Below are 57,671 nucleotides of genomic sequence, written 5' to 3' on the forward strand. Positions count from 1 at the left end.
CCCGTCGACCTGAAGATAGTGGAGGGCATCGTCTCGCTCGCCCACAGCCTGGGCCGGGGCGCGGGCTCCCCGGCACCCCCGCCGCCGTTTCCCCGGGCAGGCGCGGCCCGGGCTGCCCCGGCCGGTGTGTGCGGGCGGCGCGAACGGGGGTACCGATGGGTAACACGGTCGCTCCCGGGCGGCGACCCGCGGGGGCAGCGCGCGCGGGCGACCGCCGTCCGGCATGATCGGACAACGGGAACATCCGACACACGGGCCCCCCGGGGCCCGCGGCAGGGGCCCGGAAGCGGGCGCGGGCCGCACGCCCGGGTTCCCGGCGCCCGCCGGAGCAGAAGAACGACACCAGAGAACGGTTACGGCCGAGGAGAGGGAGTCACCGATGAGCGACCCCGAGAAGCAGGTTGCCGATGCGGTAAAGACGGGCACCGTCGTCGAGACCATCCCCGCCGACCGCAGTCTCGGCCAGCTGGTCGCCGCCGCCACCGCCGAGATGTCGGAGCTGGTGCACGACGAGATCGCGCTCGCCAAGGCGGAGCTGCGCCAGGACGTCAAGCGGGGCGTGACGGGCGGCGCAGCGGGCGGCACCGCGGGAATCTTCCTGCTGTTCTCGCTGCCCATGTTCAGCTTCGCGGCCGCGTACGGCATCCACAACCTCGGGCTCGGCCTCGCCTGGTCGTTCCTGATCGTCGCCGGCGCCTTCGTCGTGCTCGCCGGCATCCTCGGCGGCTTCGCCGCGCTGAAGTTCAAGAAGGTGAAGCCGCCCCAGAAGACGATCGCGGCCGCGAAGGAGACCGCGTCCGTGCTCCAGAAGGCCAAGCCGCACGAGCGGGAGCTCGCGACCGCCGCCCCCTCGGACTCCGCGACTGTGGCACGCTCGTCTGCATGACGGCCTCTGACTCGGGCGTGCGCATCGACGGACCCTGGACCCATCGCGACGTGGCGGCCAACGGTGCGCGCTTCCACATCGCCGAGCTGGGTGAGGGGCCGCTCGTGCTGCTCCTGCACGGCTTCCCGCAGTTCTGGTGGACCTGGCGCCACCAGCTGGAGGCCCTCGCCGAGGCCGGGTACCGGGCCGTGGCGATGGACCTGCGGGGCGTCGGGGGCAGCGACCGCACACCCCGGGGCTACGACCCGGCGAACCTGGCGCTCGACATCACCGGCGTGGTGCGCTCGCTCGGCGAGCCCGACGCCGCGCTCGTCGGCCACGACCTGGGCGGCTACCTGGCCTGGACGGCGGCCGTGATGCGGCCGAAGCTCGTGCGGCGGCTGGTCGTCAGTTCCATGCCGCACCCCCGCCGTTGGCGCGCGGCGATGCTCTCCGACCTCGCGCAGACCCGCGCGGGGGCGTACGTGTGGGGGTTCCAGCGGCCCTGGGTGCCGGAGCGGCGCCTGGTCGCGGACGACGCGGCGCTGGTCGGCGAGCTGATCACCGAGTGGTCGGGGCCCGCCAAGCCCGACGACAAGGCCCTCGCCGCCTACCGGCGGGCGATGCTGATCCCGTCGACCGCGCACTGCTCCGTGGAGCCGTACCGCTGGATGGTCAGGTCGCTTGCCAGGCCCGACGGCGTCCAGTTCTACCGGCGCATGAAGCGGCCCGTGCGCGTCCCCACGCTCCAGTTGCACGGCGCGCTCGACCCGGCGATGCGCACCCGCTCGACGGCGGGCTCCGTCGCGTACGTCGAGTCGGCCTACCGCTGGCGGCTGTTCGAGGACGTCGGGCACTTCCCGCACGAGGAGGACCCGGTCGCCTTCTCCACGGAGCTGCTCGACTGGCTGGCCGACCCCGCGCAGGACCGGCACGACGCCTGAGGCGACCGCGGCTCCCCCGAACGAATGAATCCGCTACGACGATCGCATGAGTTGCCAATTGCCGGAAGCATAGGCCGATTGGGGCGGAGCGACGCGGTTACCGACCATGGGGCAGGGGCACACGTCGAGTATGGGCTGGACGCACGATCACAGTGACGCAGCACGCAGGAACCCGGCATCGGCCGAAGCGCCGATCATGTACCCGAGGGATGGTGTCCCGCAGATAGGGGTCACGGACCAGGAGCAGCGGCTGGGGATCGGCATCCCCCTCATCATCCGCCGCAGGGCGCGCTGGGTCTCGGCGAGGCTGCGCCACCAGCGCGGCGCCTCGACCGCCAGGGCCGGCACGCGCAGCGGCGCCTGAGCGGCCGGGCCGCCTTCCTTCAGCGACACGATCCACCCGACCACCCCGCCCCGGGCCGACCGCCCGGGGCTTCTCCGTGCCCGGCGCGCACCCGGCCGGGCACGGAGGGGCCGCGTCCGGGCGCGGGCCCTGGAAGTCGCGGCCTAGAGCGCGCAGCCCTGCGTGTCGACCTGCTGGTGGGCCGTCCTGCCCGCCGTGATGTCGGGCCTGATCTCGTCGGCGGTCAGGGCGTAGCCGGTGTTGTCGTCGTCGAGCGACCTCGCGAAGATCACCCCGTACACGCGGCCGTCGGGGGTCAGCAGCGGGCCGCCCGAGTTGCCCTGCCGGACCGTCGCGTACAGCGAGTACACGTCGCGCGTGACATTGCCGCGGTGGTAGATGTCGGGGCCGCTCGCGTTGATCCGGCCGCGGACGCGCGCGGAGCGCACGTCGTACGCGCCGTTCTCCGGGAAGCCCGCGACGATGGCACTGTTGCCGCTGCGCGCGTCGGCCGCGCTGAACTTCAGCGGCGCCGCGTCGAGGTCCGGCACGTCGAGGACGGCGATGTCGCGCTGCCAGTCGTAGAGGACGACCTTCGCGTCGTACAGCCTGCCCTCCCCGCCGATCTGCACGGTCGGGTCGCTGACGCCGCCCACGACGTGGGCGTTGGTGATGACCCGGTGGTCGGCGAAGACGAAGCCCGAGCCCTCCAGCACCTTCCCGCAGCCGGAGGCCGTACCGACGACCTTCACCACGGACTTCTGCGCGCGGGCCGCGACGGGGCTGCCCGCGAGGGCCGGGTCGGGCGCCTGGACCTGGGTGATCGGCTCGTTCGCGAAGGGGCTGAAGACCTGCGGGAAGCCGTTCTGCGCGAGGACGGAGGAGAAGTCGGCGAACCAGGTGGTCGCCTGGTCGGGCATCACCTGGGAGACCCCGAGGAGCACCTTGGAGCTGCGCACCTCCTTGCCGATCGTCGGCAGCGACGTGACGGCGAGCGCGGAGCCGAGGAGCCACGCCACCAGCAGCATCGCGACCACGTTGACCAGCGCGCCGCCCGTGGCGTCCAGGGCGCGCGCCGGCGACCAGGTGATGAACCTGCGCAGCTTGTTGCCGAGGTGCGTGGTGAACGCCTGGCCGACCGAGGCGCAGACGATGACGATCACGACGGCGACGACGACCGCGGTCGTGGACACGTCGGCGTTGCTGGTCAGCTGCTTCCAGACCAGCGGCAGCAGGTAGACGGCGACGAGCCCGCCGCCGAGGAAGCCGATCACCGAGAGGATGCCGACGACGAATCCCTGGCGATAGCCGATGACCGCGAACCACACGGCGGCGACCAGCAGCAGGATGTCCAGCACGTTCACCGTCAGTTGCCTCGCATTGTCGTACCGGGCGCCTCGCGTGGTGGTCTTGAGGCCCTGGCGGGGTCGTGGCCGGCCCGGGCCCCTCGGGTCGGGGCCCGGCGTCCGGTCGGGGGTGCGGGGTTCAGCCTGTCATGCCCGCCAGTCGAGGGGGACCCGCCTGTCGCGGTCCCAGGGCAGCTCCCACCCCGCGTAGTGCAGCAGCCGGTCGATCACGCCCGCGGTGAAACCCCAGACCAGCGAGGAGCCGCACTGGAAGGCGGGGCCACGGTGGCCGCTGGGGTGGACGGTCGTGGCGCGGTGCGCGGGGTCGGTGAGATCCGCCACGGGAACCGTGAAGACCCGCGCGGTCTCCGCAGGGTCGACGACGCCGACCGGGCTCGGGGTGTGCCACCAGCCGAGCACCGGCGTCACGACGAACCGGCTGACCGGGATGTACAGCCGCGGCAGCACGCCGAAGACCTGCACGCCCGAGGGGTCGAGGCCGGTCTCCTCGCGGGCCTCGCGCAGCGCGGCGCGCAGCGGCCCGGTCGTCGCCGGGTCGCCGTCCTCCGGGTCGAGCGCGCCGCCGGGGAAGGACGGCTGGCCCGCGTGCGAGCGGAGGCTGCTCGCCCGCTCCGTCAGCAGCAGCTCGGGGCCGCGCTCGCCCTCGCCGAAGAGGACGAGGACCGCCGACTGGCGGCCGCCGCCGTCCTCGGGCGGCAGGAACCTGCTGAGCTGCTCGGGCCGTACGGTCGCGGCGGCGCGCACCACGGGCTGGAGCCACTCGGGCAGGCCCGCCGTGCTGACGGCGGTCTCCCGCGGGGCGCCGCCCGCCTCGGCGTGCGGCACGGCCCGTCCGGTGTCCGCTGCCGGGACGGCGTGCTCCGGGGCCGCCGCGGCCTCTCCGGTCTTCTGTGTCCGCGCGTGCGTCATCTGCACCCCCGAGCGGTAACGCGGCGGGGCGCTGTGATCGTTCCCCGCGGGGCCTGTGCGGGGGCCCGCCGGGCCTGTGCGGGCCCGGGCGGCCCGCCTCGGCTCACGCGCCGCCCTCGGGGGCGCCGCCGAGCGGCGGCGCCGGCCTGCCCGGGTAGTCGGACGGCGGGCTCAGCCGCTGTCCTGGCTTGCCCGCCAGCTCGTACTTGAGGAGCTTCTTCGCCTTCTCCGGGTCCGTCTCGCCCTCCCCGTACGCGGGGCACAGCGGCGCGATCGAGCAGGCGCCGCAGGCGGGCTTGCGGGAGTGGCAGACGCGGCGGCCGTGGAAGATGATCCGGTGCGAGAGCATCGTCCACTCGCTCTTGGGGAAGATCGCGGCGACGTCCGCCTCGACCTTCTCCGGGTCCTGGGCCTCCGTCCACTTCCACCGCCGCACCAGGCGGCCGAAGTGGGTGTCCACGGTCAGCCCCGGCACCCCGAAGGCATTGCCCAGCACGACGTTGGCCGTCTTGCGGCCGACGCCCGGCAGCGTCACCAGGTCCTCGATGGTGGGCGGCACCTCCCCGTCGAACCGGTCGCGCAGCGCGGTGGAGAGGCCGATCAGGGACTTCGCCTTGGCGCGGAAGAAGCCCGTCGGCCTGATGACCTCCTCCAGCTCCTCGGGCACGGCGGCCGCCAGGTCCTCCGGGGTGGGGTACTTCGCGAAGAGTCCCGGCGTCGTCTGATTGACCCGCAGGTCGGTCGTCTGGGCGGACAGCACGGTCGCGACCAGCAGCTCGAACGCGTTCCTGAAGTCGAGCTCCGGGTGGGCGTACGGATAGAGCTCGGCGAGCTCGCGGTTGATCCGCCGGGCGCGCCGGACCATGGCGAGGTGCGACTCGGGTTTTGCGCCTTTCGCGCTTTTCTTCGGTTTTGCCGAGGGCTGTTCGCCCACAGCGGAACTGGACTCCGCGGACACTCTCCAAGCCCCCTTGGCCTGCGCTGTCGCCGGTCGTTCACCGGTCAGTTGGACACCCGGCCAGCCTAAAGCCCGCCACTGACATCGGGGCGGATACGGGCCTGCCGTCACCCGATTCCGCCGGAGCGCGCGGCAGAGCATCCTTGGTAGGTCAAACTTTCCGTACGGAGAGGTTGCTGCGCGTTCGGCATCAGCAGCACCTACGGCATCATGGGGATCGCGGTTTCCCGGCAGGGGCCCGCTTCCCGAGCAGGTCGACAAGGAGAGAACTCGTGGACGACGTTCTACGGCGTGCCCCGCTCTTCGCGGCGCTCGACGACGATCAGGCCACCGAGCTCCGCGCCTCGATGAGCGAGACCACGCTCGCGCGCGGCGACGCGCTGTTCCACGAGGGGGACCCGGGAGACCGCCTCTACGTGGTCACCGAGGGCAAGGTCAAGCTCCACCGCACCTCCCCCGACGGGCGCGAGAACATGCTGGCGGTGCTCGGCCCCGGCGAGCTGATCGGCGAGCTCTCGCTGTTCGACCCCGGCCCGCGCACGGCCACGGCGACGGCGCTCACGGAGGTCAAGCTCCTCGGCCTCGGCCACGGCGACCTGCTGCCCTGGCTCAATGTGCGCCCCGAGGTCGCCTCGGCCCTGCTGCGCGCCATCGCCCGGCGCCTGCGCAAGACCAACGACCAGATGTCCGACCTGGTCTTCTCCGACGTGCCCGGCCGCGTGGCCCGCGCCCTGCTCGACCTGTCGCGCCGCTTCGGCGTCCAGTCGGAAGAGGGCATCCACGTCGTCCACGACCTCACCCAGGAGGAGCTGGCCCAGCTGGTCGGCGCCTCCCGCGAGACGGTCAACAAGGCACTCGCCGACTTCGCCCAGCGCGGCTGGCTGCGCCTGGAGGCCCGCGCGGTGATCCTCCTCGACGTGGAACGCCTGGCCAAGCGCTCCCGCTGACCCCACCCGGCCGCGGCCCGTGGGCCGCGGCCGCCGTCGCGCGTGCCCCGGTCGCGGAGCCCGCGGTGCTCGCCGCGTACGCGGACGACCTGGGGCCCTGGCTCGCGGGCGAGTACGCGCGGGTGCACGGGCGGAAGACGCCCCCCGAAGGGTCGGTCGTGCGGGTGGGCCGTGCGGGTCAGACGAGGCCGTGCTCCGCGAGGTAGTCGAGCTGGGCGCGGACCGAGAGCTCGGCGGCGGGCCACAGGACACGGTCCACGTCCGCGTAGACCTCGGCGACCACCTCGGGGGCGGTGCGCAGACCGTTCTCGACCGCGGTCTCGACCTGGGCGAGGCGGTTCGCGCGGTGGGCGAGGTAGAACTCGACGGCGCCCCTGGCGTCCTCGAGGACCGGGCCGTGCCCCGGCAGCACGGTGTCCACGCCGTCGTCCACCGTCAGCGACCGCAGCCTGCGCAGCGAGTCCAGGTAGTCCCCGAGCCGCCCGTCCGGGTGGGCGACGACGGTGGTGCCGCGGCCGAGGACCGTGTCACCGGTGAGGACCGCGCGGTCGGCAGGCAGGTGGAAGCTGAGCGAGTCGGCGGTGTGGCCGGGCGTCGGCACGACCCGCAGTTCGAGGCCGCCCGTGGTGACGACGTCGCCGGCGCCGAGGCCCTCGTCGCCGAGGCGCAGCGCCGGGTCGAGGGCGCGCACGGCGGTCCCGGTCAGCTCGGCGAAGCGCGCGGCGCCCTCCGCGTGGTCGGCGTGGCCGTGGGTGAGCAGGGTCAGCGCGACCCGCCTGCCCGCCTCCTCTGCGGTGCGGACCACGGCCCGCAGGTGCCCCTCGTCCAGCGGCCCCGGATCGATCACGACGGCGAGGCCGGAGCCGGGTTCCGCGACGATCCACGTGTTGGTGCCGTCGAGGGTCATGGGCGACGGGTTCGGCGCGAGGACGTTGACCGCGCGCGCCGTCGCGGCGCCCGAGGCGACACCCCCGCGCGGCTGTCCCGGCAGCTCGGCCGCGCCCGTCATGCCCGCCCGCCTTCCGGGGCTGCGGCGATGCGCCGGGTGAACTCCTCGTGGCCGGGCCAGGTGAGCACGACCTCGTCGCCCTCCATGCGGGCCCGCGCGAGCACCGGCACCAGGTCGCGCTCGGCGGCCGCGTCGAGCGCGCGGGCCGCGGAGCCGTACGGTGCCATGTCACGCAGCGTCGAGACCGTGGGCGGCATCATCAGCAGGTCCCCGCGCTCGTACGCGGCGACCGCGTCGGCCGGCCTGATCCACACGGCCCGGTCGGCCTCCGTCGAGGCGTTCCTGCTGCGCTGGCCGGCGGGCAGGGCCGCGACGAAGAACCACGTGTCGTAGCGGCGCGCCTCGAACTCCGGCGTGATCCAGCGCGCCCACGCGCCCAGCAGGTCGCTGCGGAGCACCAGGCGCCGCTTCTTCAGGAACTCCGCGAAGGACAGCTCGTGCGCGGCGAGCGCGGCCCTGTCGGCCTCCCAGTCCTCGCCCGTGGTGTCGCCGACGACGCTGTCCGCGCTCTCCCCCGCGAGCAGGACCCCGGCCTCCTCGTAGGTCTCGCGGACGGCGGCGCACACGACGGCCTGCGCCTCGGCGGGGCCCACGCCGAGCCTGCGCGCCCAGGTCTCGCGGCCGGGCCCTGCCCAGCCGACGTGCCGGTCGTCGTCGCGCGGGTCGACGCCGCCGCCCGGATAGACGTACGCACCGGCCGCGAACGCCATCGAGGCCCGCCGCCGCAGCATGTACACGTCGGGCCCGGGCGCACCGTCCCGCAGCAGCACGACGGTGGCGGCGCGGCGCGCCTCCACCACGTCGAGTTCGCCCGCGGCGAGCGCCCTGATCCGCTCGGGCCACTCGGGCGGGAACCACTGACCTGTAGGCATGGCCGGATCGTATGCGGTCACGGTCGGATGTTCGAGAGCTGCTCGCGCGGCCGGGGGCCGCGGGGGCGGCCCGACTCCGTACGGGAGGCGACCCGGCTCCGTACGGGATACCGGGCCGGTGGGGTCGTCCCCGTATCCCCGTACGGGCCCGGCCCGCCCGACACGGGCATCGGGTGCGGGCGAACCCGACCCCCGGGCGAGAGGTGTCGGCTGCGGCGACCCGAACCGCCGCACAGTGGCGTCGGCCGGGGCGCCGGGGCTCAGTCCTCGGTCAGCTCGACCTGGAGCTCGACCTCGACCGGCGCGTCGAGCGGCAGCACCGCGACGCCGACCGCGCTGCGCGCGTGCACGCCCTTGTCGCCGAGGAGGTCGCCGAGCAGCTCGCTCGCGCCGTTGATCACGCCGGGCTGGCCGGTGAAGTCCGCGGCGGACGCCACGTACCCGACGACCTTCACCACGCGCGCGATCCTGTCCAGGTCGCCCGTGACGGATTTCACGGCGGCGAGCGCGTTCAGCGCGCAGGTGGCGGCGAGTTCCTTGGCCTCCTCGGCGGTGACCTCGCCGCCCACCTTGCCGGTGAGCGGCAGCTTGCCCTCCACCAGCGGCAGCTGGCCCGCCGTGAAGACGTAGGCGCCGCTGCGGACGGCGGGGACGTACGCGGCGAGCGGCGGCGCCACGTCCGGCAGGGTCAGCCCGCGCGCCGCGATCGCGGCCTCGACTGCCCCGCTCATGCGGCCTTCTCCCGCTTCAGATAGGCCACGAGCTGCTCGGGGTTGTTGGGTCCCGGCACGACCTGGACGAGCTCCCAGCCGTCCTCGCCCCAGGTGTCCAGGATCTGCTTGGTCGCGTGCACGAGAAGCGGCACGGTGGCGTATTCCCACTTGGTCATGGCCCGACTGTAGCCGGACGCCCCCTAGGGGCAGCTCCCGGGAAACCCCGGGGGCGGCCTGGTGCGTAGCCCGCGACGCGACTGGTTAGGCTCGCATACGTGAGCAGGCTCCAGGTCGTCAGCGGCAAGGGCGGTACCGGTAAGACGACGGTCGCCGCCGCGCTCGCGCTCGCCCTCGCCACCGAGGGCAAGCGCACCCTCCTCGTCGAGGTGGAGGGCAGGCAGGGCATCGCGCAGCTCTTCGAGACCGAGCCGCTGCCGTACGAGGAACGCAAGATCGCCGTGGCGTCCGGCGGCGGCGAGGTGTACGCGCTGGCCATCGACGCCGAGCAGGCGCTCCTCGACTACCTCCAGATGTTCTACAAGCTGGGCAGCGCGGGCCGCGCGCTCGGCAAGCTGGGCGCGATCGACTTCGCGACGACGATCGCGCCGGGCGTCCGGGACGTCCTGCTGACCGGCAAGGCGTGCGAGGCCGTGCGGCGCCGCGACCGCGCGGGCCGCTTCGTCTACGACCACGTGGTGATGGACGCGCCGCCCACCGGCCGCGTCACCCGCTTCCTCAATGTGAACTACGAGGTGGCGGGCCTCGCCAAGATCGGCCCCATACACAACCAGGCGCAGGCCGTGATGCGGGTCCTCAGATCGCGCGAGACCGCGGTCCACCTGGTCACGCTGCTCGAGGAGATGCCGGTCCAGGAGACCGCGGACGGCGTCGCGGAGCTGCGCGCCGCCGAACTCCCCGTGGGCAACGTGATCGTGAACATGGTCCGCCCGCACCTGCTGGACGAGGCAGCGGTGCGCGCCGCTTCCGGCGACCGGCGCAAAGAGATCACCAAGGTGCTCGCGGGCACCGGTCTCGCGGCGCCGACGAAGCTCGTCGGCCCGCTGCTCGACCAGGCGGCCGAGCACGCGCAGCGCGTCGAGCTGGAGCGCGAGCAGCGGTCCGTGCTCGCGGGGATCGGCGTGCCCGCGTACGAACTCCCCCTGCTCGGCGAGGGCGTGGACCTCGCAGGGCTGTACGGGCTTGCCAGGGAGCTACGACAGCTCGGGAAGGCTTTCGCATGAGCAAGGCCCAGGAGCCCGGCGGCGGCGCGGCGGCCGCGGGCGTCCCCTCGGACACGCCCGCGCTCGACGTGGACGCCCTGCTCGACGACCCGGCCACCCGCATCGTCGTGTGCTGCGGCTCGGGCGGCGTCGGCAAGACCACCACCGCCGCCGCGCTCGGCGTCCGCGCCGCGGAGCGCGGCCGCACGGTGGTCGTGCTGACCATCGACCCGGCCCGCAGGCTCGCGCAGTCCATGGGGATCGACTCGCTCGACAACACCCCGCGCCAGGTCAAGGGCGTCGAGGGCCCGGGCGAACTGCACGCGATGATGCTCGACATGAAGCGGACGTTCGACGAGATCGTCGAGGCGCACGCGGACACGGCGCGGGCCAGGGCGATTCTGGACAACCCCTTCTACCAGTCCCTGTCGGCCGGTTTCGCCGGTACCCAGGAGTACATGGCGATGGAGAAGCTGGGCCAGCTGCGCTCCCGCGACGCGTGGGACCTGATCGTCGTGGACACCCCGCCGTCGCGCTCCGCCCTCGACTTCCTCGACGCGCCCAAGCGCCTCGGGTCCTTTCTCGACGGCAAGTTCATCCGGCTGCTGATGGCCCCCGCGAAGGTCGGCGGGCGGGCCGGGATGAAGTTCCTCAACGTCGGCATGTCGGTGATGACGGGCACGCTGGGCAAGCTGCTCGGCGGGCAGTTCCTCGGCGACGTGCAGACGTTCGTGGCGGCGATGGACACCATGTTCGGCGGCTTCCGGACCCGCGCGGACGCCACGTACCGGCTGCTCCAGGCGCCCGGCACCGCCTTCCTCGTGGTGGCGGCGCCCGAGCGGGACGCGCTGCGCGAAGCCGACTTCTTCGTACGGAGGTTGGCGGCGGAGCGGATGCCGCTCGCGGGCCTCGTGCTCAACCGCGTGCACGGCAGCGGCGCCAGGAGGCTGTCCGCCGAGCGGGCGCGGGCCGCCGCGGAAAATCTTGAAGAGGCCCGCATTGTGGATCAGACGGCCGGGAATGGTGTCCCTGGCGCCGCTCCCCGTCGCGCCGAAACCACCGCGGCCACCCCGAGCGGCGGTCCTTCTCCCGAGGCCGCCGGGCCGTCCGAGCACCCCGACACCGCGGATGTCCCCGCCACCGCGGATGCCGCAGGGACCCCGGATACCCCAGCAGGCACAGACAGCACAGACAGCAGCGCAGCCGGCGCAGCCGGCACAGACGGCACAGACGGCACAGACGGCACAGACAGCAGCGCAGCCGGCACAGACAGCGCAGAGGTCGCAGACGGCATGACCGGCGCAGACACGCGGGACGGCACAGGCACCGCTCCGGACGCCTCGCCGAACGGCGCGCCGGAAAGGCCCGTTGACGCGGAACAGCTGACGGCCGGCCTGCTGCGGCTGCACGCGGACCGTATGCAGGTCATCGCGCGCGAGCGGCGCACGCGTGACCGCTTCACTGCGCTCCACCCCGAGGTGCCCGTGGCGGCCGTCCCCGCGCTGCCGGGGGATGTGCACGACCTGGCGGGGCTGCGGGCCGTGGGCGACCGCCTCGCGGCGGGCGAGGACGCGTAGCCGCTCGCCCCGCGCACCGGGGGCGCGCGACCGCCCTACCCGGCCGCCGCGTACGTCTCGAAGCCGTCCTCGTCGTCCTCAAGTCCCGCGGGCAGCAGGCCCGCACCGCGCTCGTACTCCGTGCGCGCGGTCTCCAGCAGGCGGCGCCACGACGTGACCGTGGGGCGCCTGCGCAGCAGGGCGCGGCGCTCCCGCTCCGTCATGCCGCCCCACACGCCGAACTCCACGCGATGGTCGAGCGCGTCCGCCAGGCATTCCGTACGCACCGGACACCCGGTGCACACTGCCTTCGCCCTGTTCTGCGCTGCACCTTGAACGAACAGTTCATCCGGATCGGTAGTGCGGCAGGCTGCCTGCGCACTCCAGTCGGTAACCCAGCCCATGCCGGCGCCGTCCTCTCCCGAATCGAGGCTCCCCCACGGCGGCAAGCGGCATATTCACCGCTGCCAGTTGAGGACGTTACGGCTGGCGGACACAGCGCAACACCCCCTTCGTGCCCAATCTTGAATGGTCCGAACGGACTATGCGTACGCGAAAGATCACCCAGGGGAGTGACGGGTCGCCAGACCGCGGCACCCCGCGCGAACAGGCAGTTCGTCGCCGTCGTCGCGGGTGCCGCACGCCCCGTGGGGCGCTCCTTGCTCACACGTTCCGGCGTTCGGGTTCACCGGAAGTTCACAAGGCAAGTCCACTCGAAAGTGTGACCCGTAGTGCGGTGGCCGGGAACACCCCGCAGGTATGCCCCCGACATGCGTTCGGCCTCGCGTCGCACCCTCCGGCGCAGGAGGAGGCCGACCGGGGGCCGATTCACAGAGGCCGAAAATCATTCTGCCGCCACCGGGCCTGACCCGGACGCGTCAGACTCCGACAGAAACCAGCAGAACAGACCGGAATCCGTCGGAAAACGATCTCGACCCTGTGAAGTGCAGCGGCGCCTTGCGGGAAAGGCATACAGAATCGTGACCGTTGGGTACAGCTTAGGCCAGAGCATTGACCCGTGTCCGGCGAATCAGACCGTAGGCTTCACCCATGCCAAAGAAGCGCTCGGGCGGGGGCCTGTCCAAGACCCAGCAGGCCGCCAAGTTCCTGGGAGTCAGCGTGCTCGCCGGCGCGGTCCTCGCGGGTATCGCCCTGCCGGCCTTCGGGTCTCTCGGCCTGGCGGCGAAGGGGACGGTCCAGGGGTTCGACGAGCTCCCCGCCAACCTCAAGACCCCGCCGCTGAGCCAGCGCACCACCATCCTCGACGCGGACGGCGGCAAGATCGCCGACGTCTACTCGCGCGACCGGACCGTGGTGCCGCTCAAGGACATCTCGCCGTACATGCAGAAGGCCCTCGTGGCCATCGAGGACTCGCGCTTCTACGAGCACGGCGCCGTGGACATAAAGGGCATCGCCCGCGCGCTGAACCAGAACGCGCAGTCCGGCGGCGTCTCGCAGGGCGCCTCCACGCTGACGCAGCAGTACGTGAAGAACGTCTTCATCGAGGAGGCGGGCAACGACCCGACCAAGGTCGCCCAGGCCACCCAGCAGACCCTCGGCCGCAAGGTCCAGGAGCTGAAGTACGCGATCCAGGTCGAGGACGAGCTCGGCAAGAAGAAGATCCTGGAGAACTACCTCAACATCACCTTCTTCGGCGAGCAGGCGTACGGCGTCGAGGCCGCGTCCGAGCGCTACTTCTCCAAGCACGCCAAGGACCTGGACCTGGAGGAGGCGGCGCTGCTCGCCGGCCTCGTCCAGTCGCCGAGCCAGTACGATCCGATCAACGACGAGCCGACCGCGCTGAAGCGCCGCAACACGGTGCTCGAGCGGATGGCCCAGGTCGGCGACATCTCGCAGTCCGAGGCCGACAAGGCGATCGCGACCCCGATCAAGCTGAAGGTCACCAGCCCCAAGAGCGGCTGCATCACCGCCACCAAGGGCGCGGGCTTCTTCTGCGACTACGTGCGCGACACCCTGCTCAACGACCCGGCCTTCGGCAAGACGGCGCAGGCGCGCGCCGACCGCTGGAACACCGGCGGCCTGACGATCAAGACGACGCTCGACCCCAAGGCGCAGCAGGCGGTCCAGACGTCGATCGAGAACCACGTCTACAAGTCGGACTCCGTCGCCACGGCCGTCACCCTCGTCCAGCCCGGCACCGGCAAGATCGTCGCGATGGGCCAGTCGCGCCCGTACGGCATCGGCAAGAACGAGACGCAGCTCAACCTCAGCGTCAACCACAACATGGGCGGCGGCAGCGGCTTCCAGTCCGGTTCGACGTTCAAGCCGATCACCGCGGCGGCGGCGATCGACGGCGGCACCGACCCCGGCACGGTCGAGCCCGCGCCGAACAAGATGAACTACCCGTCGCCCGTGCAGACCTGCGACGGCACCTGGCAGAACAGCACCACCTCCCCCGAGACCGTCGAGAACGAGTCGAAGTCCGAGGTCGGGCCCATGAACATGAAGGAGGCCATGGCCAAGTCGGTCAACACCTACTTCGTGCAGATGATCAGCAAGATCGGCGTCTGCCCGGTCACGCGGATGGCCTCGAAGCTGGGCGTGCAGCGCGCCGACGGCAAGAAGATCGACCAGGTCCCCTCGATCACCCTCGGCACCCAGCTGGTCTCGCCGCTGACGATGGCCAATGCCTACGCGACCTTCGCCAACAAGGGCGTCTACTGCTCGCCGATCGCCGTGCAGACGATCACCGACGCGTCGGGCAAGTCGCTGCCGGTGCCGAAGACGCAGTGCAAGCAGGCGATGTCCGAGCACACGGCCACGGTCCTCAACTCCCTGCTGAAGGGCGTGGTCGAGGACGGCACCGGTACGCTCGCCGGCCTCACGGACCGCGACAGCGCGGGCAAGACAGGCACCACCGACGACATCAACGCCGCGTGGTTCGTCGGCTACACCTCCGACATGGCGGGCGCCGTCTGGGTCGGCGGCCCGACCGGCAACGTTTCGATGCGCAACATCACCATCGGCGGCCAGTACCACAAGCAGGTCATGGGCGCCGACACCCCGGGCCCGATCTGGAAGGACGCGATGAGCGGGGCGCTGGCCGGCACGACGTCGCCGCCGCTGCCGACCATCAAGCTCCCCGACATGAAGAAGAAGGCCCCCAAGCCCGACGACCACAAGAACGACGACGGCGGCGGCCAGGGCAACGGCGGTGACGACGGCGACAACGGCGACAACGCGGGCGCCCAGGACGCCGGCGCCACGGCGGGCCAGGACATCGGCGGCGCGTTCGGCGGCGGCGGCAACGGCGGCCAGGACGGCGGCGCGAACGGGGGCGCAGACGGCGGCGCGGACGCGGGCGGCAACGGCGGCTTCGGCGGAGGCTTCTTCGGCGGCAACCACTGACGCGTCCCGCCACCCGCCCACGCCAAGGCGCCCGCCCCGGGGTTCTCGACCGGGGGGGGCGCTTTTGCGTGGGCCGGGGCGTACGCGGAGGGAGTGGCGGCGGACTGGCCGTACGCGGGGGCCGGGGCGCCGGCAGGCGGGGCGTAGACGGACACGCGGGTGCGGCCGGCAGCCCGCGGACACGCGCACCGCGGCCGACGACGCGCCTACCCGAGCAGCCGCTTCACCGCGCCCGCGACGCGGCCGCCCTCCGCGCGGCCGGCCACCCGCGGGGTCACGATCTTCATGACGGCGCCCATCGCACCGCGTCCCTCGGCGCCGCCCGCCCTGGCCTCGGCCACCGCCTCGGCGACGATCGACTCCAGCTCGTCGTCGCTCAGCGGCTTGGGCAGGTACACGGCGAGCACCTCGCCCTCGGCCAGCTCCCGCTGCGCCTGCTCGGCGCGCCCGCCCTTGGCGAACGCGTCGGCCGCCTCGCGGCGCTTCTTCGCCTCCCTGGCGATCACCTTCTGCACCTCGTCGTCGCTGAGCTCCCGCGCGGACGTGCCGGAGACCTCTTCCTTCGTGATGGCGGAGAGGGTGAGCCGGAGCGTCGCTGAGCGCAGCTCGTCGCGGGCCTTGATGGCCTCGGTGAGGTCTTCCTGAAGCTTGGACTTGAGGCTGGTCATGGGGTCAAGTGTGGCAGGCGACGCACGCCGCCTGCCGCCCGATTACCGGGGCTGCCGCGCGGCGCACGCGGGACTCCCGCGGGGCGCTCGCGGGGGCGCGCGGCCGGGGCCCGTACCGGCGCGCGGACGGCGCACGCGCCCGGGCGCGTGACGGGTCTCACGCGAGGTCTGCGACGATGGGCGTATGCGCGCACGCTACGGAGTCCCCCTGTCCATCGCTGCGGCCGGCGCGGCAGGCGTCGCCTACGCCGCGGGGTTCGAAGTCCGCTCGTTCAGACTGCGCAGGGTGACCGTCCCTGTCCTGCCGCGCGGCATGCGCGACCTGCGGGTCCTTCAGGTCTCCGACATCCACATGGTGCGCGGCCAGCGCAAGAAGCGCCGCTGGCTCCAGTCGCTGGCCGGGCTGCGCCCCGACTTCGTCGTGAACACCGGGGACAACCTCTCCGACCCGGAGGCCGTACCCGAGGTGCTGGACGCGCTGGGCCCGCTGATGGAGTTCCCCGGCGTCTACGTCTTCGGCTCCAACGACTACTACGGGCCCAAGCTGCGCAACCCCGCGCGGTACCTCTTCGAGAAGGCGCAGGGAAAGCACGGCCTCAACGGCAACGCCCCCGCCGTCCACGCCCTGCACAACCCCTGGGAGCCCATGCGGGACGCCTTCGACGCGGCGGGCTGGACCGACCTCTCCAACACCCGCGCCCGCCTCAAGCTCGACCGCTACGAGCTGGCCTTCACCGGCCTCGACGACCCCCACATCAAGCGGGACCGCTACGCGCGGGTCGCCGGCGGCCCCGAGTCCGACGCCGACCTCTCCATCGGCGTCGTACACGCCCCCTACCTGCGCGTCCTCGACTCCTTCACCGCGGACGGCTACCCCCTGGTCCTCGCGGGCCACACCCACGGCGGCCAGCTCTGCATCCCCTTCTACGGCGCCCTGGTCACCAACTGCGACCTGGACACGGACCGCGTGAAGGGCCTCTCCACCCACCAGTCGGCGGGCCGCACCTCCTACCTCCACGTCTCCGCGGGCTGCGGCACCAACCGCTACACCCCCGTCCGCTTCGCCTGCCCCCCGGAGGCCACTCTCCTGACCCTCACGGCCGCCACCCCCTGACCCGAAACCGGATTTCGCCTGGGGCGGCGCGTGGGCTAAAGTAAACCTCGTTGCCGCAGCACGCTGCGGCGATCGGGGTGTAGCGCAGCTTGGCAGCGCGCTTCGTTCGGGACGAAGAGGTCGTGGGTTCAAATCCCGCCACCCCGACTTCGTAATAGCAGGTCAGGGCCGGTTTACCTCACAGGAGACCGGCCCTGATTACATTCCAGGGGCAATCTGGATGTGATCTTGGTCAGCGTCCTACCGAAACGCGCCACGGTCTCTGTCGCCCTGCACCCAGTCGTTTCTCTGCCTGCACAAGGCAGAGAAAGTCTCATGCGACGGCGACGATCGCCGGGCAGGCACGGCACTCAGCCGCGCCACCCTTCCTGTGGGAGCGCCACGTGACGGACGAGAACCCTGACCCACTCGACTGGTTCGGCGAGACGCAACTGCGGTCGACCGAGGGAAAAGGCTTGTTGCGCTCGGGGCAGGTCGACCGCGCAACCGGCTCCCTGGAGAACTCCGTGACCAGAGCCGCCCCTCGAAACAAGCGGCACGGTCACGCTCGCCAGCGGTGAACTGGAGGGTGTGTTGGACGCCGCGAACTACGGCGCCGAACTCCTGGAGGGCAGCATCAGCTCTGGCTCGGGCCCTGAATCGCCTCAAGGAGTTCCACACAGCGGAGCCGCGCAAGTCCGTTCCCTCCCCTCCTGCCGCGAGTTCCGCGAACGCCTGCAGGAACTGTCCGTCGCCGTTCTCTGGCGTAATGGTCCGGTGGCAGCGCACGTTGTGATCATTCGAAAAGGCATGAACCGCATCACTTATATGCGGCGATATACCGTACGGGTTCAGCAAGTACTGCCGTAGCGGCGGTCAGGTCCGCCAGTCGGGCCGACAGCGTCGCCTCCGCCAGGCGTGGTGGCAGCGCGCCCCCGAACTTCAGCCCTCGCACCGCCCGTTCGTCGACTGCAGGAAGACAGAGCCGGTCGGGAGCCTCGCTCAGGGCTTCCTTCCACACTGGCGGCGTGAGGTCCTCGCGCAGACGAATCCAGTGATCGTTGATGCGCTGAGCCGGCACCACGATCCCCTCCAGCGTGGCAGCCAGCGTCGCGTTCGCCCGGTAGCCTGCCCAGGTCCACCAACAGAGTTGCCCCGATTCGTCGCGCACGATCAATGTGCCGCCCGGGTGAACCTTCTCCAGGAAGACCTCACGTGCCTCCTTGAGCGTCGTGGTGGCGCGTTGGGTCAGGGTGACGGGAGGGTCCGTGCCGAGCAGCACCTCGCGTACAGCGCGGGTGACCTCGAAGGAGGTGCCCTGCCCGAAACCTGTGCCGGTCCACTTGGCTTTTCCGCCGCCGTCCACCGGCTCGACGAAGCAGCGTTTGCGGTGCCAGTCGATGTAGGTGACCTGCCAGCTGCGGCCGGCCAGGAGGAGCCTGCGCGGACCGGCGACCCGCTCAGTGAGCAAGGCGGGGTCGGTGCGGCCGATCTCAGTGCGGCCCTGGAGGACAGTGAACTGCGGGGGTGCGGTGAAGACCGCGGTGAGGTTCATGAAGTGGCGGTGGCCGAAACGCCGTTCGGCTTCGGGTCCGATGAACAGCATGCCGCCGTCCTGGTCCAGATAGCCCTCCTCCACCAGGTGGTGGACGATCGGCTCAGCCGCCCCTCCGAACGGTCCCAGGCCGCCCCACCATTCCTGCCAGAGCCGGTCTCCGACGCGGTGTTCTTGTAGACAGAGGGCAAGCAGCTGCTGGGCGACGATGTGCCTGGGCTCGGGCGGCGCTGTGACCGGTTCGACCCAACCGCGTGACCACTGAAGCAACAGTCCCGCGGCAGCCAGGAGCTTGCCTTGGTCGAGGGTGAGGAAGAGGCAGTTCCTGGTCGTGCCGGGGCGGCGTCCGGTGCGGCCCAGGCGCTGCAGGAAGGAGGCGACCGAGGTGGGCGCGTCGATCTGGACGACCCGGTCCAGATCGCCGACGTCGATGCCCAGTTCCAGGGTGCTCGTGGCGATGATCACGCAGTCGCGGGCCTCGGCGAACGCGGTTTCCGCGCGTCTGCGTTCGTCGAGGGAGAGGGAGGCGTGCGAGAGGAACGTGGTCACCCCCTTGGCCCGCAGCTTAGCGCCCAGTTCCTCGACCGCGCGCCGCGACTCGCAGAAGACGAGCCGCTTCTCCCCCCGGTGGAGGGCACTGATGACGGTGGCTGCGTTGTCGAGCGAGCCGACGTAGTCGAGCTGGATGTCACCCGGCGGTACGGAGGCCGACGTCGGCTGTGCCCCGGCCAGGTGGGGCGCGACCACGCGTCCGGGGCGCCGGCCTGCTCCGGATCCCTGGAGCCAGGTGAGCAGGGCTTCCGGGTTACCGACGGTTGCGGAGAGACCGATGCGCTGCATGGAGCGGCCTACGACGCGCTGCAGGCGCTCCAGTACGGCGAGCAGGTGCCAGCCCCGGTCATCGCCGGCGAAGGCGTGGATCTCGTCGACGACCACGGCCCGCAGGCCGGAAAAGAAGGACGCGTGGTCGACGTTGGCGCTGACCAGCATGGCTTCCAGCGATTCCGGGGTGGTGAGCAGCACGTCGGGCCGGGAGGCGAGGATGCGCCGCCGGGCGCCGGCCGGTGTGTCGCCGTGCCACAGGGCCGCAGACCGGCCGAGCCAGGCGGCGTAGGTTTCCACCCGCGGCGACAGGTTGTTCAGCAGCGCCTTGAGCGGACACACGTACAGCACCGAGGTGCCGGACCATCCCTGGGCGTGCATCCGGGACAGCAGCGGGAAGCAGGCGGCTTCGGTCTTGCCGCCGGCCGTCGGTGCCAGCAGAAGGGCGTCGTCTCCTGCTGTCAGCGGGACGACGGCGGCCTTCTGGAGTGGGCGCAGGCCCTTCCAGCCCAGGGTGTTTACGATGTGGTGGACCAGCGCCGGTTCAAGGCTGTCGGGGGTCGTCACGGAAGGTCCAGTTCGACGTCGTTCGCCCGGTCGGCGGCTGCGTTGCGTTCGGTGTCCGTCAACTCGTCCGCCACAACGGTCAGCCGGTAGTGCTTGCGCGGGTCGAAGTCCTGGAACTCATCGACGCGGTCGAGGACATCGGCGACGAGCTTGCGCAGGAAGACGCGGGGTGCGATGCCGACGTTGCCGCCCAGATGTCCGGTGACGGCGGTGGCGAGATCGCCCACGTAGGTGTCGTCGACCCGTGCGGTGACCCGCTCGGGGTGGCGGGCTGCTCCCGAGTAGAGATCTCTCACCTTCCGGCCGAGTTCGCCCAGGCGCGGCAGGTCGAAGCCCGGCAGGCGGAGCTGGACGGCGCGGGGCGAGTCGAAGCGGGCGTCGGTGGTGAAGTCGGTGGCGAGCCGCTGGGCCAGGGGCGGGAGCCGTTGGACGCCCTGCCGGCCGTCGTAGAACGCAGGGGTCCCAGTGATGACGAGGAAGAGGCCGGGGAAGCGCCCGGCGTCGATCTCGTCGAGAAGCTGGCGCAGTGCGTTGAGGCCCTTTTCCCGGACATCGCCGCGGACGCGTTGCAGGGTCTCCGTCTCGTCGAGGACGAGGAGCAGTCCCGGGTGGCCGCAGTCGCGCAGCACGGTCAGGAGTCCTTGAAGGAAGCCGAGCGCGGCGAAGTGGTCGAGATCTCCGCGCACTCCCGCGGTCCGGCGGGCGGAGGCGGCCACGGACTTCTGGCCGCCGAGCCAGGCGATCAAGGCTTCCGCCGTGGCGCCGTCCCCGGCGGCGACGGCACGGCGGTAGCCGCGCAGGGCGGCTGCGAACGCGGGCGTGGTGCGGGCGACATCGGCCAGCCGGCGTTCCATCAGCGTGTCCACGGCCGTGACGAGGGCTTCCTCGTCGTCCTCGTCGATCTCCGAGCCGTCGAGGACCTCCTCCTCCAGGGTGTAGAACCACGAGTCGACGACCGCACGCAGTGCGCTGGGCTGGTGGGTGGCGGTGGCCAGGCGCTCGGTAAGCCGGCGGTAGACGGTCTCCAGCCGGTGCAGGGGTGTCTCGCTCTCGGAGATCTGCACCTCGGCGGTGGCGAGCCCGGCGCGTTTGGCGCGCTCGGACAGCCAGCGGGCGAAGAAGGTCTTGCCGGAGCCGTAGTCGCCGCGGACGGCGTGGAAGGCGGCACCACCGCGGGCGACGGTGGCCAGGTCGTCGTCCAGGGCCGCCTCGAACCGGTCCAGTCCGACCGCGAACAGGTCGAGACCGGACTGGGGAACGGTGCCGCGCCGCAGGGCGTCGACGACCTCGCGGCGCCGGACCGCGCTCACGGAGGCAGGGTCGGTCACGCCTTCTCCTCCTCCCGGCTCGCCGGCTCGTCCGTCTGTCCGTCCGCTTCGTCGTCCTTCGGCTTCGGCAGGAACTGCTCGCGCAGGAGCGGTACGTCGAGTTTGACCGCGTGCCCGCCGTCGACGAAGCCGAGGACGGGATATCCCTCGACGTTCAGCAGCCGCTGCACCGTGGCGACGAATCCCTCGACGTTGCGGCGTACCCGTCCGGTCGCGGAGACCGCCGCGGCGAGAGCGGCCGGGGACATCGTCCCACCCGCTGTGACGAGTGCGTCGATGACCGTCGCCACCACCTTCGCCTCGGGCGCTTTGCGGACGTACTCCTTCTGGGCCGCGTAGACCTCGCTGCTCACCACCGTGCTGCCCAGCGATTCGGCGACTGGCGGTCCGGCTGCTGTGCGGGCGGACGGCCGTGCCTCGGTGGCCGACGCGCTCTCGGAGGGCGTCGGGCGCCGCGCGGGCGAGAGCGCCCCCGGCTGGGCGGCGGAAGGGGGCGCGGTCTTCGGCACGTCACCGGTGACGTGCGTCCGCCACCAGCCCGGGGTGGACAGCTCGCGCGGCAGCGGTACCCACTCCCTCGGGGCCTCCTCACCGGCAGGCAGCAGGACGAGCACCGGTACGGTGACTTCGGCCAGGGACGCTCCGCCGTGGTAGCCGGCGCGCCGCCCGGTGTAACGGATGTCCTCGCGCCACGGCAGGATCACCGCTCCCCCGCCCTCGCGCACCCGCGGGCCGTGGACGGTGGTCTCCCCTTCGCGCGCGGAGTCACCAGTGCGCCAACGGGCGGACTCCGCGCCCTCGGCGGCAGCGGTCGGGGCGTCGGATCGGCTGCCGCGCTCCAGGACGTGTCCGTGGTCGGCGACGAGGACGACCGGGCGGCCGTAGCTGCGGGCGGCGGCGAGCAGTTCCCGCAGGTGCGTGATGTCGGCCAGCGACCAGGTGGTGCCGCGGCCATGACGGCCGTTGTCCAGCGCCTCGTCGATGGTGTTGAGCACCACGCCCACCACGGCGTCCGAAGCGAGGGCGGTCATGAGTCCGTGCGAGAGCGCGTGGCCCGCCTCCCCACCGATGGCGGCCTTGTGGAAGAGGGCCGCCGCCTTGCGCCGCCGCTTCCAGAAGGCGGTGAAAGCGGTGGTCTCGGTCGACTGACCACCGCCGGCTGCCTCGCCCGCAAGCAGGGAGGCGCGGCTGACGCGGGTGACGGAGGGCAGCATGGAGACGGCGGCGAGCCGTGCCGGAGCCTGTCCGGGCTCCGGCCGCGGCACGATCTCGCGCCAGCCGTCGCGTTCCGCCTCCTCGCCGAGCTGGGCGGCGACCGCGCTGCTCATGCCGTCGAGGACGAGGAGGAGCGGAGCGGCCTGGCCTGCCAGTGGACGGACGACGGTGTCCAGCACGTTCTCGACGACGAGGCAGCCCTCGGCGTGCTGGGCGGTGGCGTGCGCGGCCCAGGCTGCGAGTTTCCGGGCGAACTCCCGATCGAGAGGCTGCCGGCGCTCACGTGCCTGTTCGTAGAGGGCCCGCAGGTCCCGGCCGGTCTCCAGGTCGCCGTCGGGGTCGCCTGCCCACAGGACGGTGAGTGCCCGGTCCACCCAGCCCCAGTCGGAGACGTGGGCCCGTACGGCGGCGGCCACACTGGTGACGGCGGGCTCGGGGCCGCTGAGCCAGCGCGCCACCCGTACGGCCGTCTCGGCGGCCTGGACCTGGTCCGGGCGGAGGCCGGCCAGGGCGTGGCCGAGCAGGTCGGCCAGCGCGGCCTCGCCGGCGACCGGGGAGCGGTGGGCCTCCGCGACGGTCCGGCGCAGTTGCGCGGTGAAGCTGGAGGGGAGGAACCGGCTCGCGGTGAGGCCGAGAGTGAGACCTGCCTTGTCGGCCAGTTCGTCGGCCCCGTCCAGTACCGCCTCGACGCGCAGACGGGCGTCGTCGCTGGTGCGGGCATCAGCGATCCAGCGGGTGAGGGTTCCTTCCACGGCGTCGGTGAACACGGCGAGTTCCGACCGCCGCGGCATGACCTGCCCGAACAGTCCGCCGAGGGCGAGCACCGTGTCGGGCTGGGCGGCGGGGTCCCGCAGGGCGGCACCGAGCAGTCCGAGCGGCAGGGCGTCGTGGCCGAGTCCGGCTTCGGCGAGGGACAGCAGGACGGGTACGGCCGGTCCGGCGACCTCCGCGAGCCACTTCTTCAGTTCGGCGCGCTCGGTGGCTCCCAGTTCGGCGAACCGCCCAGGTCCGGCGGGTGTGCGTGACCAGGCGAGCAGCGTATCGGCGTCGATGGTGACCTGACCGTCGTGGCCGGAGGCGGCGTGCGCCGCGCGCAGGCCGAGCCGTTCGGCCGCGAGGGCGCGCAGTGCCGCGTCCCGGGTCAGCACTCCGCCGATCCGCGGCCAGCCCTCTTCAGCGGGCTCCGCTTCGACCAGGGCTTCCAGCAGCCACCGCTCGCGGTACATGCGCGGGTCCAGGCCGGTGGCGCCGAAGCGCTGGAGGACCACCTCGGCGTTCTCGACGGTGAGGGTCTTGCGCCGTACGGCCCTGCCGCGTACGTCCCAGCCGAGTTGCTCGTCGTCGACGCCCGTCGTCACCACGAGCACGTCAGAGGAAGCGGCGGCGTTCCGGTGCTCGCGCAGGGCGGCAACGACGCCGAGGACGGAGGCTTCGTCCCGTACGTGGACGCGCCGCGTCTCGCCGCCGAGGAGGACGGTGAAACGGGGAGACGCGCCCGACGCGTACTGGCCGTGGACGAGCACGAGGCTGTGCTCGCCCAGGTCCTTGGCGTTCGCGGCGAGCAGAGCCTCGACGGTACGGCGGCCCACCCGCGGCACGGTCGGGGCCATCAGCCGACGGTCCCTTCGCCCGGTTCCGCCGCGGGCCCGGTGGAGCCTTCTGTTCCGGCCCCGGCGTCGGCGACCGGCTGCCAGGAGACCTGGATACGGGTGCCGGGATGGGCGGTGAGGTAGGCGCGGATCTCGGCGTCGATCCCGGCGACCGTGGCGGCCAGCGTCGCCTCCAGCCGAGTGGGCTCAACGAGGTGGACGGCCTGCCTGCGACCGGTCTCTCCCGGAACGGCGGTCTGTGTGCCGCCCTGGCCGTGGGAGGCGTGGCCCGGCGTGGAGGGCTTGCCCGGCGCGGGCACCGAGGGAACGGAGGGCTTGCCGTGGTCGCTGAGGTCGACGTCCTCGGCGGTCGGCTCCGGTGGGGCCGGCACGGCCGGAACGCTGGGCTGGGCCGTCTGGGCGAGGCGGGTGGCTTCGCGCAGCAACGCCACCACGGTGTCCGGAAGCCGGTCCAGCACGGGCACCAGTGAGACGGCCTGCTCGTGGTCGCGGGCGGCGCGGTGCACCTCGGCCAGGAACCTGGCCGCTCGCTCGCCCACGCCGTCCTCGCGTCCGACGAGGTCACGGCGGACGGTGTCCACCAGCGACCAGTCGGTGCCGCGCAGCGCGGCCGCTACTTCCGGTGCGTGCCGCAGGGCGCCCGCGATCTCCTCGTCGGTCACGTCGTACGCGGCGGCGGCCAGCTCCCGCACACACGCGGCCGGTTCGGTGGCGCGCAGCAGCCGGGCGACGAGGTCGGCGGCGGCCTTGGTGGACTTCAGGCGGGGCGCGTCTGCACCGTCGGCCCCGGTCAGCCCGAGGGGGGCGGCGTGCCGTGTCAGGAGGGTCCGCACCTCGCCGAGGGCCACGCGGTGCTCCTCCGCGACCGCGCGCACGCCTTCGGCGAGCCGGGCGACATTGCGGGCGAACAGGACCCGGGAGACGGTCCTGCCGAAGATCGTCCCGGCGCGGCCGAGCGCCGTGTGGAACTCGTCCTCGGTGGGGAGTTCCACGGCCCGCAGCCCGTATCCGGGGCCGATCCGCTCCAGCTCCGGCGCCTTGGGCAGGGGCGAGGTCTGGTAGACCCAGGTACGGTCGTCGAGCAGGGCGTACGTGGCGATGACGAGGTTGCTGACGTGGCGGTCGAGGCCGGTGTAGCCGAGCTCCTCGATCCAGCGGCGGATGTCGTCCACGGACAGTTCCGGGCCGGCGTCGGGGGTCTCGGCGGCCTTCTTGTTGATGCGCAGGCGCCAGTCGGTGGTGACGTTGAGGGGTCCGTCGTGGACCTCGCCGAGCTGGAGGGCGTGCACGATCCGGCGGACCACCGGGATCTGCTGGCTGTCGACCACGACGCGCCGGGAGCCGTCCTCCATCGCCCTGGTGATCCATTCGAGCGTGGTCTTCAGCTCGCGGGTGGTGACGGCCTTGCGGGTGAGCCGCGGGTCGAAGTCGGGGTGCTTGGGGTGGCGGGCCCCGAGCAGTCCGTCGGCGAGCAGGAGGAGGTTCTCCTCGAAGCCGACCGCCGGTTCTGGCCGGGTGCGGGTGAAGCCCGGCTGGAGGGAGATCAGGTGGTGGCCCTCGGGGACCTCGGCGCCGGCGGTTCCGGGATCGGCCCGGTTGATGCCGTAGAGCTGGAGCAGCGCGTCGGCGAGCTGAGCGGTCAGGCTGTCGCGCGACGCCTTGAGCTGGTTGCGGATCTGGACGCGCTCCTCGGCGGGGCGGGTCGCGGTGTGGTCGTCGAGCCGGTCGCGCTCCAGCAGGTAGTTGATCTTGAGGAGGCGGCCGAGGCTGCGGGCCTTCTGCTCGGACAGGAAGTGCGGCAGCCAGACGATCGTCGGCGCCGTCCTCCCGGCGCGTTTCATCCGCTCCACCCGCTGCACGTCGTCCATCGGTGAGCGGCCGTGGTCGTCGAAGGGATAGTCGAAGACGAAGCGGATGTTGCCCTCGGTCTGCGGCGCGAACTCGGCGTCCGGCAGGTGCGGGTCGCGGACGTTGCCGAAGACGAACTCGACGGTGCGCCTGGTACCGCGCCAGACGACCGTCCGCTCGCACACGAACGCCTGGGCGTCGGGGATGCCCAGCGCCGCCCACAGCTGGTCCTTGATCCACTGGCGGCGGTAGCCGTCCTGGTCGGCGACGCCCTGCACCTCCTCCAGCAAGGGCTCGACGTCCAGGTCGGACAGGTGCAGGTGGAAGACCGGGTCGGCGGGGTCGCCCTCGCTGCGCAGCTCGCCGTCGAAGCCCTCGGCCTGCAGCTCCTGCAGCCGCTTCACGGCGACGGCTCCCGCGTCGCCCACCCGGGTCCTGATCGTGCCGTGGTTCAGCGCGGCGAGCCGACCGCCGGTGAGCCGGGTCAGGGCCGGCACGTTCGGGGCGAGGGAGGCCAGTAGCAGCGTCTTGACCAGGCGCTCGTCGGTCTGGAAGCGCTTGTCGTCCGCCGAGCCGTACTTCGTCAGCAGGTGCTCGCGGAGGCGGGCGTGGAAGCGGTGCGCGGTCTCCGACTCCTTGCGGAGTTTCGCGGTGAACGCCTCACCGGTCCGTTCGGCGATCACGTCCCACAGATCGCCGATCGGCACGAGCTGGCCGAGCCGCAGGTCGTCGCGGTGGCGCCGCAGCAGCTCCTGCACCAGCTTGAGGCCGGTCCGCTCGCGCTGCAGCGCGCCGGACAGGTCGACCAGCACGTTGAGCAGCGCAGGGGACAGCGGATACAGGGTGCGGAAGTCGTCCCAGCTCGCCTCCGTACGCCCCTGCGCGTCGAGCAGCACCTGCCGCACCTCGTCCCGCGAGGACTCCACGAGCTTGAACGCGTCGTCGCGCGCCTGCTCCATGCCCGGACGGGGCGCGAGCACACGGTGCTTGATGATCTCGACGAGGTTGCTGTCCTCCAGCTCCACGACATCGATCCGGCCGGCGAGGTAGTCGATCTGCTGTTCCAGGTTCTGCACGTCGGCGCCCGCGACGTCGGAGCCGATCAACTGGGACAGGTCGCGCTGGCGGGAGACGAAGGAGACGATCGGCACGGGCCGGCCGCTGTCGGCGGACTCGATCAGCTTGACCAGCCGCTGCACCTGGTCGCGGACGAAGTCCTGGTCGCCCATGTGGGCCTGGAGCCACAGAATCAGCTCGTCGAGGAAGAGGACGACGCCGTCGTACCCGAGCGACTGCGCGTGGCGGGAGACGACCTTGAGGCCGTTCTCCAGCGGGATGAAGGACTGTGCGTCACCGCGGGCGGCCTGCGTGTACGCGGCCATGGGCCCGGTCAGCAGCGCCGACACCAGCCGCTCCCGCTCCTCGCTGCCGGGCGGCGCGGCGAAGGCACGGTCCAGCTCGGCGGTGCTCCAGCCGCCCGCACCCGGCGGGCCGGCTTCCCCGTCGATGCCCGGCAGGTCGTCCTCGTCCTCGACCGCGTCGCCGGAGGTGGCCGTCGCCCCGGATCCGAGCCACTGCCGGAACTTGTCGTCGTCGCCGAGGAACGTCCGCTGCCGGTCCGCGTCGGCGAGCAGGGCGTCCGACCGGTAGACGGCGGGGGCCGCCGCCTCCGGGTGCAGCTCCCGCACGGTGTGGGCGTACCCGCCGAGCAGTGCCGAGTCCAGGTCGGTCGACCCGACCAGGTGGTACGGCACCATCAGGAACCGGCTGCTGCCCAGCCAGTCCCGGTGCTCGGCGACGACCTCCTTCAGCCCCGGCTTCTCCAGCGCCCCCTCATGGCCGTTCAGCACGGCGTGCAGCACGGTCAGGAAGTGGCTCTTACCGGCACCGAAGGAGCCGTGCAGGTAGGCGGCGTGCGAGTCCCCCGTACGAACGGCCTTCGCGACCAGGCCGAGCGCCTTGCGGAACGCCTTCCGCAGCTGCTCGGTGACGACGTACTCGGCCACCCGCTCGTCGGCCTCGTGGAAGCCCTGGGAGAGGTCGACCTTGAAATCGCCCGCGTGGACGTCCTCCTTGATGTCGATGACGTCCCGAAGGAACAGCTCTGTGGTCGACATCAGGCGATCATTCCCTCACTGTGCTGGCGGCCGGCCCGGACAGCGCCCCCCTGGCGTTGGCGCGACGTCCATCTTGCCAGGTGAGTCCGACAGCGGAAGAGAGAGCGCCACCGCTTCGGGACCGGAGCCTCACGGCGCGTGACGAGCGCGGCGCCGACCGCCCGCCCCGGCTACCCGGGGTGTCCGGCCGTCTCCGGACGGAGCTCCAGCTCCGCCCACACGGTCTTGCCGGGACCGATGCGCTCGGTCACGCCCCAGCGGCAGGCCAGGGCCTCGACCAGCAGCAGCCCCCGGCCGCCGTCGGCGTCAGCGGTCGGGAGCAACCGTGCGGGCAGGGCGGGGTGGGTGTCGGACACCTCGACGCGCAGGAGCCCGGCGGCAGGCGTGTGGACCAGGCGCAGCGCGAAGTCGCGCCCCGGTACACGTCCATGGAGTACGGCGTTGGCGCTCAGCTCCGCGACGATCAGTACGGCGGTGTCGGAAACCGGGGTGCCGTGCGGCACGCCCCAGGCGTCGAGCTGGTGCGCGGCGAGCCTGCGGGCGAGGCGGGCACCGCGACGGGTCGCGGACAGGCGCTGGGTGAAGGCACGTACGGTGACGGCGTCTTGGGGTTGTTGCGTCGGCATGGGGTTCACCGTCGCGCCGCCGTGGCCCCGCCGAACAGGACCGACGCTGGTACAGATACCGCTGTACTGGTTCACCCGCTGGACTGGGCGGGTCACCGTACGTGACCATGGGTCGGCGGGTTCGGTGGGTGCGACGAGGCGCGGGAGGCGGGCTGCATGACGACGGGGAACGGCAGCGGAGGCGCGGGGGGAGGCGCCGGTACGGGCGGCTCCCACCGGGAGCACGACCTGTCCGACAGCCTCAAGACCTTCGGGGCGGTCCTGAAGGCCCTGCGGGAGGAGGCCCGCCTCACCCAGGAGGAGTTCGCGCAGCGGGTGCAGTACTCCGCGCACTACATCGCCAAGATCGAGCAGGGCAAGCGGTTCCCTCCGGGAGACCTGCCCGAGCGGGCCGAGCCGGCGCTGGGCGCCGGTGCGGCCAAGGTGCTGGCCGCCGCGGCGCGGAGTCTGACGCGGAGGGCTGGGCTTGCCTCCTGGTTCCGGCAGTGGGCGGAGATCGAGGAGGAGGCGGTGTCGGTGTACAGCTATGAGTGCCGCGTGATCCCCGGCTTGTTGCAACCCGAGCCCTACATCAGGGAGGTCTTCGAGCGCAGATTGCCACCGCTGGCCGAGGAACAGTTCGAACAGCAGGTCACAGCTCGTCTGGCACGGCAGCGGCTCCTGCACGAGCGCCCCAATACGTCGTTCTCTTTCATGCTCGAACAGGCTTTGCTGGAGCGCCGGATGGGCGGACCGACCGTGACACGGGCCCTGATCGACAACTTGTTGGAGCAGGGCCGTCGCCGCAACGTCGAGATCTTGATCGTGCCGCTGCGCCAGGAGGACCACTCGGGGTTCGAAGGCCCGAAGTACCTGGCCGAGACGCCGGACAACAAGTGGGTGGGATACACCGAAGCCCAGGAGACCGGCGTCCTGATCACCGACCCGAAATCGGTCAGTGCGATGCTCCAGCGCTATGGAAAGATGCGCTCGCAGGCTCTCAGCCGGACGGCCTCCGTGGGCCTGCTGGAGCAGATCCGAGGAGCGCTATGAGCACCACCGAACTGAACTGGTTCAAGAGCAGCTACAGCGGCGGCGGCGGGGACAACTGCGTCGAAGTCGCCGTGACCCCCCGGGCTGTGCACGTACGGGACTCGAAGGACACCCGGATCACGCCGCTTGCGGTCTCCCCCGCCGCCTGGTCAGCGTTCGCCGCGCACGCTTCCGACCACGATCGCTGAGCGTCCCACTGACGAGTGGGGAGAGCGCAGGGCCGCTGTCCGCGCCGGCTCTACTCGTCGTCCGGCGCGGATTCCTCGGGCGTCTCCCTGCGCTGGGCAGGCTTCCGTCCACGGGTCCTGCGTACCGGGCGCCAGTCCCTCATCTCGGCCTCGCTGACCCCGTGGGTGCGCAGGTAGCGCTGGAACTCCGCTTCCAGGTCCTCGGCCGGTGAGCCCTCCCACTCGTCGTCGTACGCGCTGTGCCACTGGCGCACCCACGGCATGGCCTCGTGCAGCCCGGCGAGCAGCGGGACGAGGCGCTCCGCACCCCAGGCGTCGCCCTTGACCCGCGTGTCGACGAGCTGGGTGAGGGCCAGCGCCTGGTCCCTGTGGTCCCAGCCGGCCCAGCCGAGCATCAGCGTGGAGTCGCTGTCCGGGCCCGCCTCCGGGTAGGAGATGAACCGTTCCTTGGGGACGTCGAGCTTGCCACGGTGGGACCAGTAGGACGGCCGCAGGAAGTCCGAGGACTTGTACTTCGTGGGCGGGTCGATGGCGAGCCGCGCGCCCGTACGGTCCTCCTCGCGCTGCTTCTCCCAGACCCGCTCCCACTCACGGCGGGTGCGCAGTCCGGAGTCCTTGTAGCGCATGGCGGCAAGGTAGGGGACGTGCTCGTCGGCGATGATCTCGTTGAGGACCTGCGCGAGCGGGAGGTCCGGCTTCCTCAGGTGGTCGGCTGCGTAGAGCGCGGCGACGGCCGTGAAGTCGGGGTCGGAACCGAGCCGGTCGGCGAGGTTGTTGACGGTGAGGGTACGGGGTCGGCGCAGCCCGTCACGCACCTCGAACCACAGGTCCTCGTCCTCGCAGCGGTCCAGCAGCCACGTACGGAGAGCGGTGCGCTCCTTCTTCTCCCACGGGTCGGCGGCCCAACGGCGCTTGCACTCGGGGCGCTCGATGAGGGCGATGTCCTTGCGGCTGGTGATCAGGTCGATGCGCGCCTGCACGATGTCGCGGTACCAGTCGGGCCAGTGGGCGGGGATCTCGGTGACGGGGGTCGAGCCGTGGCGCGTGAACCAGGCGGTCTCCGCCTCCCCGGCCTCGACCTTGCGCGCGAGGACGATCTCGAAGGCACGCTCGCCGAGCTTGACCTCGGGAATGGTCTCGGGATCGGGCGCCGGGGTCACGGTCCGGGCGACCTCGCGGTCACTGAGCAGCCCGTAGAGGCCGTAGACCTGCCAGTCCAGCTCCTCTTGCAGGGCGACCATGCGGCGACGGGCCTCGGCGCGTGCGGCTTCCGCGTCGTCCAAAGCTTGCCGTGTGGGAACGGCAGTGGCGGCCACGGCCGAGGGCTCGAACCCGGCGAGCTTCTGCGCCTGGGCGTCGAGGACCCGGCCGAGGTGGAGCGGGAGCTTGGGCGGGAGGGGAAACTCTTGCAGCTTGGTGCCGGTGAACTCGTAGAAGCGTTCCCATTCCTGGGACTTGAAGCCCTCGTTGACACCCTGGCTCCCCTTGTCATGGCTGACCTGCTTCAACCAGAAACAAGCCACCGAGGAGTTGAGCACCCCCAACAACTCCAGGTGCTCGTCCTCCCCGGCCCCCTCGGGCAGCTTGATCACGGGGGCGGAACGGTTGAACACCTTCCCGCCCCGGTCCAGCACGAAGTGGTTGTGCGTGGCCACGAACGCGAAAGTGATGGACAGCGGTGTCGAATAGGCCGAGGACGTGTACTGCATGTAGTCCCACCACTCAAGTCCCGCCGCCGCCATGGTCCCTTGGAAGGTCCGGCGAGCGGCCAGCGTCGTCCGCCACGGCCACAGTTCCTCGCCGAGTCCTTCTTCATTAACCGCCTTCGAGTCGGGGTTCCAGATCGCGACGTCAGGGGCGGCTCGCCAGTCCCGGACGATCTCCCCGACCATCAGTGGTCGCAGCGCACGCTTGTCGGCACGCGGCCTGTAGGTCGAACGCAACGGCCGCATGTACGCCTCATCGGCTCCTGCCCGGATGGCACGGCCGATCGGCTTCGAGATGCGCCTCTCCATCACAGTCCCATGAGCTGCCAGGAACTCCACGAGTGCCCCGGCACCACCACCACTCACCGACCAAGGATGACCAGCGAACACAGCCGCCGCCGCATCCTCCACCGAAACCCACTCCGACTCGCTCCCCGGCTTGCCCACCTGCTCGACGATCGCCCGCCACACGGCCCCCTGCGACGCGTCCTCGGGCTGCGCGGGCTCGCCCCGCACGCCCAGCACCGCACGCAGCGTCCGCTCCGGGCTGGGAATGCGGTTGCGCCCCACCAGAATCACCGTCGGCGTACCGTGTCCCGGGATGTAGGCCCCCGAGGTGTCGATGACATGGGACAGCTCGACCTGGTTCCGGAAGACGACCTCGATCAGCTTCTTGCCGAACTCCCGCTTCATGAAGGAGTTCGCCGTGATCTGTCCCACGAACCCGCCCCCGCCCAGCCGCCCGCCGGGCCCTCTCACCGCGAGCTCGAACATGCGCTGGGCGAACGGCACCGAGAGAGCGTACTTACCAGCACACGCGTCGTGCGCCTTCCGGTAGTTCTTGTTCTCCTGCTCGTCCTTCACCGTGATGTACGGCGGATTCCCCACCACCACGTGATACGACCCGCGCCCCAGTAGGTCGACCCTTTTCGCGTACTCCCACACGTCCTCCGTGGTGTACGCGTACGCCTCCCCCTCCTCGCGCCCCACGACCGACTCCGCGAACAGCGTGTCCAGGTCGGTCTGGATGCCGGCCGCGTCCCGGCCGTGCAGCAGCGAGTCGCCCACGGCCACGTTGATCGGGAACGGCGGCGCGTCCGCAAGCCGTCGGGCGCCCGCCGCGCGCATCGCGGCGACGAGGAGGCGGAAGCGGGCGATGCTCGCGGCGAAGGGGTTCTTGTCGCAGCCGTGGACGGACTCCAGGACGCGGCGTACCAGCGTCCAGGTGTCCGTACCGGGTTCCGCCCGGCGCCACTTGTCCAGGAGGCGGTGGAAAATGCCCAGCAGGAAGTGTCCCGAGCCGCACGCCGGGTCGATGGTGCGCAGGCCGCGGTGTTCGCGGCCGTCGGGACCGGTCCAGGCGGGGTTGAGACCGAAGCCCTGCCCGTCGTCGGCGACCGCCGGTTCCAGGGTCAGGTCGAGGATGAACTCCTCGACGAACTCGGGGGTCTGGAGCAGTGCGTACGTCTTGCGGGCGTGTTCGCTCAGCTCCTGGTAGAGGTCACCGAGGAAGCGGGTGTCCCACTCGGGGTCGGTGAAGTCGTAGCGGATCGCGCCGTCCGCGCCCCAGCGGCGCCAGAACATCAGCAGTTCCGTCGCCGTCTCGTAGCCGGGAGTCAGGCCCCACAACGGGTTGTGGCGTTCGTCGAAGAGGCCGGCGGCCGTCTCGTTGGTGCTCGCCAGGTGACGGAACGCCTCGATGAGCCAGTCGCGGTTGTTGTGGTGCGGGGAAGTGCGGAAGTGGGCCTCGTGCCGGGCCTCCGCCTCGGCGAGACGCTCACCGGGGCCGGCCAGGTACGGCTCGTCGATCAGGCCGTTGTCCTCGCAGAAGCGGACGAAGACGCAGCCCAGCACCCACGCCACGGCGGCCTGCGTGACGCGCTCGTCGCGCCAGGCGGGGTAGGACAGGGCGGTGCGCCGGGCCTCCTTCGCCTCGCGCCACTCACGGTCCAGACGGATGCGGAACTCCTCCTCGGACTCGCTGCGCGACCGCAGATCGTCCTCCAGGCCGACGACCAGCTTCTTCAGGTCCTTGAGCAGGGCCGCCTTGTCCATGCCCGTAGTCGTCACCGTCACTCTTCGCTTCCTTCTCCCTGCACCGCGTCAGCGCCCCACCGCGTCAGCCGCGGACCGGACCTCCCATCCTGCCGCACCTGGGCCGCCGCACGGCGGCCCAGGGCCCTCGCGGAGTGAGAAAAGCCCCGCAGCGGTCCTGCCCGGCTCGTTAAAGTGATCGTCGTGACGGCCTCGACATCTCCCGCGCCCCCGCCGCCCGCGTTCGCGGCGGCGAGCAGGAATCACTACCGCGCGGCCGCGCTGGCCGCCGAGAGGGGCCTGCGGACATCTGCCGACCACCTGGCCGGTCTTGCGGCGGAGTGCGGCATCAAGGCGATCCTGGCCGACTTCCTGGGTTCCCGGCTCAACACCCGGAATCGTCTGGAGAACGCCGAAGTGGCCACCGTGAAGGGCGCCCCGGGCAACCGGACGAGGAAACCACAGGAACACGGGCACCTGCCCGAACTGTGGGAACACCTCACCGCCGTCGCCCACCGCCGCCGAGGGGGCGGGGCGGGAGCGTTGTTCACCCAGCTCATCTGGAACAACCCGTTCGCCGGATGGGACGTCGGAGACCGCTACTGCGACGGCACCGCCCTCACCGACGCCGTCATCGACCGGCACCTGAAGGCCGCGTACGACCTCATCGCCGCCCACGAGCAGGCGAGCATCCTGGGGACGAGGACCCGCACATGAGCCCGTCCCCCGTGCGGTTCGACACCGCCTGGCAGGCCGCCCTCGCCCATGCGCAGCAGGCCGCCGCCCGGTTCGGCACGGACGTCGTCGTCACCCGTGACGTGCTCGGCCGCGCCTGTCTGCTGCTGGACGACCGGCAGAGTCCGCTCGCCCACGACGACCCGGCCGTGGTGACGCTCAGGGACGCGTTCAGCGCCGCCACCCGGCCCTTCACCGGGCTCGAACCGGTCCTCTTCGCCGACAAGCTGTTCGCAGCCGAGCTGTACTTCGACGCCGACGACCGCGTGCCGGTCAGCCCTCGGCAGGGCTCAGGAACGGGCAGCGTGCACATCCTGGAGCGGACCGTCATCGGCACCGACTGGGCCCGCAGCGGCCCCGTCCCGTCCGACGGGGCCGCGGGGCGCCGGGACCGGCGGGTGGCGCTGTACGGCTTCAAGGGCGGGGTCGGGCGCACCACCGCCACCGCCGTCCTTGCCAGGTACCTGGCAGGAACGGGCCGCTGCGTGCTCGTGGTCGACCTCGACCTGGAGTCCCCGGGCATCTCCCACCTGCTGGAGGACCCCGCCGGGATTCCCCGGCACGGCCTCGTCGACCACCTCGTGGAGGCCGGAGTCGGCAACGCCGACGGGCTGGAGCTGGTGGCGCGGAGCACCGCGCTGCCGGTCAAGGGGAACGGAGAGGTGTGGCTCGCGCCTGCGGGCGGCTCGCCTCTGGAGGGCGAGCAGTACGACTACCTCGCCAAGCTGAACCGCATCTACAGCGACCTCGCCGGGCTCGACCCCGGAGACGGCGAGAGGCCCTTCGCCGCACGGCTGGAGCAGGCCATCGCCGCCTGCGAGGACCAGGTGACCGGGTTGTCGCGGGCACCGGACGTCGTCCTGCTGGACAGCCGGGCCGGCATGCACGACATCGCGGCGGTCACCCTGACCCATCTCAGCGGGCTCGCCCTGCTGTTCGCGGTGGACAACCCCTCCACCTGGGAGGGCTACCGGATGCTGTTCAGGCAGTGGCAGCGGCGTCCCGCCCTGGCCCGGGAGCTGCGGGAGCGGCTGCGGATCGTGGCGGCCATGTTCCACTCCGCCGGGGACGCGAAGCGGCTGCCCGCCCTGCGCGACCGTGCCCAGGAGCTGTTCGCCGACACACTCTACGACCAGCTCGACACGGAGGAAGACGGCACGGACGACGAGAGCGAAGAGCCGTACCACCCTCCGCTGGAGGACGACGACGCGCCGCACGCCCCCGTCCCCATCCTCTTCGGCAACGACCTGGTGGGGTTGGATCCCCTGCGCAGCCGGGACTGGACCGAGCTGCCGTTCGTCGAGGCCGCGTACCGGACCTTCACGACTACGGTGGAGCGTCTGCTGCCGCACCCGCACCCCGCCCCGGAGTCCTCATGACCGCCGCCCCGACCACCGACGAGTACCGCACCCTGATCACCAGGGCCCTCGGTGTCGCGCTCGACGCGGACACGGACAACCCCGACCTGCGGCGGCTGTTCACTCCGTCCAGCCACCGCCTCGCGCTCGACCCGGACGTGACCGTGGTCCGCGGTGCACGCGGCACCGGCAAGACGTACTGGGCGAAGGCGCTGACCGACCCCGAGCTGCGGGAGGTGGCCGCCCGGTCGTACATGATGCCCCGCCTGCGGCGGGTCGAAGTCACCACCGGCTTCACCACGGGCGGCGGCAGCGACACGCCGTACCCGAGCAAGCGCAGGATCGCCCGGCTGCTGCGCGAGGTGACCGGTCCCGCCGTCTACGAATGCTTCTGGTACGCGGTCGTGATGGTGGCGCTCGGTGTACCCGAGATCGCGAGCATCCCGGACTGGGCCGACCGGGTCCGGTGGGCCGGGGAGAACGAGGACGCGTACGAGGACGCTCTCCACAGGGCCGACCGGGAGGCCCGGGACAGCGGCGAGACCCGCGTGCTGCTCTTCGATGCCCTGGAACATCTCCACGGGGACCGGACGACCGCCGACCGGCTGGTGTCGGCGCTGTTCCAGGTGGCACTGGAGCTGCGGCTGACCACGGGGGCGCTGCGCGCGAAGATCTTCGTCCGTCCGGACATGTACGACAGCGCACCCAAGAGGTTCGCCGACGCGTCCAAGCTCGGGGCGAACGCGGCCGACCTGGAGTGGAGCCGGGAGAACCTCTACGGGCTGCTCTTCCACCGGCTGGGCAACGGTCCGAGCCCCGAGGCGGAGAAGTTCCGCGCCCAGTACGGCGCGTGGCGGCCCGAGGGCGAAGGGCGGTTCATCGCGCCGGTCGACGTGATCGCGGACGAGAAGTGCCAGGAGAAGGTCTTCGTCTCGATGGCCGGCCCGTACATGGGCACCGACCGGCGCAAGGGCCACACCTTCACCTGGGTTCCGAACCACCTCCAGGACGGCAAGGGCCGGGTGAGCCCGAGGACCTGGCTGCTCGCCCTGCGCTCGGCCGCGGCCCTGACGACGGAGCGGTACGCCGGACACCCCCACCCGCTGCACTACGAGGCGCTCCGGGAGAGCCTCCACGAGGCGTCGCGGGTCCGGGTGGAGGAGCTGACGGAGGACATCGCCTGGGCCGCCGCCGCCATAGAGCGGCTTGAGGGCGGGCAGGTACCGATGGAGCCCTCGTACGTCCGCCAGTGCTGGGAGGAGGGCGGACTCGCCGAAGCCCTGCACCGGATGCGGGAGGACGACGGCGAAAGCAGCGGTCCCCGTGACGCCGGGGACCCCCTGGCGCTGATCGAGGAACTGGTGGACCTCGGTGTCCTGACCCGACGCACCAGCGGCGCGCTGGACCTCCCCGACGTGTACCGGCTGGCATTCAACATCGGCCGCAAGGGCGGGGTGCCCCGGAGGACCTGAACCGTCGAGGCCGGCGGCGCCGGCCGGCACAGCCGTGCAGGCACTCAGCCCCTGCCGGCCGGCACCCGCAGTGTGTCCAGGAACTCCTGGTCCAGATGCGCCCGTTCCCCGTCTCCGCCGATCACCTCCACCGTCCGGCCGTCCAGCTTCGGCTCCTCGGCGCGCGTCTCGACCGTGCACAGCAGCCACAGGCCGTGCGGCGCGTCCGCCGGGCGGCGGGCCGCGTTCTGGAGCCGGACGAGGAAGGCGTGGCCACCCACGTCCCAGTACCGGGCGACCAGGCCGGCGTCGTGCAGGAACAGCACGGTGCGTGGCGCGTCGGCGCGGGCGAGCACCGCCACCTCCACGCGCTGCCACACCACCCGGACGAAGGACGCCAACCCCGGCTTGACGCTGCCGGGAGTGGAGAGACTGTCGGCGCGCAGGACCTTCTGCCAGTCCTGGCCCTTCTCCGCGGCCAGAGCACGGAAGGCGGTGAGGAACACGTCCGACAGGTCGACGGCCTCGACCCGAAAAGCGGCCGCCACCGTCTCCGCCGCTCCCGCGAACGCGTTCGGCTTCACCGTGAGGGCGAGGAACCCGCCGCGCTCCGCCACAGCGGCCAGCCGCTCCCGCAGCGGGCCGTGCGGGTCCTCCCGGTCCGCCCGGGTGACGGGGGTGGGCGGCTGGTAGCTGGTGAGGGCGCCGGTGGAGTTCCACGGCCCCCTCGACTCGGGCGCCCTGGGGAAGAACTTCTCCGCTTCGTCGTCGTAGACGAGGTCGAACCGCGCGCCTTCGAGGGCGTCCAGCAGTTCCACATGGGTGGGCTCCCGGCCCGACACCCGGCCCGACACCCGGTCCAGACCCGGGAAACGGGCACGCAGGCGGGCCACCAGCTCGGCGACGCTGATCCCCCGGTCGCGGCGGACGCCCGCGCCCGCCTGGGAGATGCGCACGGCACGTTCCAGGCTCAGGTCACGCGGATACAGTTCGAGCCGCGGTGTGGCCGCGACGCCGGGGGCCGTCGCGGCGGCCAGGGACACCAGGCGGGTGTCGGCGAGCGGGGCCAGTCCGTCGGGCGCGGGCACGGACCGCAGGACACGCAGGACCTCGCCCCGGCCGGGCAGGGGGTCCTGCCGGGCCAGTCGTTCGGCGGCCTGGCCGAGGAGCGCCGCGTAGTCCGCCAGCTCGCGTGGGCTGGGGTCGTCGGCGCCCGGCAGGGACTCGGCGGCGAGCAGGACGGTGTCGCCGCGCCGGTGCACGGCGAAACGGGGCTCGTGCTGCCCGGCGGGGTCCTCGTCCTGACGTTCGGCGGTCTCCGCGTCGGCGGCGGCCCGCACGACGGCCAGGGCCCTGGCGAGCGTCCGCGCAGGGGTGTCCGCCCCGGCGCCGTGACGGGCCCGGAGTTCGGCCGCGGCCTCGTCGGAGGTCATTACCCGGCCGACGGCCTCGACGATCTCCGTCAGCTCGGTGCGGACCCGGGCCAGCCAGTCGGCCTCGGTCCACCTCCTGATCTCGTTCCGGTGATGGCGGGAGACGGAGGTCTGCTTGATGCCCAGATGGTCGGCGATGCGGGCCTGCACGGGCCACGCACCGAGCGGGGACAGCCCGCCGTCGTCCAGGGGCAGGCCCAGGGTGAGGCGTACGACGTCAGCGCGGTGGGAGCCCTTGCGGCCCGGCTCCGGGGCCAGGAGCGCCGCCATGTCGTCTATCGACAGGATGCGGGCCTCGTCGGAGCCGGGACCGGACGGTGGCGGGGCCTCGGCGCCGGGCGCCTGCCCGGGGTGCGCACAAGGCGTCGCCGGCCGCAGCGCTGTCGCCCATTGCTTGCGGCGCCGGTTGAGTTCCTTGCGGACCAGGGCACCCGCGCCGCGTGCCTTGGAGATGGCGTACGGCTGGATGTCCAGCAGCTCCCCGACCGTCGTCGCGCCCAGGCCGCCGGCGACCGACACGGCACGCGGCGAGAGGCCGGCGGCATCCAGCGGCGTCGTGAGGCCGGCCGCTGCGGCGGCCCGGTCGCGGGCCTCCTCCGGGTCGTCGGACGAAGCCCCCACGGTGGAGGGGGTCGTGGCGGGCGCGGTCGCGTCGGCGGCCCGGAACACCTCCCGCCAGACGTCCCACATCTGCCGCAGCGTGTCGAAGCGCTGTTCGGTGTCGCGGTGCAGCGCCCGCTGGAAGAACGAGGTGAGCCCCTCGCGCAGCGCGGGCTCGAACAGTTCCGTGGCGACGTGGAGTTCGGCCGAATCGTTGGTCAGCGGGTCGAGCTGTCCCTCGCCCCACAGCGGACGCTCACCGCTCGCCATCTCGTGGAGGGTGACCGCGGCGGCGTACCGCTCCGCGTGGTCGTCGTAGTGGGCGCGACGCATCGAACCGAGGAACGGGTCGAGATAGCCGCGCGTGCCGGCCTTCACGTCCCGGTCGGATGCGTCCGTCAGGGAGAAGTCGAACAGCTTGAGCTGCCAGGTGCGGTCCTTGCGGCGCTGGATGCCGAAGTTGTCCGGCTTGATGTCGCGGTGGCGCACCCCCTGCGCGGCGAGCTGGTCCAGGGCGTGGAACAGGTCGTCCGCAAAGCGCTCCAGCTCGTGGTAGGTGAGCCGCCCCTTGCCGCGCAGTCGCTCGCCGAGCGACTGCGCGCCGGCGTACTCCAGCTCCAGGACAGTGCGCCCGCCGAGCTCCCGCAGTCCCTCGCCGCGCAGCTGGACGACGGAGCCGCCACCCACCTTGCGCAGCGCCCGCTCCTCGGCGCGGAGCCGCCCCGCCTTCTCCTCGTCGAGAGCGACCTTGAAGACGTGCTCGTCGACCTGGGTCCGGCCGTCCTCGTCCTCCGTCGCCCGCTCCACGAGCAGGGCACGCGCTGTGGCGCCTGTGCCCAGGACGCGGCGTACCGTCCACTCGGCGTCGAGCGCCTGCCCGGGGGCCGCTTCGAGCGGGTCGACGCAGGCCGCCGCCGGTGTGTCCGGGAGGATGCTGGCGCGTTCCGCCTCATCCAGCAGGTCCAGAAACACCTCGGCCGAGCCGAGCCGTTCGTTGACATCGGCGCGGGTCGCCCGGAAGACCAGGTCGTCGAGCGTGTCGGGCAGGCCGTCGGTCACCGCGAACAGGCGCAGGCCGCCGTCGCTGCGGAGACGTTCGGCGAGGTCGCTGCGCTGGGTGGCCGGCGGGCGGCCGGTCAGGATCAGGTAGGCGACCGCACCGAGGCCGAAGATGTCCAGGTCGGCCGGGTCCGCGTACGGCTGGTCCGACTCGGGCGCCAGATAGACCCGGGCCGCATCCTCGATCAGGGCGGCGTCGAGGGCGGAACCACCGATGGAGCGGAAGAACGTGGCGTTGCTGTCGAAGTCCCGCGCCGCCGTCTGCCAGTCGGTGATCCGCAGCTCCGGAGCCGTACCGTCGGACCGGAACGACACGTACACGGAGCGGGCCGCGAGTGCCCGGTGGTAGAGCGAGCGGTTGTGCGCGTAGCGGACCGCCTCCGCGAGCTGCCGGACCAGGTCGAGACGGACCTCGGGCGTCAGCCTGCCGCCATAGGTGTCCAGGTACTGGTCCAGGCGGAGATCCCCGTGGTGGTGGCGGAAGAGGATCGCCGGTCCGCCCTGGTGCTCACGGTAGTCGAGCGCGTCCACGATGCCGCGGTGGGTGATTCCCTGCAGCACCTGGTACTCGCGGCGCGCGGCCCGTTCAGTGGCCCTGCGGGCCGCCTCCGTCGCCATCTGGCTCACCAGATAGATGCGGACCCGGCCCTCCTCCTGGACGAGGCCGTCGTCCCGGGTGGCCAGGCGGTCCTCCCAGGACGGTCCGGCGTCCAGCGGATGCGACTCCATCTTCCAGGCGTCGCCGAAGCGGAGGTGGGCCGTGGACTGGCGGATCCCGATTGCCTTGAGCAGCTGCGGGAGGGTGTGCCGTGAGAACTCCGGCGTGATGCGCCGGTCGGGACGGTCGGGGGGCAGACCGAGGAAGTCCTGCCAGATCCGCTTGAGGCCGCTGCCGCCGTCGTCACGGCCGTAGACCTTGATCCGCTGGACCTCGTCCAGGTGGCTTTCCAGGTCGGGTGACGAGAGGAACACGGCCGGTTCGACCCGCGGGACGACTCGCTCGGAGAGGCCCAGCCTGCGGGCCGCCCACTGGAGCTGGCTCTTCAGCTCCTTGGACTTCAGGTCGGTCAGGTGCAGGGGGTTGTTGATGGTCCGCGCGCGGTCGGGCCCCCGGAAGGTCCAGGTCGACCCGGTGTTGCGGAGCCGCCCCGGATGCCCCTTGACCTCGATGAGGAAGAGGCCGGCAGGGACGGCGATCAGCAGATCGCACTCGTTGACCCGGCCGGACATCGCGGTGAAGGAGAACGTGGCCCAGGCGCAGAACGGGTCGGCCTGCGGCATGAGCGCGCGCACATGATCCAGTGCGTCCTGCTCCCAGGGGTATGGCGACGGACGGTCCTGGAACCACTGCCGGGCAGGGCGCGGCGGGCCCGGCTTGGGTACGTCGGGCTTCGGTGCCGACGTGCCTGACTGAGCTGTCACCGTCCGGCCTCCCCAGGCTTCCTTCACGGACCACGTCTAAAAGTGCCTGGTCGAGCCTATCGCGAGGGGGAGCGGCCGAAACCGGTTTGTGGACGGGAGCAGAGCCTTGGCCGGGCAGGATTCGTGGCACTTTCGGCCACTCATCAGTGCCGGGCGAACGCGACACGTAACCTCGCAGACATAGAACCACCCGCACTCGGGGCGGCGCGGGACGCCGTCGCGCAGGTTCAGGGCGCGCAGGACACCGACAGCGAGGCGCGGCGCCGACTGGACGCTTACACCTACCTCAGCGCCCCCGAGCGGCTGGAGCACCTGGCGATCATGTGGGTCTCCTGCGGGACCCTACTGGCGGACCTGGCCGTACCGGACGTCCTGGCGAAGCTGCGCCAGGACCGGGGCCATACCGCCGGGCTCGACGCCGACACCCTCACCATCCGGCTCGAACAGCTGGTGAGGTGGGGCAACCTGCTGCGCAGCAGCCACACCGTGAAAGCATCCAGCATCAGCGAGTACCAATGGTCCCGTGCTCGATACCAGCTGCCGAAGTTGGGCGAGCGCGTCCAGCGGAACGCCGATGGTGTCCTGGCCGAGGCGGACGCCGCCCGCGAGGTGAGCAACGAGCTGCTTGCCCTGGTCAAGCGTGGGCTCAGGGAGCTGGCTGAGCTCGTGACCGCGCCCGGCGGCATCGAACCGCAGGACGGGTTGGAGCGAGTCAGCACGCTGTTCGTGCAGTTCACCGGGTTCGCGGACTCCATCCGGGACTTCTATGCCTTTCTCGGCCAGGTGCTGGATCCGTAGGTATGCCGACTGGCTGGGCAAGCGATTCCAGCAGGTGCTCAGCTACCGTCTGCTGGTCGACAGCTCCTACGCCCGCCTGTTCAAGGCGGGGCTGGGGACAGGCGCGGGCCACCGGCTGGAGCGCTCCACCGGCACCGCCTTCACTCCGCACACCTACGCCTGCCTCGCGCTGGCCCTGTCCGTGCTGGTGACCGAACCCGAACAACTGCTGCTGTCACGGCTGGTGGCCGATATCAGGGCCGCCGCGGCGGACGCGGAGATCGAGCTGGAGGAGGCGGGCAGGGCGGCCGGGAAACGGACCCTGACCGCGGCTCTGCGGCAGTTCGTCGAGTGGGGCGTCCTCATCGAGACCGAGGGCCATGTGGGCGCGCTCGCGCAGGACGCGGGCGGAGAGGCCCTGATCACAGTGGATCGCGAGCTGGCCCGCATCGTCGCCGGTTCGCTCGCCCAGGCTAGTGACGGCGCCGACCTGGTCCGGCGGGCAGCGGACCCCGGATTCGGCGGACCTCGCACCTATGTGCGCCGGATACTCGTCGAGACACCCGTCGTCCACCTCGACGAGCTGACCGACACCGAACGCGACTGGTTGCATACCCGTCAGCGCCGCGAAGCGCAGGCGTTCTCCGAACTTCTAGGCCTGGAGACTGAGATCCGTGCCGAGGGAGCGGCGCTGGTGGACCCCCGAGGACGAGCTGACCAATCTGCACCTGCCAGGCACGGGGACGGTCGCGCAGGCTGCGCTGCTGCTGGTGGAACGGCTCGTGGAGCGGCTTCGCCCGCAGTGTCCTGGACACCCAGCGACCGGAGGAACGCTCGTCATCGGCATCGCCGTCCCGGACGGCCTGGTGGACGAATTGCTGGCTGGACTGGCCGCCGAGTACGGACGGCGCAGCAACTGGCAGCGCGGTTACGTGGAGGACATCTCCGCCCTGCGGGGGGACGTTCTGGACCTGTTGGCACGCATGCGGCTGATGGCCCGGACCGGCCAGCTGCGTGCCGACGGAGACGGCCTGCCTGGAGGGTACGCCGACGAGGCGCCGGAAGGTCGCACCGTGACCGATGTCCGCGGAGCACGTCCCGACGGTGACGGCTGGGTGCTGCTGGCAGCGGCGGCACGCTACGCCACCCCCGTGACCGTGCGCCCGGCTTCCGCAGCCCGAAAGGGCGCCGACCTCCAGGAGGAGTTGCCGTTGTGACCGCCGATGCACGTGGCCTCGTCCCGCAGCCACGTTCCGGACCCGCGACGACCGCCGGCACCCGCTTCCGGCTGCACCGCGCGGGCATCCAGAACGTGTGGCAGTACGACGAGCAGGAATTCGCCTTCGGCGACGGACGACTGCTGCTGCGCGGCAAGAACGGCGCGGGCAAGTCCAAGGCCCTGGAAATGCGGCTCCCGTATCTGCTGGACGGCGACTCACGGGCACTGGACGCGACAGGTACCGGTCGGACCACTCTCGCCCGGCTGATTCTGGACGGGTTCGAGCAGACCAACCGTCTCGGCTACCTGTGGGTGGAATTCCGGAGTACAACCGCGGGCGGCGACCACCACCTCACCCTCGGCGCCGCCATTCACGCCTCGAAGTCGACGCAGAAGGCGCTGCCGTCGTTTTTCGTCACCCCGAGGCGCGTCGGTGAAGACCTGCACCTGGTCGTAGACGGAAAGCCCCTGCCAGTCGACCAGCTCAAAGAGATCGTCGGCTCCGACAACATCACCGACTGCGCTGTCCTCCACCGCTCGCGGGTGGCATGAGAAGTGTTCGGCATCACGGACGCGACCCGCTACCGCAACCTCACCCAGCTCCTCCACCGGCTGCGGCGGCCCACATTCGGAGACCGTATCGAGCACGGGGGGCCTCCCTGCTGAGCGAGAGCCTGCCGGGACTCGACGAGGACGTCGTCGAGAAGGTCGCGCGCAACCTCCATGACCTCGACGCCGTACGCGACGAACTCGGCCACCCACCCATCACCCACGTCAACAACCCCGCGAGTCAATACACCTAGAGTGCCCCGATACGGCACTTCGCACCTTCTTCACCAGTTACCGCGACTACCTGTCCGGTGTCCTGCGCACCTCCGCACAGACGGTGAGTCGGGAGCTGGAAATCCTCACGCAGCGACGCCAGACGGCCGGAGACGCCGCACAGCGGACGAGCGAGCTGAAGGCGCAGGAAGGGGAGCCGGAAGCCTGGCTGGAAACCCTTCGCGACGAGGAAGAAGCTACCCGGACCGACCTCGCCGCCCTGCACGCCAGCCATGCCTACCGCAGCCTGCGCGAACTGTTCACCGTAGCACGGTCGAGGCGCTGCACACCGCTGCAGTGGCCGCCTTCGCCGCCCTCGGCAACGCACACGGCGCAGAAGAGGGCGTGGCCGAGCGCCTGGCAGACGGTGCCGAACAGCGTGCGTCGTCGCTCCGGGGCGCGGGCGCGGGGAGGGGGGAGGAACCGGCTCTGGCCGGTGTCGCGTCCTTTCTGGGGCAGGAGGACGCTGGGCCGTGCGAGGGCGCGGCGGAGGTGGAGGGGGACGCGTATGTGGGCGGTGCTGTTACTGCTGCTGGGGGTCGCCGGCATCGGGTCCGGGATCTACGAGGCCGTGGTGCATCGTCGGCTGCGACGCGAGGGGGTCCGCGTCCAGGGGGTGGTCGTCCGGCACCGTCGGAGCGGTTCGGCCAAGGACGGCGTCTCCTACACCGCGGTGGTCGGATTCTTCGACGCCCAGGGCAGTCGGCACGAGTTCGAAGCGGGGCTTTCCGGGGTCAAGGGCCTTCCCGTGGGCGGCGCGGCCCCCGTGCTCTACCTGCCGGGCGCGCCGAAGACCGCCCGGGTCGACCTCGCGGGGAAGCGGATCGGGAACGTCGCGTTTCCGATGGCGATCGGCGGCGTGTTCACGGCCGCCGCGGTCTTCCTCCTCGCGACCGGCCGGTGAGACGGGCCGCGGCGCGGGCGCGTTCTCACGTGAGTTGACGGCGACGGGGGTCGCCCGTCGCCGCGCGGTGGTTGTCTGGGCCCACAACCGGGCGCCACGCCGAACCCCCTGGGAGAAGTCACCATGTCCGACAAGCCGGTCGACGGTGTCGACGATGCCGACGACGACAGCGCCGACCAGCGGGCCGTCGAGCACGAGCGGGCCGAGATCAGGGAGTTCATCAAGGGGCTGAGCACGCACGACATCAAGTCGGGCAACTGGTTCACCAGGTTGAGCGCCCAGGCCATGAGCTCCTACACCGACAAGGTCGACTGGCAGTACTTCAAGGAGCGGTACAGGGGCGTCCCCGCGGACGCCGTCGTCGACCAGCGGATCAAGCTGGCGGCGCGGTACGCCGCGCTCGAAGGCGGCCTCTCCGCCGGGGCGTACTCGGCGGCCGTCGCCGCCACCCTCGGGAGCCTCGGCGGCGCCTCGACGGCGACCGTGCCCGCCGCCGTCGCGACGATGATGGTCGACGTCGCGTTCATCACGCGGCTCCAACTCCGCCTGGCCTACGACATCTCGGTCCTCTACCGGGTCCCGCTGGACCCGTCGGACCCCGAGGACATGTGGAAGCTCATCCGGGTGGCCTTCACGATCAAGAGCGGCGAAGTGGTCAGGGAAGGCGTGGTGAAGGCGGTCCCGGTCATGGTGCGCCCGCTGATCAAGCGCTTCTACGCGAAGTCGGTCCTGTCCGCCGCCCGGGGGCTTCCGTACGTCGGGAAGTTCCTGCTCCAGCGGAACGTCGTCAAGATCGGCATCCCGGTGGTCGGCGTTCCCCTCGCGGTGGTGCTGAACCGGTATACGACGCTGCTCGCGGGGCGGCACGCCCAAGCCGTCTTCCGCAACGACGCGCGCGTGGTCGAAGTCGCGGAGGGCCTGAGCAGGCGCAGCAGGCACCCGCAGTTGATGCTGTGGGTCGCGTGGCTCGTCATCTCGGCGGACGGCACGATGGCCGACGACGAGACGCAGCTGATCCGGCACCTGGTGCGGCTGGTGCACGACCGGCACCAGCTGGTCGACGAGGAGTTCGCCCACCTGGTCGACATCGATCCGGCCGAGGTGTGGCGGCGCGTGGACGCCGAGCCGGGAGATCTGAGCGACCTCCTCGATGCCGCCGAACGGGTGGCCGCCGTGGACGGTCCCGTCAACGCCCGGGAGCGGGCCGTCATATCGGAGCTGCGGGCTCGCTGCTGACCCGCGGGCCGGGCGGTTCGCTCCGACCACGGTCCGCCACCGGCCCACCCTGTGCCGTCGCCCCGCCCGTCACCCGGGGGTGGGATTCGCGTGGCGGCGCGTTGACGGCTGTCGCGATCTCCCTGCTCGCCCACGCCCTCGCTGCTCGCCCACGCCCTCGAAGTGAGCCGCGTTCGGCGGCGCTTGACATACCCGAGCAACCGGCAGGAGGGTGCCCGTCATGGGGGCGGGGCCAGGGGGACGGCGGCAGCGACGGGCGTGGGCCGGCCTCGTCGTGGCCGGTGTGCTCGGGACCGCGGCCACGAGCGGCTGGGTGTGGGCGCGGATCGGCGCAGGGCAGGGCCCCGCCGACACGGCCTCGCTGGTGTCGCTCGCGGTCTCCGTCGCGGGGCTCGTCGTGGGCGTCGCCGGGCTCGGCCTCGCGCGCGCCGCCCTGGGCAGCCCGGCCGACGCGGCGTCCCTGGCGCTGTCGGCGGCGGCGACCCTGGCCCGTCAGGTCGAACGCGCGGAAACCGCCCAGTGGCGTGCCCTGGTGGGCAAGGACTGGACGCGGATCAACCTCCGCTACACGGTGCGCGGCCCCCGCCAGGCAGGGGCCGCGGCGGAGCGCGGGCAGCTCTTCCACGAGGCGGCGGCGCCGAGCGGCCTCCGGGACATCGCCGCCCACTACCGCGCGGCGGCCCCCGCCCGTCTGGTGGTCACCGGTGCGCCCGGTGCGGGAAAGACCGTCCTCGCCCTCGAACTGCTGCTCGCCCTGGTGGAGAACCGCGCCGAGCGGGACCCGGTGCCCGTCCGCGTGTCCCTTGCCGGGTGGCAGCCTGAGACCTCCCTCGACGACCTGCTCATCGCCCATCTGGTCGACGCGTACGACTGGCCGCAGCGGCGCGCCGCGTACCTCGTCGAGCAGGGTCTTGTCCTGCCCGTACTGGACGGCCTCGACGAGATGGACGCCTCGCGGAGCGACCCGGCGGGCCGGCCCGGCAGGGACGGTGCGGAAGGGCAGGCCGCGCGGCTGTGGCGGACCCGGCGCGCCCTGCGGGCCCTCGACGAGTACGGCCGCGGTCTGCGCGCGGGCCCGGTGATCCTCACCTGCCGCAGCGAGCACTACGACGCGCTCGCCCCTGCCGACCGGCTGAGCCACGCGGCAGAGGTGGCGATCGACCCCGTCACGCCGTCGGAGGCGCTGCGCTACCTGGGCGACCGGTACGGCGGCGACGCCCGGTGGGGCCCCCTTCTGGGCCATCTGCGTGCGCATCCTGCCGGCACCCTGGCCACCAGCCTGTCCACCCCGTGGCGGCTGTGCCTCACCGCCACGGTCCACCACCGCTCCGGCGACCCCACCGAGTTGCTGAGGCTGCCCACCGCCCGCGCGCTCGACCGGCACCTGCTGCGCGGCCTCGTCCCCGCCTCGCACCAGCTGCATCCGTACCTCGACCGCTGCACACCGGACCAGACGCACCGCCGGCTCGCGCTGATCGCCCGGCACCTGGGCCCGCACGTGGACATCCGCCTGACCGAGCTGTGGCCCATCGGCGGCCGAAGGCTCGTCCTGCTTGCGGAATACCTGCTGTTCACCCTCTTCCTCTCCGGTGTGGCCGCCCTGCTCTACGCGGCGGTCGGCCGGCCCGATGCGGGCCTCGCCCTGGCCTTCGTCTACGCGGGTATGATGCCGCCCGCGATGATGCTGTTCAATCGCTTCAACGCCCGCCCCGCACGGACCGATTGGCGAGCGCTGGTCGCTCCGGCCGCGCGCGGCCGGCTGCGCACCGTGCTCCTGAACACCGCGGCGCTGACGCTGTTCGCGGCCATGGTGGACACCGACGCAGCCGTGTACCTCGTAGGGCCCGGCGGCTGCTCCGTCGCGCTGTTCGCGTGGACCACCAGCGCCTTCCACGCACGCGCGCAGCCCATCACGTCCGACCGCGCCCCTGACGCCTCCCCCAGGGGCCCCGGCCGGTTCGCACGCGCGGACCTGGGGGCGGCGGGGGTCGCCGGCATCACCTGGGGGGCCGCGCTGGGGCTCGCGACCGGCGGGCTCGACGTCTTCGCCGCCGTCAAGTCCGGTGCGCCGCCGCACGCAGGGCCGACCTTCCTGGTCGCCGTCGTCGGCTGGTGCGCCCCGATCTTCCTGGTGGAATGCGACGCGACGCGGCGGTACGCGGCCTTCGCCCTGTGCGCCCGCGCGCGCGGCCTGCTGCCGCTCCGTCCCGGCCGGTTCCTCGCGTGCGCGTACGACGCGGGCCTGTTGAGGAAATCGGGCAACGCGTACCAGTTCCGCCACCGGGAGCTCCAGCAGTGGCTCGCCACCGAGCCGGCCCCCGCTGGTCCGCCGGGAGCGGCCCGATGAGGGGCGATCGGCGGCCCGGGGGGGGCGGGACTCGGCGGCCTGGTCGGGAGGTCAGTCCCGCCGCGGCCGGTACGCGGTCGCCAGGACCGAGACCGTGGTGCGGTGCGGCAGCGGGCTGCCGGGCCCGATGCGGCCGGGGGGGGGCAGGTGGTGGGCGCTCGGTGTCATGTGGAGGAGGTCGAGGGCTTCGGGCGGGGACAGGGGGGCGGTGTACTCGACGGTGCGGGTGTCCGCGGCCGTGAAGAAGGGGTCGAGCGCCCGGTGCAGCCGGTGCTCCTTGGCCGGGTCGATGCCGACCATCGCGGGGAGGCGGCCGCGCAGTTCGGCGAGGTGGCGTGCGGTGGGGCGGAGGACGACCAGGCGGCCCGCGGGGTGCAGTACGCGGTGGAACTCGGCCGGGTTGCGCGGGGCGAAGACGTTCAGGACGAGGTCGAACGCGCCGTCCGGCAGCGGGAAGGCGCGGAAGGCGTCCCAGCTCGCGCCGGCGGCCCGCCGGTGCGCCTGGACCGCGGAGCGCAGTGCCCGCACCGACGTGTCGAGGCCGAGACCGCGGGCTCCTGGCAGCCGGTCGAGCACGCCGGCCAGGTAGTAGCCCGTGCCGCAGCCGACGTCGAGGACCGTGCCGCGCTCGGCGCCTGCGCCGGCCGCGAGGCGCGCCACGGCTTCGCGCAGCGGCGCGTAGTGGCCCGCGGCCAGGAAGCGCTGCCGGGCGCGCGCCATCGGCGCGCTGTCTCCGCTGGTGGCGCGCTGCCCGGTCAGGAGGCTGACGTAGCCCTGGCGGGCGACGTCGTAGGTGTGTCCCGCGCGGCAGCGCACCGCGCCGGGTCCTGCGTGGAGGCGGCCGCCGCACGTCGGGCAGCGCAGCAGGCCGAGCAGGGGCGCGAGGGCAGGGGGGAACGGGGCGGCGGGCATGGGCACTCCGGGCGGCAGCTGTGACGTGACGGGGGGGGAAGGTGCCTGCGCGCGGGGCCGGTTGCCGCAGGCACACCGCGGAGGGCGATGCCGGCCGGCATCGCCCTCAACGCGCCGTGGTCACAGGAAGCAGTAGTGCGGGGTGCTCATGGCGCCATCGTACGGGTCGCCCCGTGGCGCACGGGGCGGGTCGCGTGGGTCACGGCCGGGCGGGGGTGTCGGCCGTCCCGGTGGGGGGCCGGCCGGGGGTGGTGGGGGCCGGCGGGGCGTACTGGGCGGCCTGGAGGGTGTAGAGGGCGCGGAAGGCGCCGGGGCCTGGGGTGGTGGGGGAGATGAGGGTGTCGAAGGTGCCGGATTCGATGACCTTGCCGTGGTCGAGGACGTGGATGAGGTCGGCGGCGCGTACCGAGCCGAGGCGGTGGGTGATCAGGATGACGGTCTGGCCGGCGTCGGCGAGGGCACGGATCTGCTCGAAGAGGCGCTGTTCCGCCTTGGCGTCGAGCGCGGAGGTGGGTTCGTCGACGATGAGGATGCGGCCGGCGCGGTAGTGGGCGCGGGCCAGTCCGAGGCGCTGCCACTCGCCGCCGGAGAGCTGGTGGCCGCCCTTGTAGGCGCGGGCGAGGAGGGTCGACCAGCCGCGCGGGAGCGAGGCGATGAGGTCGTCTGCGCCCGCGTAGTGGGCCGCGGCGTCGAGGCGTTCCCGGGACTCGGGGACGTCGGGGCGGCCGATGCTGACGTTGACCGCGGCGGTGAACGGCCAGCGGTAGAAGTCCTGTCCGACGACGGCGACGCGGGAGACGAGCTCCGCGCGGTCGGCGCCGGCCGCGTCCACGCCGTCCCAGAGGATGCGGCCCGCGTCGGGCTGGTAGAGCCCGGAGAGCAGCTTGACGAGGGTGGTCTTGCCGCTGCCGTTCTCCCCCACCAGCGCGACGATCTTCCCGGCGGGGACGGTGAGGGAGACGCCGTCGAGCGCACGCTTGTTGTCCTTGCCGCGGTAGGTGAACACCACGTCCTCGAACGTGATCGCCGCCGGGTCCTCCGGCAGTGTGGTGCCGCCCTCGGGCACGGCGCGCAGCTTGGCCTCCTCGATGAGGCGGTGCAGGTCGCCGACGAACAGGCTCTCCTCGTGCAGGTAGTTGATCTGGAGCACCAGGTTGTCGAGGCTCGCGGAGCCGCTCCTGATCGCCAGGACCGCCGTGCCGCCCACGGAGAGCGCCATCGCACCGGTCCACAGCAGTCCGCCGAGCGTGGCGTACGTGGCGGCCGTCGCGAGCCCCGTCCAGCCGGCGGCGACCAGGCCGGTGCGCGCGGCGAGCCGGGCCAGCCTGCGCTGCTCGGCCTCCTGCGCCTCGGACATGGCGCGGTAGTGGTGCAGCAGGTACGGGCCGATGCCGTGCACCCGGATCTCCGGCGCGGCGTCGGTGGAGATGAGGAGCTGGCTGAGCAGGTGCCCGGCCCGCTGGTGCTGGACCCACACCTGGAACGAGAGGTAGCGGCGGCGGGCGAGCGACAGCGCGGCCCAGGAGCGCGGCACTGTCATCGCCACCAGCAGGGGCAGCAGCAGCGGGTGGAGCACGGCGAGCACACCGGCCGCGGCGACCAGGGAGAGGACCGCGCCGAGGACGCTCTGGCAGTGCTGCACCATGCGGCGTGCGGAACCGGCCCCGTACTGCGCGCTGTCGAGCAGCTTGTGGAACTCGTCGTCCTCGATGGCCGCAAGCTCGACCCGCGCGGTGTGCCACAAGTACCGTTCGGTGGCGACGCGTTCGACCTTGGGCTCCAACTGGCCCGTCGCCGCTGTGGCCAGGGCGCGCAGCAGCGCCCCGAGCAGTGCGGCGCCGCCCGCCACCGCGAGCGCGCCGGACGCCTGGGTGAGGCGGTCGGCGGTCGAGCCGCCCGACAGCAGGTGGGCGAGGACCCTGTTGACCGCGACGAGCCCCACCGCCTGGACCGCGCCGCGGCCCGACTCCGCCGCGGTGACCGCCTGGAGCGCCCGTCTGTCGGCCTCCCACGCGAGGCCGCCCGTCAGGCGGAGGAGGTACGGGAGGCGGGCCAGCATCGCGCGCAGGCTGAGCTGGAAGAAGGCGTCGTCGTGCTGGGTGAAGCCCAGGTCGTAGCGTAGAGGGCCGCCGAACAGCGTCCGCTCGGAGTCGGAGACGGCGGCGTCCGGCGGCGGCGGTTCCGCCATGCCCGCAGGAGGCGTCTCCTTGGGGGCTGCCCCGGGCGGGGGCGGCGCGGGCGGTGGCGGCCCTTCGGGGGCCGTCCGGTGGGTGGTCCCGGTGCTCCGTGTGGGGTGGGGCTTCGCCAATGTCCGCTCCAGACAGCCGTGTTGTCGGTGTCGCGCTTGGTCGTGCCGTTGCCTGCGGCCCATTGAAGGGTGTTGCGGACGGCGCGCGGGAGGGCGCGTCGGAGCCCGTGGGATGACGGGAGCGGTCCACGCGGGGCGAGGGGGGCGCGGTCGCCCCCGTGGGGCTCATGCGGTGGGGCGGCGGCCGGCGGTCCCGTGCGGCGCGGCCGCCGCGCAGTCGGCGAGCCGTACGCCGGTGAGCCGTTCAGAGGCGGTCCACAGGCGGGCGTTGGCCGCCGGGTCGAGAGCGCGCCGGGTGATGCGCGCCGGGCCCGCGGGGCCGACGAGCTGGAAGCGGCCGGTGGGGCCGTAGTAGGCGCCCTGGGCGGCCTCGGGGCCGGTGGCCGCGTAGAGGAGGGGCTCGGCGCCCGGCTCCACCCCCTGGGAGGGGAGGAGCCGGCCGACGGCGGCCAGCCGGCTGGTCAAGGAGGGCCGGTCGGGGCCGAGTTCGCGGCCTGCGGTCTGGAGGTTGGTGCGGGTGAAGCCGGGGTGCGCCGCAGTGCTGAGCAGGGGCCAGCCGTACGCGTCGGCGTGGGCGGCGAGTTGGCGGGTGAACATGAGGTTCGCGAGCTTGGACTGCGCGTACGACGCGCCCGGGCGGTAGCGGCGACGCTCCCACTGGAGGTCGTCGAAGTCGATGCGGCCGAAGTTGGCGGTGCCGCTGCTCATGGTGGCGCGGCGCGGGCGCGGCGAGCAGGGCGGGCAGCAGCCGGAGCGTGAGGGCGAACGGGCCGAGGTAGTTGCTGCCGAACTGGAGCTCGAAGCCGTCGGCCGTGGCCATCCGGGACGGCGGATGCATGACGCCCGCGTTGTTGACGAGCAGGTCGAGGGGGGTGCCGTCGGCGAGGAGGCCGTCCGCGCACTCCTGCACCGAGCCGAGGTCCGCCAGGTCGACCCTGCGCACCTCGACGCGGGCGCCCGGGTGGCGCGCGGTGATCTCGTCGCGCACCTGCTCGCCCTTGGCGGGCGTCCGCACGGCCAGCACGACCCGCGCGCCCGCCGCGGCGAGCCTGCGGGCCGCCTCCTTCCCCGTGCCGCTGTTGGCTCCGGTGACGACCGCGAACGTGCCGGTCCTGTCGGGTACTTCGTACATCGCTCTCACTCCTGGTCACTGGCGGCGCACCGGCGCGTGCCGGTACCCGCGGAATTTAGAGACCGGCGGTCTTTTGGCTTCCTCCGAACGTAGCAGACCACCGGTCCCTTAACAACAGACCGGGAGTCTTTAATCGTCTGTACGATGGGGGCATGGCCACCTCCTTCCAGCGCGCCCGCAGCGAGGAGCAGCGCACCGTGCGCCGGCAGGCGATCCTCGACACGGCGGCGGCGATGCTCGGCGAGATGCCGGTCGCGCGGCTCAGCCTCAACGAGCTGAGCCGCCGCGTCGGCCTCGCCAAGTCGAACGTGCTGCGCTACTTCGAGTCCCGCGAGGCCGTGCTCCTCGTCCTCCTCGACCGGGCGGCGCGCGAGTGGCTCGCGGAGCTCGACGGTGTGCTGGCGGCCGCGGTGGACCCGCGCGCGGGAGCGCGGGAGCGCGGCGACCAGGTGGCCGCCGCGCTCGCGGCGTCGCTCGCCGAGCGGCCCGTGCTGTGCGACCTGGCCGGCGCCCAGGCCGCCGTGCTCGAACGCAACGTGTCGACGGAGGTCGCCGCCGAGCACAAGCGCTCCGGCATCGCGAACGCCCGCGACCTCGCCCGGCTGCTGCGGGCGCGCCTGCCGGAGCTCGACGACGCGGACGCGCTGCGGCTCGCCGCGGGAGCGCTGCTGGTCGCGGGCGCGGTGTGGACGCACGCGCACCCCTCGGCCGCCGTGCTCGCCGTGTACGAGGCCGACCCCGCGCTCGCTGTCATGCGCGTCGACTTCCGGGCGGGCGTCGCGGAGTTCGTCTCCGTGCTCGCCTCGGGGCTGCTGGCGCGCGCCGCCGGGTCCTGGGCGTGAGCGGGCGCGCGCCGGAGCGCGTCTGGTACGCCTCGTACGGCTCCAACATGCGGCGGGCGCGGCTCGCCGCGTACCTCGCGGGCGGCCGCCCCGCGGGCGCCGCCCGTACGTACCCCGGCTGCCGGGACCCGCGGCCGCCCGCGGCCTCGGTCCTGCTGCGGCTCGCGGGCACGCTGTACTTCGCCACCGAGTCCGAGGTGTGGACCGGCGGCCGGGCGTTCTACGACCCGGCGGCGCGCGGCCCGTACGGTCACCGCCCACAGGACGGCGAAGGCCCCGGCGTGGCCGGGGCTGCGGCGGACGATTTCGCGCGGGTGCCCGCGGTGCCGGGCGGGGCGGGCGCCGCGGGTCAGGTCCTGGTGCGGGCGCACCTCATCACGACCGGGCAGTTCGCCGACGTCGTCGCGCAGGAGATGGGCCGCGCGCCCGGCACGGGCCCCGGCCTCGGTCCCGCCCTCGCCGACGCGCTGGCCACGGGCCGGGCCCGGCTGGGCGGCGGGCACTACGAGACGCTCGTGCACCCGGGGTCGCACGGCGGTGTCCCGGTGGTGACGTTCACCGCGCCCTGGGGCGTGCGGGACGTCGCGGCGAACCCGCCGTCCGCGCCGTACCTCACACACCTCGCGGCGGGCCTCGTCGAGGCGGGCGCGGGGGACGCCCGTACGGTGGCGCGCTACCTCGCGCGGTGGCCCGGTGCCGCGGGGCACTGGCGCATCGAGGCGGTCGCACGGCTGGCGGCGGCGGACGGTGCCGTGGCCCTGGCGGGCGAGCCCGCCATGATCCGAACGAGAGGTCCTGGAGGCGGCCGGGTGGCCGGCCGCCCCGGGACGGTCAGTTGAAGCGGATCGACGCGGTCCTGTCGTCGAAGCCGACGCTCGCGAGGTCGGGCACGCTGCCGCTGACGACCTTGGAGTCGCCCGTGCAGTCGGGCTGCGACCAGAGCTTCAGCGTGCCGTCCGTCTGGAGGGACGAGGCGACGCCGGGGCGCGGGACGTTCTGGCAGCCGGTGCCCGAGACGCCCTGCGAACCGTTGTCCGCGAAGTTCTTGTCGTCGAACAGGACGGCGTTGGTCGCGGGCACGGCCGCCCCCGTACCCGCTCCCGTACCGCTGCTCGCGCCCGCGCCCGCGCCCGCGCCCGCACCGGCGGCGCCGGCCTTGCCGCCGTCCGGTGTCACGCCGAACCAGGTGCCGCCGACGCCCTGGCCGTTGGTCTGGCCCGGCTTGAGGTCCTTGCTGAAGCGGTAGACCGGCCAGCCGGCGATGGTCAGCTGGATCGAGCCGTCGTCGCGCCTGATCGCACCGACCTTCTTCATGTCGACGCCGTCGAGGAACAGCTTGCCGTGAGGGTCGAGGACGACGGGCGGCCAGGTCACGGCGCAGTCGCCGGTGCAGTGGGAGGCTGACGGGTCCGGCGTGTCCTTGTCGAACCGGTAGAGGGTGAATCCGGCGCCGTTGACGACGACCGGGTCGAGGTCGCCCGCCTTCGACGCCGCGAGCTCGGTCCACGCGCGGCCCGCCGTGGTGGTCTGCTGCCCCGGCGGGTCGGCCAGGTCGCCCGTGGTGCTCGGCGCGTGGTTCTGCTGGGCCGTGCCGGGGACGACCTTCAGGCCCTGGGCGGGCGCCTGGAGCGCCACGCCGCTGCCGCCCGCGGGGGCCGCGGTGGACGGGGCGGGGGCGCCGGACGAAGCGGCCGGGGCGGCGCCGGTCGTCGTCGCGCCGCACGCGGTCAGGGTCATGGCCGCGGCGGCGAAGGCCGAGACGGCGGCCAGGGTGCCCATGCGCTTCCGGAACATCAGGTGACTCCTCGAAGGTGAACTCAGGTGCTCCGGCGGTGCGGAGCGTCTCTCCCTCACACACGGTGCGCGGGCCCGGAGTTCTCGACCGGTTACGCATCGGAGACCCAACGCACACAGCTTCTCGACAGATGCGGAGGGCCGGCCCGCCGCAGCGCCGCTGTCCTGCGGTTCCTCCGGTTGTCCACAGGGGCGGGGCGCGGGTTTTCCACAGGCTGGGGGCGGAGCGCCCGCGGTGTCGGGGGGCGGGCGCAGAATGTAGCCATGACAGAGAACACCGGCTCCACCAGTTCCCCGTCGGCCGCCGTGCCCGACTGGGAGAAGCGCTTCAGGGCGCCGCGGGTCTCCCTGCCTGACTGGGCTGAGGACGCACCGGACAAGGCCCTCTTCGTGTCCAACGCGACGGGGACCTACGAGCTGTACGCGTGGGACCGCGCGACCGGCGCGCAGCGCCAGGCGACCGACCGGCCCCATGGGACGACGGACGGCGTGCTGACGCCCGACGGCGCGTGGATCTGGTGGTTCTCCGACACGGACGGCGACGAGTTCGGCGTGTGGATGCGGCAGCCGTTCGACGGCAGCGCCGAGGGGGCGGCGGACGAGCCGGCCGTGCCGGGGCTCGCCCCGTCGTTCCCCGCGGGGCTCGCGCTCGGCAGGGGCGGCCTCGCGGTCGTCGGCAGGTCGACCGACGAGGAGGGCACGACCGTCCACGTGGTGCGGGGGCCTGGCGAGGCGCCCGTGGAGATCTACCGGCACCGGGAGTCGGCCGGCGTCGGCGACCTGTCGTACGACGGCGACCTGCTCGCGATCGAGCACACCGAGCACGGCGACGCGATGCACTCGGCGCTGCGCGTGGTCAGGCTCGACGGGTCGGCCGTCGCCGAGCTCGACGACAGCGAGGGCGGCACGCGCGAGCTCGGCCTCGAAGTCCTCGGGTTCTCGCCCGTCGCCGGCGACAGCAGGCTGCTCGTCGGGCACCAGCGGCGCGGCCGGTGGGAGCCGATGGTGTGGAATCCGCTGACCGGCGAGGAGTCGGACCTCGCCCTCGACCTGCCGGGCGACCTGGCGGCCGAGTGGTATCCGGACGGCTCTGCGCTGCTGGTCGAGCACAGCTTCGAGGCCCGCAGCGAGCTGTGGCGCTACGACATGGCGGAGCGCGCCATGGCACGCGTCGAGACGCCTCCCGGCTCGGTCTCCGGGGCGACGGCGCGGCCGGACGGCACCGTGGAGTACCTCTGGTCGTCGGCCGCGAAGCCGCCGGTGGTGCGGTCCACCGCGGGGGGCGCGGTCCTGGAGGCGCCGGGGTTCAGGCCGCCGGAGTCGGTGCCGGTGGAGGACGCCTGGGTGGAGGGCCCCGGCGGCCGCGTCCACGCGCTGGTGCAGCGGCCCGCGGGGGCCTCGGGCCCGCTGCCGACGGTGTTCGAGATCCACGGCGGGCCGACGTACCACGACAGCGACGCGTTCGCGGCGGGCCCCGCCGCGTGGGTGGACCACGGCTTCGCGGTGATCCGGGTCAACTACCGCGGCTCCACCGGGTACGGGCGCGACTGGACGGACGCGCTCAAGCACCGGGTGGGGCTGATCGAGCTGGAGGACATCGCCGCCGTCCGCGAATGGGCGGTGGCCTCGGGGCTCGCCGACCCGGCGCGGCTGGTGCTCGCGGGCGGCTCATGGGGCGGGTATCTCACGCTGCTCGGCCTCGGCGTCCAGCCGGAGGCGTGGGCGGTGGGGCTCGCCGCGGTGCCCGTCGCCGACTATGTGACCGCCTACCACGACGAGATGGAGGCGCTGAAGGCGATGGACCGCACGCTGCTCGGCGGCACGCCCGAGGAGGTGCCC

42 protein-coding genes, 1 tRNA gene and 2 pseudogenes (1 of these 45 running past the window's edge) are annotated in these 57,671 nt (G+C 72.5%); 24 read left to right on the forward strand and 21 right to left on the reverse strand.

Annotated features, from left to right (window positions below; all coding sequences use genetic code 11):
• The first annotated feature begins 379 nt into the window (after positions 1 to 379).
• The 3 genes from AB0910_RS22880 (at position 380) to AB0910_RS22890 (ending at position 2,173) form a co-directional block, all read left to right on the forward strand.
• Positions 380 to 886: a phage holin family protein gene (locus tag AB0910_RS22880; protein WP_366746481.1), complete on the forward strand. Its 507-nt coding sequence runs from the start codon at positions 380 to 382 to the stop codon at positions 884 to 886.
• Positions 883 to 1,809, forward strand: a complete 927-nt coding sequence (locus tag AB0910_RS22885; protein ID WP_366746482.1) for an alpha/beta hydrolase — start codon at positions 883 to 885, stop codon at positions 1,807 to 1,809. The genes AB0910_RS22880 and AB0910_RS22885 overlap by 4 nt, the downstream gene beginning before the upstream one ends.
• Positions 1,810 to 1,939: 130 nt before the next feature.
• A complete protein-coding gene (locus AB0910_RS22890) occupies positions 1,940 to 2,173 on the forward strand; it encodes a hypothetical protein (protein WP_366746483.1) in 234 nt (77 codons plus the stop codon).
• 143 nt (positions 2,174 to 2,316) lie between these two features.
• Here AB0910_RS22890 and AB0910_RS22895 read toward each other — a convergent pair whose 3' ends face one another.
• The 3 genes from AB0910_RS22895 to nth form a co-directional block, all read right to left on the reverse strand.
• Positions 2,317 to 3,516: a MarP family serine protease gene (locus AB0910_RS22895; RefSeq protein WP_366746484.1), complete on the reverse strand. Its 1,200-nt coding sequence runs from the start codon at positions 3,514 to 3,516 to the stop codon at positions 2,317 to 2,319.
• A gap of 129 nt (positions 3,517 to 3,645) precedes the next feature.
• On the reverse strand, positions 3,646 to 4,434 hold the full coding sequence (locus AB0910_RS22900) for a CoA pyrophosphatase (RefSeq protein ID WP_366746485.1): 789 nt from the start codon (positions 4,432 to 4,434) through the stop codon (positions 3,646 to 3,648).
• Between the two features lie 97 nt (positions 4,435 to 4,531).
• Entirely contained in the window at positions 4,532 to 5,362 is an 831-nt protein-coding gene (gene nth, locus AB0910_RS22905; protein ID WP_366746486.1) for an endonuclease III, read from the reverse strand.
• A gap of 296 nt (positions 5,363 to 5,658) precedes the next feature.
• Between nth and AB0910_RS22910 the strand changes: the two genes are divergently transcribed.
• Positions 5,659 to 6,333 (forward strand): Crp/Fnr family transcriptional regulator, encoded by a 675-nt coding sequence (locus AB0910_RS22910; RefSeq protein WP_345645679.1) that lies wholly within the window; start codon positions 5,659 to 5,661, stop codon positions 6,331 to 6,333.
• Positions 6,334 to 6,511: 178 nt separating this feature from the next.
• On the opposite strand, the gene AB0910_RS22915 is transcribed toward AB0910_RS22910, so the two are convergent.
• From AB0910_RS22915 to AB0910_RS22930, 4 genes are all read right to left on the reverse strand, one after another.
• Entirely contained in the window at positions 6,512 to 7,342 is an 831-nt protein-coding gene (locus AB0910_RS22915; RefSeq protein WP_366746487.1) for an MBL fold metallo-hydrolase, read from the reverse strand.
• Positions 7,339 to 8,214 (reverse strand): NUDIX hydrolase, encoded by an 876-nt coding sequence (locus AB0910_RS22920; protein ID WP_366746488.1) that lies wholly within the window; start codon positions 8,212 to 8,214, stop codon positions 7,339 to 7,341. The genes AB0910_RS22915 and AB0910_RS22920 overlap by 4 nt, the downstream gene beginning before the upstream one ends.
• 260 nt (positions 8,215 to 8,474) lie before the next feature.
• Complete coding sequence (locus AB0910_RS22925; protein WP_366746489.1) at positions 8,475 to 8,945, reverse strand: RidA family protein; 471 nt, start codon at positions 8,943 to 8,945, stop codon at positions 8,475 to 8,477.
• Complete coding sequence (locus AB0910_RS22930) at positions 8,942 to 9,103, reverse strand: DUF4177 domain-containing protein (protein WP_014178397.1); 162 nt, start codon at positions 9,101 to 9,103, stop codon at positions 8,942 to 8,944. Before AB0910_RS22930 ends, AB0910_RS22925 begins: the two co-directional genes overlap by 4 nt.
• A 99-nt stretch (positions 9,104 to 9,202) precedes the next feature.
• Between AB0910_RS22930 and AB0910_RS22935 the strand changes: the two genes are divergently transcribed.
• Positions 9,203 to 10,168 (forward strand): ArsA-related P-loop ATPase, encoded by a 966-nt coding sequence (locus AB0910_RS22935; RefSeq protein ID WP_366746490.1) that lies wholly within the window; start codon positions 9,203 to 9,205, stop codon positions 10,166 to 10,168.
• Positions 10,165 to 11,724: an ArsA family ATPase gene (locus tag AB0910_RS22940; protein WP_366746491.1), complete on the forward strand. Its 1,560-nt coding sequence runs from the start codon at positions 10,165 to 10,167 to the stop codon at positions 11,722 to 11,724. The genes AB0910_RS22935 and AB0910_RS22940 overlap by 4 nt, the downstream gene beginning before the upstream one ends.
• A gap of 35 nt (positions 11,725 to 11,759) precedes the next feature.
• Here AB0910_RS22940 and AB0910_RS22945 read toward each other — a convergent pair whose 3' ends face one another.
• Positions 11,760 to 12,107, reverse strand: coding sequence for a WhiB family transcriptional regulator (locus AB0910_RS22945; RefSeq protein WP_345645662.1), 348 nt, complete (start codon positions 12,105 to 12,107; stop codon positions 11,760 to 11,762).
• A 646-nt stretch (positions 12,108 to 12,753) separates the two neighbouring features.
• Here AB0910_RS22945 and AB0910_RS22950 point away from each other — a divergent pair.
• Positions 12,754 to 15,072, forward strand: coding sequence for a transglycosylase domain-containing protein (locus tag AB0910_RS22950; protein WP_366746492.1), 2,319 nt, complete (start codon positions 12,754 to 12,756; stop codon positions 15,070 to 15,072).
• A 206-nt stretch (positions 15,073 to 15,278) separates the two neighbouring features.
• Here AB0910_RS22950 and AB0910_RS22955 read toward each other — a convergent pair whose 3' ends face one another.
• Positions 15,279 to 15,740, reverse strand: coding sequence for a GatB/YqeY domain-containing protein (locus AB0910_RS22955; RefSeq protein WP_366746493.1), 462 nt, complete (start codon positions 15,738 to 15,740; stop codon positions 15,279 to 15,281).
• A 184-nt stretch (positions 15,741 to 15,924) separates the two neighbouring features.
• Here AB0910_RS22955 and AB0910_RS22960 point away from each other — a divergent pair, with 184 nt between their 5' ends.
• Positions 15,925 to 16,854 carry a metallophosphoesterase gene (locus tag AB0910_RS22960; RefSeq protein WP_366746494.1) on the forward strand — a complete coding sequence of 310 codons (930 nt, stop codon included), beginning with the start codon at positions 15,925 to 15,927 and terminating at the stop codon, positions 16,852 to 16,854.
• A 73-nt stretch (positions 16,855 to 16,927) separates the two neighbouring features.
• Positions 16,928 to 17,001 (forward strand) — tRNA-Pro (locus AB0910_RS22965).
• A gap of 652 nt (positions 17,002 to 17,653) precedes the next feature.
• Here the strand turns inward: AB0910_RS22965 and AB0910_RS22970 are convergent.
• From AB0910_RS22970 to AB0910_RS22990, 5 genes are all read right to left on the reverse strand, one after another.
• Entirely contained in the window at positions 17,654 to 19,777 is a 2,124-nt protein-coding gene (locus AB0910_RS22970) for a DEAD/DEAH box helicase (protein WP_366746495.1), read from the reverse strand.
• Positions 19,774 to 21,105, reverse strand: coding sequence for a BREX system ATP-binding protein BrxD (gene brxD / locus AB0910_RS22975; protein ID WP_366746496.1), 1,332 nt, complete (start codon positions 21,103 to 21,105; stop codon positions 19,774 to 19,776). The genes AB0910_RS22970 and brxD overlap by 4 nt, the downstream gene beginning before the upstream one ends.
• The gene (gene pglZ / locus AB0910_RS22980) at positions 21,102 to 23,930 is read right to left on the reverse strand and encodes a BREX-2 system phosphatase PglZ (protein WP_366746497.1); all 2,829 of its coding nucleotides are present in this window, start codon (positions 23,928 to 23,930) and stop codon (positions 21,102 to 21,104) included. The genes brxD and pglZ overlap by 4 nt, the downstream gene beginning before the upstream one ends.
• Complete coding sequence (locus AB0910_RS22985; protein ID WP_366746498.1) at positions 23,930 to 27,895, reverse strand: PglY protein; 3,966 nt, start codon at positions 27,893 to 27,895, stop codon at positions 23,930 to 23,932. Before AB0910_RS22985 ends, pglZ begins: the two co-directional genes overlap by 1 nt.
• Positions 27,896 to 28,065: 170 nt before the next feature.
• Positions 28,066 to 28,521, reverse strand: a complete 456-nt coding sequence (locus AB0910_RS22990) for an ATP-binding protein (protein WP_366746499.1) — start codon at positions 28,519 to 28,521, stop codon at positions 28,066 to 28,068.
• 156 nt (positions 28,522 to 28,677) lie between these two features.
• Here AB0910_RS22990 and AB0910_RS22995 point away from each other — a divergent pair, with 156 nt between their 5' ends.
• Positions 28,678 to 29,553 carry a helix-turn-helix transcriptional regulator gene (locus AB0910_RS22995; RefSeq protein WP_366746500.1) on the forward strand — a complete coding sequence of 292 codons (876 nt, stop codon included), beginning with the start codon at positions 28,678 to 28,680 and terminating at the stop codon, positions 29,551 to 29,553.
• A complete protein-coding gene (locus AB0910_RS23000; RefSeq protein WP_366746501.1) occupies positions 29,550 to 29,741 on the forward strand; it encodes a DUF397 domain-containing protein in 192 nt (63 codons plus the stop codon). Before AB0910_RS22995 ends, AB0910_RS23000 begins: the two co-directional genes overlap by 4 nt.
• A 50-nt stretch (positions 29,742 to 29,791) precedes the next feature.
• Here the strand turns inward: AB0910_RS23000 and pglX are convergent, their stop codons facing one another.
• Positions 29,792 to 33,502, reverse strand: coding sequence for a BREX-2 system adenine-specific DNA-methyltransferase PglX (gene pglX, locus AB0910_RS23005; RefSeq protein WP_366746553.1), 3,711 nt, complete (start codon positions 33,500 to 33,502; stop codon positions 29,792 to 29,794).
• A 183-nt stretch (positions 33,503 to 33,685) separates the two neighbouring features.
• Between pglX and AB0910_RS23010 the strand changes: the two genes are divergently transcribed.
• From AB0910_RS23010 to AB0910_RS23020, 3 genes are read left to right on the forward strand one after another with little or no spacing between them, the layout of a single operon-like run.
• Positions 33,686 to 34,198: a hypothetical protein gene (locus AB0910_RS23010; RefSeq protein WP_366746502.1), complete on the forward strand. Its 513-nt coding sequence runs from the start codon at positions 33,686 to 33,688 to the stop codon at positions 34,196 to 34,198.
• Entirely contained in the window at positions 34,195 to 35,595 is a 1,401-nt protein-coding gene (locus tag AB0910_RS23015) for an AAA family ATPase (RefSeq protein ID WP_366746503.1), read from the forward strand. Before AB0910_RS23010 ends, AB0910_RS23015 begins: the two co-directional genes overlap by 4 nt.
• Positions 35,592 to 37,046 carry a hypothetical protein gene (locus AB0910_RS23020; protein WP_366746504.1) on the forward strand — a complete coding sequence of 485 codons (1,455 nt, stop codon included), beginning with the start codon at positions 35,592 to 35,594 and terminating at the stop codon, positions 37,044 to 37,046. Before AB0910_RS23015 ends, AB0910_RS23020 begins: the two co-directional genes overlap by 4 nt.
• A gap of 44 nt (positions 37,047 to 37,090) precedes the next feature.
• On the opposite strand, the gene pglW is transcribed toward AB0910_RS23020, so the two are convergent.
• Positions 37,091 to 41,566 carry a BREX system serine/threonine kinase PglW gene (gene pglW / locus AB0910_RS23025; RefSeq protein WP_366746505.1) on the reverse strand — a complete coding sequence of 1,492 codons (4,476 nt, stop codon included), beginning with the start codon at positions 41,564 to 41,566 and terminating at the stop codon, positions 37,091 to 37,093.
• Positions 41,567 to 41,662: 96 nt separating this feature from the next.
• Between pglW and AB0910_RS23030 the strand changes: the two genes are divergently transcribed.
• The 7 genes and pseudogenes from AB0910_RS23030 (at position 41,663) to AB0910_RS23060 (ending at position 48,844) form a co-directional block, all read left to right on the forward strand.
• On the forward strand, positions 41,663 to 42,337 hold the full coding sequence (locus AB0910_RS23030) for a DUF2397 family protein (RefSeq protein ID WP_366746506.1): 675 nt from the start codon (positions 41,663 to 41,665) through the stop codon (positions 42,335 to 42,337).
• A pseudogene (locus AB0910_RS23035) lies at positions 42,306 to 42,950 on the forward strand (DUF2398 family protein); the annotation flags it as partial. The gene AB0910_RS23030 and the pseudogene AB0910_RS23035, both read left to right, overlap by 32 nt.
• 40 nt (positions 42,951 to 42,990) lie before the next feature.
• Positions 42,991 to 43,533 (forward strand): DUF2398 family protein, encoded by a 543-nt coding sequence (locus tag AB0910_RS23040; protein ID WP_366746507.1) that lies wholly within the window; start codon positions 42,991 to 42,993, stop codon positions 43,531 to 43,533.
• A complete protein-coding gene (locus AB0910_RS23045) occupies positions 43,530 to 44,087 on the forward strand; it encodes a hypothetical protein (RefSeq protein WP_366746508.1) in 558 nt (185 codons plus the stop codon). The genes AB0910_RS23040 and AB0910_RS23045 overlap by 4 nt, the downstream gene beginning before the upstream one ends.
• Positions 44,088 to 44,865: 778 nt before the next feature.
• Positions 44,866 to 45,261 (forward strand): DUF3592 domain-containing protein, encoded by a 396-nt coding sequence (locus tag AB0910_RS23050; RefSeq protein WP_366746509.1) that lies wholly within the window; start codon positions 44,866 to 44,868, stop codon positions 45,259 to 45,261.
• Positions 45,262 to 45,384: 123 nt separating this feature from the next.
• Positions 45,385 to 46,497: a TerB family tellurite resistance protein gene (locus tag AB0910_RS23055; protein ID WP_366746510.1), complete on the forward strand. Its 1,113-nt coding sequence runs from the start codon at positions 45,385 to 45,387 to the stop codon at positions 46,495 to 46,497.
• A 220-nt stretch (positions 46,498 to 46,717) separates the two neighbouring features.
• Positions 46,718 to 48,844, forward strand: a complete 2,127-nt coding sequence (locus AB0910_RS23060; RefSeq protein ID WP_366746511.1) for an NACHT domain-containing protein — start codon at positions 46,718 to 46,720, stop codon at positions 48,842 to 48,844.
• Positions 48,845 to 48,895: 51 nt separating this feature from the next.
• On the opposite strand, the gene AB0910_RS23065 is transcribed toward AB0910_RS23060, so the two are convergent.
• The 4 genes and pseudogenes from AB0910_RS23065 to AB0910_RS23080 all read right to left on the reverse strand — a co-directional run.
• Complete coding sequence (locus tag AB0910_RS23065; protein WP_366746512.1) at positions 48,896 to 49,756, reverse strand: methyltransferase domain-containing protein; 861 nt, start codon at positions 49,754 to 49,756, stop codon at positions 48,896 to 48,898.
• A 199-nt stretch (positions 49,757 to 49,955) separates the two neighbouring features.
• Positions 49,956 to 51,944 carry an ABC transporter ATP-binding protein gene (locus AB0910_RS23070; RefSeq protein WP_366746513.1) on the reverse strand — a complete coding sequence of 663 codons (1,989 nt, stop codon included), beginning with the start codon at positions 51,942 to 51,944 and terminating at the stop codon, positions 49,956 to 49,958.
• Between the two features lie 285 nt (positions 51,945 to 52,229).
• Entirely contained in the window at positions 52,230 to 52,772 is a 543-nt protein-coding gene (locus tag AB0910_RS23075) for a hypothetical protein (protein WP_366746555.1), read from the reverse strand.
• A 79-nt stretch (positions 52,773 to 52,851) separates the two neighbouring features.
• A pseudogene (locus AB0910_RS23080) lies at positions 52,852 to 53,196 on the reverse strand (SDR family NAD(P)-dependent oxidoreductase); the annotation flags it as partial.
• A 152-nt stretch (positions 53,197 to 53,348) separates the two neighbouring features.
• Between AB0910_RS23080 and AB0910_RS23085 the strand changes: the two are divergent.
• Together AB0910_RS23085 and AB0910_RS23090 are read left to right on the forward strand one after the other, a co-directional pair.
• Entirely contained in the window at positions 53,349 to 54,038 is a 690-nt protein-coding gene (locus AB0910_RS23085; protein WP_366746514.1) for a TetR family transcriptional regulator, read from the forward strand.
• A complete protein-coding gene (locus AB0910_RS23090; RefSeq protein ID WP_366746515.1) occupies positions 54,035 to 54,877 on the forward strand; it encodes a histone deacetylase in 843 nt (280 codons plus the stop codon). The genes AB0910_RS23085 and AB0910_RS23090 overlap by 4 nt, the downstream gene beginning before the upstream one ends.
• Here the strand turns inward: AB0910_RS23090 and AB0910_RS23095 are convergent.
• Positions 54,870 to 55,832 (reverse strand): hypothetical protein, encoded by a 963-nt coding sequence (locus AB0910_RS23095; RefSeq protein WP_366746516.1) that lies wholly within the window; start codon positions 55,830 to 55,832, stop codon positions 54,870 to 54,872. The genes AB0910_RS23090 and AB0910_RS23095 overlap by 8 nt on opposite strands.
• A gap of 264 nt (positions 55,833 to 56,096) precedes the next feature.
• Between AB0910_RS23095 and AB0910_RS23100 the strand changes: the two genes are divergently transcribed.
• Positions 56,097 to 57,671, forward strand: the 5' portion of a protein-coding gene (locus AB0910_RS23100; protein WP_366746517.1) for a prolyl oligopeptidase family serine peptidase. The gene runs 252 nt beyond the window's last position; only the first 1,575 of its 1,827 coding nucleotides appear in the window; it begins with the start codon at positions 56,097 to 56,099; the stop codon falls past the right edge of the window.

It is taken from the genome of Streptomyces sp. NPDC047002 (assembly GCF_040704505.1).
Taxonomy (GTDB): domain Bacteria; phylum Actinomycetota; class Actinomycetes; order Streptomycetales; family Streptomycetaceae; genus Streptomyces.

Coding starts and splice junctions, on each gene's coding strand:
- AB0910_RS22995 (WP_366746500.1), top strand. CDS start 28,678: ATGACGACGGGGAACGGCAGCGGAGGCGCGGGGGGAGGCGCCGGTACG.
- AB0910_RS23050 (WP_366746509.1), top strand. CDS start 44,866: ATGTGGGCGGTGCTGTTACTGCTGCTGGGGGTCGCCGGCATCGGGTCC.
- AB0910_RS22950 (WP_366746492.1), top strand. CDS start 12,754: ATGCCAAAGAAGCGCTCGGGCGGGGGCCTGTCCAAGACCCAGCAGGCC.
- AB0910_RS22930 (WP_014178397.1), bottom strand. CDS start 9,103: ATGACCAAGTGGGAATACGCCACCGTGCCGCTTCTCGTGCACGCGACC.
- AB0910_RS23095 (WP_366746516.1), bottom strand. CDS start 55,832: ATGTTCCGGAAGCGCATGGGCACCCTGGCCGCCGTCTCGGCCTTCGCC.
- pglX (WP_366746553.1), bottom strand. CDS start 33,502: ATGGACAAGGCGGCCCTGCTCAAGGACCTGAAGAAGCTGGTCGTCGGC.
- AB0910_RS23020 (WP_366746504.1), top strand. CDS start 35,592: ATGACCGCCGCCCCGACCACCGACGAGTACCGCACCCTGATCACCAGG.
- AB0910_RS22960 (WP_366746494.1), top strand. CDS start 15,925: ATGCGCGCACGCTACGGAGTCCCCCTGTCCATCGCTGCGGCCGGCGCG.
- AB0910_RS22915 (WP_366746487.1), bottom strand. CDS start 7,342: ATGACGGGCGCGGCCGAGCTGCCGGGACAGCCGCGCGGGGGTGTCGCC.
- AB0910_RS22920 (WP_366746488.1), bottom strand. CDS start 8,214: ATGCCTACAGGTCAGTGGTTCCCGCCCGAGTGGCCCGAGCGGATCAGG.
- AB0910_RS22885 (WP_366746482.1), top strand. CDS start 883: ATGACGGCCTCTGACTCGGGCGTGCGCATCGACGGACCCTGGACCCAT.
- AB0910_RS22940 (WP_366746491.1), top strand. CDS start 10,165: ATGAGCAAGGCCCAGGAGCCCGGCGGCGGCGCGGCGGCCGCGGGCGTC.
- AB0910_RS23075 (WP_366746555.1), bottom strand. CDS start 52,772: ATGAGCAGCGGCACCGCCAACTTCGGCCGCATCGACTTCGACGACCTC.
- AB0910_RS22990 (WP_366746499.1), bottom strand. CDS start 28,521: ATGCCGACGCAACAACCCCAAGACGCCGTCACCGTACGTGCCTTCACC.
- AB0910_RS22955 (WP_366746493.1), bottom strand. CDS start 15,740: ATGACCAGCCTCAAGTCCAAGCTTCAGGAAGACCTCACCGAGGCCATC.
- AB0910_RS22985 (WP_366746498.1), bottom strand. CDS start 27,895: ATGTCGACCACAGAGCTGTTCCTTCGGGACGTCATCGACATCAAGGAG.
- AB0910_RS23085 (WP_366746514.1), top strand. CDS start 53,349: ATGGCCACCTCCTTCCAGCGCGCCCGCAGCGAGGAGCAGCGCACCGTG.
- AB0910_RS23065 (WP_366746512.1), bottom strand. CDS start 49,756: ATGCCCGCCGCCCCGTTCCCCCCTGCCCTCGCGCCCCTGCTCGGCCTG.
- AB0910_RS23015 (WP_366746503.1), top strand. CDS start 34,195: ATGAGCCCGTCCCCCGTGCGGTTCGACACCGCCTGGCAGGCCGCCCTC.
- AB0910_RS22890 (WP_366746483.1), top strand. CDS start 1,940: ATGGGCTGGACGCACGATCACAGTGACGCAGCACGCAGGAACCCGGCA.
- AB0910_RS23000 (WP_366746501.1), top strand. CDS start 29,550: ATGAGCACCACCGAACTGAACTGGTTCAAGAGCAGCTACAGCGGCGGC.
- AB0910_RS22925 (WP_366746489.1), bottom strand. CDS start 8,945: ATGAGCGGGGCAGTCGAGGCCGCGATCGCGGCGCGCGGGCTGACCCTG.
- AB0910_RS23070 (WP_366746513.1), bottom strand. CDS start 51,944: ATGGCGGAACCGCCGCCGCCGGACGCCGCCGTCTCCGACTCCGAGCGG.
- AB0910_RS23055 (WP_366746510.1), top strand. CDS start 45,385: ATGTCCGACAAGCCGGTCGACGGTGTCGACGATGCCGACGACGACAGC.
- AB0910_RS22880 (WP_366746481.1), top strand. CDS start 380: ATGAGCGACCCCGAGAAGCAGGTTGCCGATGCGGTAAAGACGGGCACC.
- AB0910_RS23060 (WP_366746511.1), top strand. CDS start 46,718: ATGGGGGCGGGGCCAGGGGGACGGCGGCAGCGACGGGCGTGGGCCGGC.
- AB0910_RS22945 (WP_345645662.1), bottom strand. CDS start 12,107: ATGGGCTGGGTTACCGACTGGAGTGCGCAGGCAGCCTGCCGCACTACC.
- pglZ (WP_366746497.1), bottom strand. CDS start 23,930: ATGGCCCCGACCGTGCCGCGGGTGGGCCGCCGTACCGTCGAGGCTCTG.